The 55,285-nt window shown below is 71.4% G+C and carries 57 protein-coding genes (2 of these 57 cut by a window edge); 30 read left to right on the top strand and 27 right to left on the bottom strand.

What is annotated here, in order from left to right; all coding sequences use genetic code 11:
• The 5 genes from ACZ49J_RS19830 to ACZ49J_RS19810 all read left to right on the top strand — a co-directional run.
• Positions 1-872: the 3' portion of an extracellular solute-binding protein gene (locus tag ACZ49J_RS19830; protein WP_467449583.1), read on the top strand. Its footprint begins 508 nt before the window's first position; only the last 872 of its 1,380 coding nucleotides appear in the window; the start codon falls outside the window, past its left edge; its stop codon occupies positions 870-872.
• A 95-nt stretch (positions 873-967) separates the two neighbouring features.
• The gene (locus ACZ49J_RS19825; RefSeq protein WP_467449768.1) at positions 968-1,798 is read left to right on the top strand and encodes a carbohydrate ABC transporter permease; all 831 of its coding nucleotides are present in this window, start codon (positions 968-970) and stop codon (positions 1,796-1,798) included.
• Positions 1,798-2,694 (top strand): carbohydrate ABC transporter permease, encoded by an 897-nt coding sequence (locus tag ACZ49J_RS19820; RefSeq protein WP_467449582.1) that lies wholly within the window; start codon positions 1,798-1,800, stop codon positions 2,692-2,694. The genes ACZ49J_RS19825 and ACZ49J_RS19820 overlap by 1 nt, the downstream gene beginning before the upstream one ends.
• 48 nt (positions 2,695-2,742) lie before the next feature.
• Positions 2,743-5,838: an alpha-mannosidase gene (locus ACZ49J_RS19815; RefSeq protein WP_467449580.1), complete on the top strand. Its 3,096-nt coding sequence runs from the start codon at positions 2,743-2,745 to the stop codon at positions 5,836-5,838.
• 99 nt (positions 5,839-5,937) lie between these two features.
• Positions 5,938-7,185 (top strand): MFS transporter, encoded by a 1,248-nt coding sequence (locus ACZ49J_RS19810; protein WP_467449578.1) that lies wholly within the window; start codon positions 5,938-5,940, stop codon positions 7,183-7,185.
• Positions 7,186-7,224: 39 nt separating this feature from the next.
• Here ACZ49J_RS19810 and ACZ49J_RS19805 read toward each other — a convergent pair whose 3' ends face one another.
• Entirely contained in the window at positions 7,225-8,397 is a 1,173-nt protein-coding gene (locus tag ACZ49J_RS19805; protein WP_467449576.1) for an epoxide hydrolase family protein, read from the bottom strand.
• Between the two features lie 110 nt (positions 8,398-8,507).
• Positions 8,508-9,257, bottom strand: coding sequence for a TioE family transcriptional regulator (locus ACZ49J_RS19800; protein ID WP_467449575.1), 750 nt, complete (start codon positions 9,255-9,257; stop codon positions 8,508-8,510).
• Positions 9,258-9,339: 82 nt separating this feature from the next.
• Between ACZ49J_RS19800 and ACZ49J_RS19795 the strand changes: the two genes are divergently transcribed.
• The 6 genes from ACZ49J_RS19795 to ACZ49J_RS19770 all read left to right on the top strand — a co-directional run bounded on the left by ACZ49J_RS19795 (position 9,340) and on the right by ACZ49J_RS19770 (position 13,831).
• Positions 9,340-10,554 (top strand): erythromycin esterase family protein, encoded by a 1,215-nt coding sequence (locus ACZ49J_RS19795; protein WP_467449573.1) that lies wholly within the window; start codon positions 9,340-9,342, stop codon positions 10,552-10,554.
• Positions 10,551-11,012, top strand: coding sequence for a hypothetical protein (locus ACZ49J_RS19790; protein ID WP_467449571.1), 462 nt, complete (start codon positions 10,551-10,553; stop codon positions 11,010-11,012). The genes ACZ49J_RS19795 and ACZ49J_RS19790 overlap by 4 nt, the downstream gene beginning before the upstream one ends.
• Positions 11,005-11,259, top strand: coding sequence for an EF-hand domain-containing protein (locus ACZ49J_RS19785; protein WP_467449569.1), 255 nt, complete (start codon positions 11,005-11,007; stop codon positions 11,257-11,259). Before ACZ49J_RS19790 ends, ACZ49J_RS19785 begins: the two co-directional genes overlap by 8 nt.
• A 147-nt stretch (positions 11,260-11,406) precedes the next feature.
• Entirely contained in the window at positions 11,407-12,570 is a 1,164-nt protein-coding gene (locus ACZ49J_RS19780; RefSeq protein ID WP_467449765.1) for an MFS transporter, read from the top strand.
• A gap of 71 nt (positions 12,571-12,641) precedes the next feature.
• Positions 12,642-13,400 (top strand): maleylpyruvate isomerase family mycothiol-dependent enzyme, encoded by a 759-nt coding sequence (locus ACZ49J_RS19775; RefSeq protein WP_467449568.1) that lies wholly within the window; start codon positions 12,642-12,644, stop codon positions 13,398-13,400.
• A gap of 71 nt (positions 13,401-13,471) precedes the next feature.
• Positions 13,472-13,831 carry a DUF6332 family protein gene (locus tag ACZ49J_RS19770; protein WP_467449567.1) on the top strand — a complete coding sequence of 120 codons (360 nt, stop codon included), beginning with the start codon at positions 13,472-13,474 and terminating at the stop codon, positions 13,829-13,831.
• On the opposite strand, the gene ACZ49J_RS19765 is transcribed toward ACZ49J_RS19770, so the two are convergent.
• The 3 genes from ACZ49J_RS19765 to ACZ49J_RS19755 all read right to left on the bottom strand — a co-directional run bounded on the left by ACZ49J_RS19765 (position 13,792) and on the right by ACZ49J_RS19755 (position 16,587).
• Positions 13,792-14,457, bottom strand: a complete 666-nt coding sequence (locus ACZ49J_RS19765) for a response regulator transcription factor (RefSeq protein WP_467449566.1) — start codon at positions 14,455-14,457, stop codon at positions 13,792-13,794. The two genes, ACZ49J_RS19770 and ACZ49J_RS19765, sit on opposite strands and share 40 nt — an antisense overlap.
• Positions 14,454-15,755 (bottom strand): sensor histidine kinase, encoded by a 1,302-nt coding sequence (locus tag ACZ49J_RS19760; RefSeq protein ID WP_467449564.1) that lies wholly within the window; start codon positions 15,753-15,755, stop codon positions 14,454-14,456. The genes ACZ49J_RS19765 and ACZ49J_RS19760 overlap by 4 nt, the downstream gene beginning before the upstream one ends.
• A 112-nt stretch (positions 15,756-15,867) precedes the next feature.
• Entirely contained in the window at positions 15,868-16,587 is a 720-nt protein-coding gene (locus ACZ49J_RS19755; RefSeq protein ID WP_467449562.1) for a TetR/AcrR family transcriptional regulator, read from the bottom strand.
• A 146-nt stretch (positions 16,588-16,733) separates the two neighbouring features.
• On the opposite strand from ACZ49J_RS19755, the gene ACZ49J_RS19750 reads away from it, so the two are divergent.
• On the top strand, positions 16,734-17,189 hold the full coding sequence (locus tag ACZ49J_RS19750) for a nitroreductase family deazaflavin-dependent oxidoreductase (protein WP_467449561.1): 456 nt from the start codon (positions 16,734-16,736) through the stop codon (positions 17,187-17,189).
• 30 nt (positions 17,190-17,219) lie between these two features.
• On the opposite strand, the gene ACZ49J_RS19745 is transcribed toward ACZ49J_RS19750, so the two are convergent.
• Positions 17,220-18,425 carry a geranylgeranyl reductase family protein gene (locus ACZ49J_RS19745; RefSeq protein ID WP_467449558.1) on the bottom strand — a complete coding sequence of 402 codons (1,206 nt, stop codon included), beginning with the start codon at positions 18,423-18,425 and terminating at the stop codon, positions 17,220-17,222.
• Between the two features lie 175 nt (positions 18,426-18,600).
• Here ACZ49J_RS19745 and ACZ49J_RS19740 point away from each other — a divergent pair, with 175 nt between their 5' ends.
• On the top strand, positions 18,601-19,956 hold the full coding sequence (locus tag ACZ49J_RS19740; RefSeq protein ID WP_467449556.1) for a M20/M25/M40 family metallo-hydrolase: 1,356 nt from the start codon (positions 18,601-18,603) through the stop codon (positions 19,954-19,956).
• Between the two features lie 32 nt (positions 19,957-19,988).
• Here the strand turns inward: ACZ49J_RS19740 and ACZ49J_RS19735 are convergent, their stop codons facing one another.
• Positions 19,989-21,026 (bottom strand): NUDIX hydrolase, encoded by a 1,038-nt coding sequence (locus tag ACZ49J_RS19735; RefSeq protein ID WP_467449555.1) that lies wholly within the window; start codon positions 21,024-21,026, stop codon positions 19,989-19,991.
• 261 nt (positions 21,027-21,287) lie between these two features.
• On the opposite strand from ACZ49J_RS19735, the gene ACZ49J_RS19730 reads away from it, so the two are divergent.
• Positions 21,288-21,722: an ATP-binding protein gene (locus ACZ49J_RS19730; protein WP_467449554.1), complete on the top strand. Its 435-nt coding sequence runs from the start codon at positions 21,288-21,290 to the stop codon at positions 21,720-21,722.
• 13 nt (positions 21,723-21,735) lie between these two features.
• Here ACZ49J_RS19730 and ACZ49J_RS19725 read toward each other — a convergent pair whose 3' ends face one another.
• Positions 21,736-22,263: an ATP-binding protein gene (locus ACZ49J_RS19725; RefSeq protein WP_467449553.1), complete on the bottom strand. Its 528-nt coding sequence runs from the start codon at positions 22,261-22,263 to the stop codon at positions 21,736-21,738.
• Positions 22,264-22,419: 156 nt separating this feature from the next.
• Positions 22,420-22,785: a PRC-barrel domain-containing protein gene (locus ACZ49J_RS19720; RefSeq protein ID WP_467449551.1), complete on the bottom strand. Its 366-nt coding sequence runs from the start codon at positions 22,783-22,785 to the stop codon at positions 22,420-22,422.
• Positions 22,786-22,942: 157 nt separating this feature from the next.
• On the opposite strand from ACZ49J_RS19720, the gene ACZ49J_RS19715 reads away from it, so the two are divergent.
• Positions 22,943-23,347, top strand: coding sequence for an SsgA family sporulation/cell division regulator (locus ACZ49J_RS19715; RefSeq protein ID WP_467449550.1), 405 nt, complete (start codon positions 22,943-22,945; stop codon positions 23,345-23,347).
• Positions 23,348-23,406: 59 nt separating this feature from the next.
• Here ACZ49J_RS19715 and ACZ49J_RS19710 read toward each other — a convergent pair whose 3' ends face one another.
• Positions 23,407-23,640, bottom strand: a complete 234-nt coding sequence (locus ACZ49J_RS19710; RefSeq protein ID WP_467449547.1) for a DUF5133 domain-containing protein — start codon at positions 23,638-23,640, stop codon at positions 23,407-23,409.
• 100 nt (positions 23,641-23,740) lie between these two features.
• Positions 23,741-24,613, bottom strand: coding sequence for an RNA polymerase sigma factor SigF (locus ACZ49J_RS19705; RefSeq protein WP_467449545.1), 873 nt, complete (start codon positions 24,611-24,613; stop codon positions 23,741-23,743).
• Between the two features lie 314 nt (positions 24,614-24,927).
• Here ACZ49J_RS19705 and ACZ49J_RS19700 point away from each other — a divergent pair, with 314 nt between their 5' ends.
• Entirely contained in the window at positions 24,928-25,806 is an 879-nt protein-coding gene (locus ACZ49J_RS19700) for an RNA polymerase sigma factor SigF (RefSeq protein WP_467449544.1), read from the top strand.
• A gap of 81 nt (positions 25,807-25,887) precedes the next feature.
• Here ACZ49J_RS19700 and ACZ49J_RS19695 read toward each other — a convergent pair whose 3' ends face one another.
• A complete protein-coding gene (locus tag ACZ49J_RS19695) occupies positions 25,888-26,376 on the bottom strand; it encodes an ATP-binding protein (protein ID WP_467449542.1) in 489 nt (162 codons plus the stop codon).
• A 403-nt stretch (positions 26,377-26,779) separates the two neighbouring features.
• Here ACZ49J_RS19695 and ACZ49J_RS19690 point away from each other — a divergent pair, with 403 nt between their 5' ends.
• The gene (locus ACZ49J_RS19690; RefSeq protein ID WP_467449540.1) at positions 26,780-27,223 is read left to right on the top strand and encodes an STAS domain-containing protein; all 444 of its coding nucleotides are present in this window, start codon (positions 26,780-26,782) and stop codon (positions 27,221-27,223) included.
• A 188-nt stretch (positions 27,224-27,411) separates the two neighbouring features.
• On the opposite strand, the gene ACZ49J_RS19685 is transcribed toward ACZ49J_RS19690, so the two are convergent.
• A complete protein-coding gene (locus ACZ49J_RS19685; protein WP_467449538.1) occupies positions 27,412-27,843 on the bottom strand; it encodes a MarR family winged helix-turn-helix transcriptional regulator in 432 nt (143 codons plus the stop codon).
• A 189-nt stretch (positions 27,844-28,032) separates the two neighbouring features.
• On the opposite strand from ACZ49J_RS19685, the gene ACZ49J_RS19680 reads away from it, so the two are divergent.
• The 6 genes from ACZ49J_RS19680 to ACZ49J_RS19655 all read left to right on the top strand — a co-directional run bounded on the left by ACZ49J_RS19680 (position 28,033) and on the right by ACZ49J_RS19655 (position 33,963).
• A complete protein-coding gene (locus tag ACZ49J_RS19680) occupies positions 28,033-29,208 on the top strand; it encodes a PP2C family protein-serine/threonine phosphatase (protein WP_467449537.1) in 1,176 nt (391 codons plus the stop codon).
• A 160-nt stretch (positions 29,209-29,368) separates the two neighbouring features.
• Positions 29,369-30,268, top strand: coding sequence for an STAS domain-containing protein (locus tag ACZ49J_RS19675; RefSeq protein ID WP_467449536.1), 900 nt, complete (start codon positions 29,369-29,371; stop codon positions 30,266-30,268).
• Positions 30,265-30,684 carry an STAS domain-containing protein gene (locus ACZ49J_RS19670; protein ID WP_467449534.1) on the top strand — a complete coding sequence of 140 codons (420 nt, stop codon included), beginning with the start codon at positions 30,265-30,267 and terminating at the stop codon, positions 30,682-30,684. The genes ACZ49J_RS19675 and ACZ49J_RS19670 overlap by 4 nt, the downstream gene beginning before the upstream one ends.
• On the top strand, positions 30,684-31,124 hold the full coding sequence (locus tag ACZ49J_RS19665) for an anti-sigma regulatory factor (protein ID WP_467449533.1): 441 nt from the start codon (positions 30,684-30,686) through the stop codon (positions 31,122-31,124). The genes ACZ49J_RS19670 and ACZ49J_RS19665 overlap by 1 nt, the downstream gene beginning before the upstream one ends.
• Positions 31,124-32,194: a SpoIIE family protein phosphatase gene (locus ACZ49J_RS19660; protein ID WP_467449532.1), complete on the top strand. Its 1,071-nt coding sequence runs from the start codon at positions 31,124-31,126 to the stop codon at positions 32,192-32,194. The genes ACZ49J_RS19665 and ACZ49J_RS19660 overlap by 1 nt, the downstream gene beginning before the upstream one ends.
• On the top strand, positions 32,191-33,963 hold the full coding sequence (locus ACZ49J_RS19655) for a PP2C family protein-serine/threonine phosphatase (RefSeq protein ID WP_467449531.1): 1,773 nt from the start codon (positions 32,191-32,193) through the stop codon (positions 33,961-33,963). The genes ACZ49J_RS19660 and ACZ49J_RS19655 overlap by 4 nt, the downstream gene beginning before the upstream one ends.
• A 27-nt stretch (positions 33,964-33,990) precedes the next feature.
• Here the strand turns inward: ACZ49J_RS19655 and ACZ49J_RS19650 are convergent, their stop codons facing one another.
• The 3 genes from ACZ49J_RS19650 to ACZ49J_RS19640 form a co-directional block, all read right to left on the bottom strand.
• Positions 33,991-34,476 carry a MarR family winged helix-turn-helix transcriptional regulator gene (locus ACZ49J_RS19650; protein ID WP_467449529.1) on the bottom strand — a complete coding sequence of 162 codons (486 nt, stop codon included), beginning with the start codon at positions 34,474-34,476 and terminating at the stop codon, positions 33,991-33,993.
• A 277-nt stretch (positions 34,477-34,753) separates the two neighbouring features.
• The gene (locus ACZ49J_RS19645) at positions 34,754-35,185 is read right to left on the bottom strand and encodes a hypothetical protein (protein WP_467449528.1); all 432 of its coding nucleotides are present in this window, start codon (positions 35,183-35,185) and stop codon (positions 34,754-34,756) included.
• A gap of 160 nt (positions 35,186-35,345) precedes the next feature.
• Positions 35,346-35,561 (bottom strand): hypothetical protein, encoded by a 216-nt coding sequence (locus ACZ49J_RS19640; protein WP_467449527.1) that lies wholly within the window; start codon positions 35,559-35,561, stop codon positions 35,346-35,348.
• A 191-nt stretch (positions 35,562-35,752) separates the two neighbouring features.
• Here ACZ49J_RS19640 and ACZ49J_RS19635 point away from each other — a divergent pair, with 191 nt between their 5' ends.
• Positions 35,753-37,774, top strand: coding sequence for an NPCBM/NEW2 domain-containing protein (locus ACZ49J_RS19635; protein WP_467449525.1), 2,022 nt, complete (start codon positions 35,753-35,755; stop codon positions 37,772-37,774).
• Positions 37,775-37,998: 224 nt separating this feature from the next.
• On the opposite strand, the gene ACZ49J_RS19630 is transcribed toward ACZ49J_RS19635, so the two are convergent.
• Positions 37,999-38,946 (bottom strand): ROK family protein, encoded by a 948-nt coding sequence (locus ACZ49J_RS19630; protein ID WP_467449523.1) that lies wholly within the window; start codon positions 38,944-38,946, stop codon positions 37,999-38,001.
• A 262-nt stretch (positions 38,947-39,208) separates the two neighbouring features.
• On the opposite strand from ACZ49J_RS19630, the gene ACZ49J_RS19625 reads away from it, so the two are divergent.
• Both ACZ49J_RS19625 and ACZ49J_RS19620 read left to right on the top strand, forming a co-directional pair.
• Positions 39,209-40,273: a LacI family DNA-binding transcriptional regulator gene (locus tag ACZ49J_RS19625; protein WP_467449763.1), complete on the top strand. Its 1,065-nt coding sequence runs from the start codon at positions 39,209-39,211 to the stop codon at positions 40,271-40,273.
• Positions 40,274-40,280: 7 nt separating this feature from the next.
• Positions 40,281-41,030 (top strand): hypothetical protein, encoded by a 750-nt coding sequence (locus ACZ49J_RS19620; protein ID WP_467449521.1) that lies wholly within the window; start codon positions 40,281-40,283, stop codon positions 41,028-41,030.
• A 35-nt stretch (positions 41,031-41,065) separates the two neighbouring features.
• On the opposite strand, the gene ACZ49J_RS19615 is transcribed toward ACZ49J_RS19620, so the two are convergent.
• Positions 41,066-42,982, bottom strand: a complete 1,917-nt coding sequence (locus ACZ49J_RS19615) for a serine/threonine-protein kinase (protein ID WP_467449761.1) — start codon at positions 42,980-42,982, stop codon at positions 41,066-41,068.
• A gap of 95 nt (positions 42,983-43,077) precedes the next feature.
• Positions 43,078-44,385: a DUF6986 family protein gene (locus tag ACZ49J_RS19610; protein WP_467449519.1), complete on the bottom strand. Its 1,308-nt coding sequence runs from the start codon at positions 44,383-44,385 to the stop codon at positions 43,078-43,080.
• A gap of 211 nt (positions 44,386-44,596) precedes the next feature.
• Between ACZ49J_RS19610 and ACZ49J_RS19605 the strand changes: the two genes are divergently transcribed.
• Entirely contained in the window at positions 44,597-45,508 is a 912-nt protein-coding gene (locus ACZ49J_RS19605; RefSeq protein WP_467449517.1) for an endonuclease/exonuclease/phosphatase family protein, read from the top strand.
• Between the two features lie 111 nt (positions 45,509-45,619).
• Here ACZ49J_RS19605 and ACZ49J_RS19600 read toward each other — a convergent pair whose 3' ends face one another.
• The 4 genes from ACZ49J_RS19600 to ACZ49J_RS19585 all read right to left on the bottom strand — a co-directional run bounded on the left by ACZ49J_RS19600 (position 45,620) and on the right by ACZ49J_RS19585 (position 49,138).
• Positions 45,620-46,582 (bottom strand): electron transfer flavoprotein subunit alpha/FixB family protein, encoded by a 963-nt coding sequence (locus tag ACZ49J_RS19600; RefSeq protein ID WP_467449515.1) that lies wholly within the window; start codon positions 46,580-46,582, stop codon positions 45,620-45,622.
• Positions 46,583-46,636: 54 nt separating this feature from the next.
• Positions 46,637-47,422: an electron transfer flavoprotein subunit beta/FixA family protein gene (locus ACZ49J_RS19595; RefSeq protein WP_467449513.1), complete on the bottom strand. Its 786-nt coding sequence runs from the start codon at positions 47,420-47,422 to the stop codon at positions 46,637-46,639.
• Between the two features lie 217 nt (positions 47,423-47,639).
• Complete coding sequence (locus ACZ49J_RS19590) at positions 47,640-48,149, bottom strand: flavin reductase family protein (RefSeq protein ID WP_467449511.1); 510 nt, start codon at positions 48,147-48,149, stop codon at positions 47,640-47,642.
• A gap of 575 nt (positions 48,150-48,724) precedes the next feature.
• Positions 48,725-49,138: a thioredoxin family protein gene (locus ACZ49J_RS19585; RefSeq protein ID WP_467449508.1), complete on the bottom strand. Its 414-nt coding sequence runs from the start codon at positions 49,136-49,138 to the stop codon at positions 48,725-48,727.
• Positions 49,139-49,213: 75 nt separating this feature from the next.
• Here ACZ49J_RS19585 and ACZ49J_RS19580 point away from each other — a divergent pair, with 75 nt between their 5' ends.
• On the top strand, positions 49,214-49,630 hold the full coding sequence (locus tag ACZ49J_RS19580; RefSeq protein WP_467449506.1) for a DUF4395 domain-containing protein: 417 nt from the start codon (positions 49,214-49,216) through the stop codon (positions 49,628-49,630).
• A gap of 184 nt (positions 49,631-49,814) precedes the next feature.
• A complete protein-coding gene (locus tag ACZ49J_RS19575) occupies positions 49,815-50,543 on the top strand; it encodes a lysophospholipid acyltransferase family protein (protein WP_467449504.1) in 729 nt (242 codons plus the stop codon).
• Positions 50,544-50,636: 93 nt separating this feature from the next.
• Here ACZ49J_RS19575 and ACZ49J_RS19570 read toward each other — a convergent pair whose 3' ends face one another.
• The 4 genes from ACZ49J_RS19570 to ACZ49J_RS19555 form a co-directional block, all read right to left on the bottom strand.
• Positions 50,637-51,230: a transglutaminase domain-containing protein gene (locus tag ACZ49J_RS19570; protein ID WP_467449502.1), complete on the bottom strand. Its 594-nt coding sequence runs from the start codon at positions 51,228-51,230 to the stop codon at positions 50,637-50,639.
• A 99-nt stretch (positions 51,231-51,329) separates the two neighbouring features.
• Positions 51,330-52,400: a threonine aldolase family protein gene (locus ACZ49J_RS19565; protein WP_467449500.1), complete on the bottom strand. Its 1,071-nt coding sequence runs from the start codon at positions 52,398-52,400 to the stop codon at positions 51,330-51,332.
• Positions 52,397-53,158, bottom strand: a complete 762-nt coding sequence (locus ACZ49J_RS19560) for an SDR family NAD(P)-dependent oxidoreductase (protein ID WP_467449497.1) — start codon at positions 53,156-53,158, stop codon at positions 52,397-52,399. Before ACZ49J_RS19560 ends, ACZ49J_RS19565 begins: the two co-directional genes overlap by 4 nt.
• 44 nt (positions 53,159-53,202) lie before the next feature.
• A complete protein-coding gene (locus ACZ49J_RS19555) occupies positions 53,203-54,591 on the bottom strand; it encodes a DUF6421 family protein (protein WP_467449495.1) in 1,389 nt (462 codons plus the stop codon).
• 411 nt (positions 54,592-55,002) lie between these two features.
• Here ACZ49J_RS19555 and ACZ49J_RS19550 point away from each other — a divergent pair, with 411 nt between their 5' ends.
• Positions 55,003-55,285, top strand: partial view of a glycerophosphodiester phosphodiesterase gene (locus ACZ49J_RS19550; RefSeq protein ID WP_467449493.1) — the 5' end (the start) only. Its footprint extends 401 nt past the window's final position; only the first 283 of its 684 coding nucleotides appear in the window; it begins with the start codon at positions 55,003-55,005; the stop codon falls past the right edge of the window.

The following is a 55,285-nucleotide window of genomic DNA, read 5'->3' as shown; positions in this document are numbered from 1 at the left end:
CCGGTATAGCCGTGCCGTGGCAGCCGAAGACCTGGGACGACATCCTCAGGGCCGCCCGGAAGCTGAAGGCCGAGCTGCCCGGTGTCATCCCCATGAACCTCTACACCGGTACGGCCGGCGGCGAGGCTTCCTCCATGCAGGGCTTCGAGATGCTGCTGTACGGCACCCCGGCGGGCGACAAGTCCCTCTACGACACGAGCCGGAAGAAGTGGGTCGTGGGCAGCAAGGCCTTCAAGGACTCGCTGGAGTTCGTGCGCACCGTCTACAGCGAGAAGCTCGGCCCGCCGGTGGACCAGGCCCTCGGCGCCAACTTCGGTACCACCGTCGGCACCGAACTGATCCCCGAGGGCAAGCTCGCGATGGACATCGACGGCTCCTGGATGCCCAACAACTGGGGCTCCACCAGCCCGAAGCCGTGGAAGGACTGGGAGACCGTGATCGGCACCGCCGCGATGCCGACCCAGAACGGCCAGAGCCCCGGCAAGATCAGCATGTCCGGCGGCTGGGTCTGGTCGATACCGGCCAAGGCCAAGAACCCGGACCTGGCGTGGAAGTTCCTCACGATGATCGAGACAAAGGCCAACCACGCGAGTTGGAACGCCACCAACGCCAGCATCGCCGTCCGTACGGACTCCGCCACCGATCCGTCGTACGCCAACTCCGTGCCGACCAACAAGTTCTTCACGGACCTGGTGCAGTACACCCACTACCGGCCCGGCCTGCCCGCCTACAACCAGGTCTCGGCCGCGATCCAGAAGGCCATGGAGTCGGTGACCACCGGCCAGGCCTCCGTCGACAAGGCCGCCGCCACCTTCGACAGCGACGTGAAGTCCGCCGTCGGCGACGACAAGACCGTCAAGGGCGACTCGTGACCGCTTGGACGTCGGTGCCCCACAAGGCCGGTGATCGCCACCGGCCCCACGGGGCACCTCCCGCCCCCGTACGTTCCCTGCTGCGTGGTCTGCCGATGCTCCCGGCGGTGGTCCTGCTGGCCGTCTTCCTCGCGGGGCCCATCGCGTACTGCGTGTACTACGCGTTCACCGACATGCAGCTCACGGGCGCGGCCGGTACCCACTTCGTGGGCCTGGACAACTTCACGCGGGCTCTGGAGGACCACGACTTCCTCAACGCCGTCTGGCTGACCCTGGCGTTCGTGGTGGGCTCCGCCGTCATCGGCCAGAACACCCTGGGACTCGCCCTGGCCGTCCTGATGGAGAAGGCGGAGAAGCCGGTCCGGGCGCTCACCAACGGTGTCGTCATCGCCGCGTGGGTGCTGCCCGAGGTGGTCGCCGGCTACCTGATGTACGCGTTCTTCTACAACCAGGGCTCACTGAACTCGATTCTCGACGCCCTGCGCCTGCCGCAGCAGAACTGGCTCTACACGATGCCCATCCTGGCGGTCTGCCTCGCCAACGTCTGGCGCGGCACGGCTTTTTCGATGATGGTCTTCACCGCCGCCCTGAACGACGTGCCGCAGGAGCTCGTGGAGGCGGCCGAGATGGACGGCGCGGGTCCCTGGCAGCGGCTGTGGCGGGTCGTCCTGCCGGTCATCAGGGGGTCGATCATGACCAACCTGATGCTGATCACGCTCCAGACGCTCTCCGTCTTCGGCCTGATCTACACCATGACCCGAGGCGGTCCCGGCAACAAGAGCGAGACCCTGCCCATCTTCATGTACCAGCAGGCGTTCCAGAACAGCCTCATCGGCTACGGCACCGCCATCGCCCTCGTGCTGCTGGTGGTCGGCGCCCTGTTCTCCGTCGTGTACATCCGCCTGCTCAAACTGGAGGACGACTGATGGCCGTTCTCGCACCGTCGCGTGCCGCGTCCGACCGGCCGGCGACGGCCACCACACCGCGTGCCTCGCACCGGCGCCGCTCCCTGGCCGGCCGCATCGCCGTCAACGCCGTCCTGCTGGCCGTTTCGGTGACGTACGTCCTGCCCCTGCTGTGGATGCTCATCGCCTCGGTCGGCGACACCAACAGCTTCCGGCTGCGGTGGCCGTCGTCGCTCACCCTCGGCAACTTCGACGCAGTCCTCAACGCCGACACCACCTACCGGCCGCTGCTCAACAGCCTGCTGCTGTGCGGATTCGCGACCCTGGTGACGGTGGCGGCGTCCTTCCTGGCCGCCTATCCGCTGTCCCGTTATCGCTCCCGACTGCGCCGGCCGTTCCTCTACACGATCCTGTTCTCCACCGGTCTGCCCATCACCGCCGTGATGATCCCCGTCTACAGCATGTTCGTGCAGGTGAACCTCATCGACTCCGTCCCCGGCACCACGCTGTTCCTGGCGGCCTCGGCGCTGCCCTTCGGGATCTGGCTGATGAAGAACTTCATGGACGGCGTACCGATGGTGCTGGAGGAGGCCGCCCGGATCGACGGCGCGAACACCGCGCACGTGCTGTGGCGGGTCGTCCTGCCGCTGATGCGGCCCGGCGTCACCGTCGTCACCGTCTTCACCTTCATCGGCATGTGGGGGAACTTCTTCGTCCCGTTCATCCTGCTGCTGTCCCCGGAGAAGCTCCCCGCGTCCGTCAGCGTGTTCACCTTCCTCAGCGCCCATGACCAGACGCAGTACGGGCAGTTGTCGGCGTTCTCCATCCTGTACTCCCTGCCCGTCGTGATGCTCTACGTGCTGCTGGCCCGGAAGCTCGGCGGCGGCTTCGCTCTCGGCGGCGCCCTCAAGGGGTGAACCCCTCACAGAGCGGCCCCTCCCCCACCCCCCGGAGAAGAACAACCCATGCACAACGACCGTGAAGTCTCCGAGCAGCGGCTCGCCCGGGTGCTGAACGAACGCATACGGCCGGCTGTCCACGCCCGGTCCGTCCCCCTGCACGTGGAGATCTGGAACGTCCCCGGCGAGCCCGTGCCGGTCCGTGACGCGCTGGCCGCTCCCTACCGTCCGGCGCGGATCGGTGACCGGTGGGGCCCCGCCTGGTCGACGAGCTGGTTCCGGGTCAGCGGGGAGATCCCGCGGGACTGGGCGGGACTCCCCGTCGAGGCCGTGCTCGACCTCGGCTTCTCGACCCACTCCGCCGGCTTCTCCGCCGAGGGTCTGGTCCACCGGGCCGACGGCACCGCGGTGAAGGCGCTCAACCCCCGCAACATCTGGCTGCCGGTCACCGAATCGGCCGACGGCGGCGAGGAGTTCGTCCGGTACGTCGAGGCCGCCGCCAACCCGGTGGTCATGCACACCGCCCCCGGCCGGCTGACCTTCGGCCCCACCGCGGTCGGCGGGCGGGCACCCTGGCTCGACGATCCGTCGGCCGACCCCGGCGAACCCCTCTACCGGCTGCGACGGATGGACCTCGCGGTCTTCGACCGCACCGTCCACGAACTCGTCCAGGACCTCGACGTCCTCGGCCAGCTGATGCACGAACTGCCGGTGGACTCCCCGCGCCGCTGGCAGATCCTGCGGGCCGTCGAACGCGCCCTGGACGCGGTGGACCTGCAGGATGTCGGCGGCAGTGCCGCCGCGGCGCGCGAGGCACTGGCCCCGGCCCTGGCGGCGCCCGCGACCGCGAGCGCGCACCGGATCTCCGCGGTCGGGCACGCGCACATCGACACGGCCTGGCTGTGGCCGCTGCGGGAGACCGTGCGCAAGGTCGCCCGGACCGTCTCCAACGTCACCCAGCTCATGGACGACCATCCGGACTTCCGCTTCGTGATGTCCCAGGCCCAGCAACTCGCCTGGCTCAAGGAGCACCGGCCCGACGTGTACGCCCGCGCCCGGGAGAAGGCCAGGAGGGGCCAGTTCCTGCCCACGGGCAGCCTGTGGGTGGAGCCGGACACGAACCTCACCGGCGGCGAGTCGCTGGTCCGCCAGTTCGTCCACGGCAAGCGGTTCTACCTGGAGGAGTTCGGCGTCGAGACCGAGGAGATGTGGCTCCCGGACACCTTCGGCTACAACGCGGCCCTGCCCCAGCTGATGAAGCTGGCCGGGGTGCGCTGGTTCCTCACCCAGAAGATCTCCTGGAACACCACCAACAAGTTCCCGCACCACACCTTCTGGTGGGAGGGCATCGACGGCACCCGCATCTTCAGCCACTTCCCGCCCGTCGACAGCTACAACGGCGACCTCTCCGGCGCCGACGTCGCCCACAGCGTGCGCAACTTCCAGGACAAGGCGGGCGCCAACCACTCCCTCGTCCCGTTCGGTTACGGCGACGGCGGCGGCGGCCCCACCCGTGAGATGCTGGCCCGCGCCGCCCGGCTGGCCGATCTGGAGGGTTCGGCCCGGGTCACCATGGAGCGGCCCTCCACCTTCTTCGCCCGCGCCCACGCCGAGTACGAGGCGAACGGCGGCGCCCCGGTGTGGTCCGGCGAGCTGTACCTGGAGTTCCACCGCGGCACCCTGACCAGCCAGCTCGCCACCAAGCAGGGCAACCGGCGCAGTGAACACCTGCTGCGCGAGGCGGAGTTGTGGGCGGCCACGGCCGCAGTGCGCCACGGGCACCCGTATCCGTACGAGGCGCTGGACCGGCTGTGGAAAACGGTGCTGCTGCACCAGTTCCACGACATCCTGCCGGGCACCTCGATCGCCTGGGTGCACCGCGAGGCGGAGGAGACGTACGCCGTCGTCGCCCGGGAGCTGGAGCAGATCGTCGAGGAGGCTCAGCGCGCCCTCGCGGGGCCCGCCGACGCGGCCGGCTCGGCCACCCCCGCAGACTCCACCACGGGCACCATCGTCTTCAACGCCGCCCCCCACGCACGCGGTGGCGTCCCCGCGCTGGGCGCCGCTCCGCGCGCCGAGGTGGCCGACACGCCCGTACCGCCCGTCCCCGACGGCGACGGCTTCGTCCTGGACAACGGCCTGCTCCGGGTGACCGTCGACGGCCGTGGCCTGGTCACCTCCGCATACGACGTGAGCGCCGACCGCGAGGCGCTGCCGCCGGGCACCACCGCGAACCTGCTGCAACTGCACCAGGACTTCCCCAACCAGTGGGACGCGTGGGACATCGACGTCTTCTACCGCAACGCCGTCCGCGACCTCAACGAAGCCGAGTCGGTCACCGCGCTGGACGACGGGGTCCGCGTCGTCCGTGCCTTCGGCGCCTCACGGATCGAGCAGACCCTGACCCTGGCCGCGGACTCCAGGCGGCTCCTGATCGACACCGTCGTCGACTGGCACGAGACGGAGAAGCTCCTCAAAGCCTCCTTCCCGCTGGATCTGCGCGCCGCCCACTCGTCCGCCGAGATCCCCTTCGGGCACGTCGAGCGGCCCACCCACACCAACACCAGCTGGGACGCCGCCAAGTTCGAGATCTGCGCTCACCGCTTCCTGCACGTCGGTGAGCGAGACTGGGGCGTCGCGCTGGTCAACGACTCGACGTACGGTCACGACGTCACCCGCGACGTCCGCCCCGACGGGGGCACCACGACCACGGTCCGCCTCTCGCTGCTGCGCGCCTCCCGCTTCCCCGACCCGGACGCCGACCAGGGCACCCATCGGCTCCGCTACGCCCTGGTGGTGGGCGCCGGCCTCGCCGACGCCGTCCGCGAGGGCTACCGCCTCAACCTGCCGGAGCGTGTGCTGCCGGGCAGCGCGCCCGTCGCTCCCCTGGTCGCGGTCGACCACGAGGGGGTGGTCGTCGAGGCCGTGAAGCTCGCCGACGACCGGTCGGGCGACGTCGTCGTCCGCCTCTACGAGGCGCACGGCGTCCGTACCCGCGCCACCCTCGCCACCGGGTTCCCCCTCGCGTCCGTCACGGCCACCGACCTCCTGGAACGCCCTCTCGGTGATGTGACGAGCCATCAGGCGGCCGGGGACTCGGTCCGCTTGCGCCTGCGCCCCTTCCAGATCCTCACCCTCCGCCTCCGCCGGCGAGGCCAGTGAGCTTCTCTCCCGGGGCCTGGCCAACTCGTTGACCTTGCCCCAGGGGGAGCCCGCAGCATCGGTTCACGGATGGGTGCTGCGGGCGGCGGAGGGGCGCGGGTGCGGGGACGAGGGGTGCTGGTCGACGTACGGCCGCTGCGCGGGGACGACTTCCGGCGGCTGTGGGCGGCCGGCATCGTGACGTCACTGGGAGCGCAGTTGACGGCGGTCGCCGTGCCGCTGGAGATCTACGGCCTCACCGGCTCCTCGGCCCATGTCGGGCTGGCCGGGTTGGTGGGCTTCGCCCCGATGGCGGCCGGGGCGTTGTGGGGAGGCGCGTTCGCCGACGTACGGGACCGGCGGCGCGTGCTGCTGACGACCACGAACGGCATCGGCGTGGTGTCGCTGCTGCTGTGGGCTCAGGCATGGGCGCAGCTCCGGTCGGTCGGCGTGCTGCTCGTGCTGGTCGGTGTGCAGCAGGCTCTGTTCGGCGCCAACACCGCGGTGGGCAGAGCCGTGGTTCCCCGGCTGGTTCGCCCCGGTCTGCTGCCCGCTGCCAACGCGCTGCAGTCGATGGTCGTCCTGTCGGCGGGGATCGCCGGTCCGCTGCTGGCCGGCGGCCTGCTCCCGGTCGTGGGCAGCGCGACGCTGTACCTGGCGGACGCCGCCGCAGTGTGCGCGACGGCGTGGGCCGTGTGGCGGCTACCGGCCCTGCCCCCTGCGGGGGGTTGCGGGAGGAGGCGGGGCGCGGGCGTACGGCAGATCGTGGACGGCGTGCGTCTCGTGGCGCGGAACCGGGTACTGCGAGCGGTGTATCTCGCCGACTTCGCCGCCCTGTTCCTGGGCCTGCCCACGGCGCTCTTCCCGCAACTCGCGCAGGAGGCCTTCCAGGCGTCGGACATCGGAGTGCTGTACGCCGCCCTGTCGGCGGGAGGGGTGCTGGGGGCGCTGCTCTCCGGGAGCTTCACTCGCGTCCGCCGCCATGGTGTCGCCGTCGCGGCAGCGGTGGGCCTGTGGGGCCTGGCCGTCGCGGGGTTCGGGACGGCCCGCTCGCTGATCTGGGCGGCAGGCTGGCTGGTTCTGGCGGGCGTCACGCTCCTGGCGCTGGGGGTCTTCCGCCGCACGGTCCTGCAGACCGCCGTGCCGGACGGGATGCGGGGCCGGCTGCAGGGAGTCGACACCGTGGTGTCCGCGGGCGGGCCGCGGTTGGGCGACCTCGTGCACGGCACGGCGGGTGCCGCCTTCGGCGCCACGTGGGCGGTCACCGGCGGCGGAGCCCTGACCTTCGCGGTCGCGCTCGTCCTGCTCCCGCTCTTCCCTGACTTCCGCCGCCACGGGGCACCTGACACCGCGGCACCATCCTGCTAAGCCTCGGAGCGCCGGCGGTGAAGGCGTCCCGAGGCGTCCTCAGTCCGTTGCCGCCCGGAAGGGGCGGAAGAACGCGCGCAACTCCTCCGCGTAGAGCTCGGGTTCCTCGAACGGCGCGAAGTGCCCGCCGCGCGGGGGCTCGGTCACGCGCACGACGTTCGCCGTGCGCTCCAGCCACGCCCTCGGCGGACGGACGACGTCACCGCGGAAAAGGGAGAACCCGGACGGCACCTCGACCCGGCGGGTGAGCTGTGCGGGCGGGATCGCCGCGTTCGCGTGGTACGCGCGCATCGACGAACCGATCGTCCCGGTGAGCCAGTAGAGCGTGACGTTGGTGAGGATCTCGTCCTTGGTGAAGCTCCGCTCGATGTCGCCGCCGCAGTCGCTCCACCCCTGGAGCTTCTCGACGATCCACGCGGCGAGCCCGGCCGGCGAGTCGGTGAGCCCGACGGCGGCGGTCTGGGGCTTCGTGCGGTGCATGGCGCCGTAGGCGCCCTCGGTCGCGGCCCAGGCAGCGCAGTCCGCGAGCCAGGCGCGCTCCTCGGCCGTGAGCTCCGCCGGGTCGCCGGTGAAGACGGGCAGGCCCGCGTCCGTGCGGTGCACGGCCACGACCCGGTCGGGGTGGTCGAGGGCGAGGTAGCGGCTCACGTGACTGCCCATGTCCCCGCCCGCCGCGCCGAACCGCGTGTACCCGAGGACGCCCATGAGCTCGGCCCACAGGCCCGCGACGGCGACAGTGTCGAGGGGCGGGCCGACGGGACGCTCGGAGTAGCCGTAGCCCGGCATGTCCGGTACGACCACGTCGAACGCGTCGGCGGGGTCGGCGCCGTGCGCGCCGGGATCGGTGAGGAGCGGGATGACCTTCGAGTACCGCCAGAAGGAGTCCGGCCAGCCGTGGCTGAGGACCAGCGGCAGCACGGGTCGGGCCGGATCGGCAGCCCGGGCGTGCACGAAGTGGATCCCCAGGCCGCCGAGTTGCACGCGGAAGCGGGGCAGCCGGCCGAGCTCCGCCTCCCGCGCCCGCCAGTCGAACCCGTCCGCCCAGTACGCGACCAGCTCACGCAGGTAGTCGACATCGGTCCCGAGCGACCACCCGGCGTCCTCGGGCGCGTCCGGCCAGCGCGTCGCACGCAACCGCGAGCGGAGGTCCTCGAGCGTTCCGGACTCTGTCTGAGTGGTGAACGGCTGCGCTCCCGGCGCAAGTTCCGACATGTGAGGCACCCTACAACCGCGTCACACCGTCCCCTCAACGAGCCGCTCGGCACTCGGCGGGCTGTTGTCTGCCGCTGGGTGGGCTCCCCCTGCCCCCGGCGGCCGCCGGCTCATCCGCGCTCGCGGAGATACGCGTCCAGTTCGGCCGCCCCGGTCAGCATCGCCCGCCCGCGGGTGGACAGCCGTCCCCGCCAGTCGCGCAGTGCGGACTCCAGCGGCTCCAGCCCGCCGGCCGCCCGTACTTGGGCGATGAGCGGGGCGATCTGCTCCAGCAGGTAGCCGCCCCGCCTGAGCTGGTGGGCCAGCCGGGCGTCCCGTACATCGCTCTCGTCGTAGACGCGGTACCCGGTCTGCCGGTCGCGGCGCGGGCGCACCAGCCCGGCGCGCTCCCACTTTCGCAGCGTCGCGGGCCGTATTCCGAGCTTGTGGGCCAGCGGCCCGATGAAGGTGACGCCGGGCCCGGACACCGCGGGGGGCTCGGCCCCCGCGCCGGGCCCGGAGGCCGTGCTGGGCTCCAGGTCGCGCAGGGCGCTCTCCACGGCCTGGAGGGTCCGGCGGTCGTCGAGGAGCTGGGTGTGGCTCTCGTCGATCAGGCGGAACGCCTCATCGGCCGAGCCCTCGTTCACCGCCCGCATGATCGACGTCGCCGTCTGGTGGCCGTGGCCGGGCACGAGGGCGAGAAACGCGCGCAGGGCCGCGGCGTGCAGCGGGGTGTAGGTGCGGTAGCCGCTGGGCGTGCGCTCGGCGGCCGGAAGGATGCCGGCCTCCTCGTAGTTCCTGATCGCCTGGGTCGACAGACCGTGCGCCCGCGCGAGATCGACCGGCCTGAGCCGACCACCTCTTTGAGGGTTGCGCCTCATGCTGTTACCGATGTTTCTGCCGAAATGCTGGCCGACGTCGCGGAAAACTTTCAATCGACAGTTCAACGATACCGTTCAAGGCATGGTCACTGACATCAAGGACACCGCCCATGCCGTCGATGCCACCGCCGTCATGAAGCTGCTCCCGGCACCGCCGAGGCTCCTCGCCCTGGGCGAGCCCACGCACGGCGAGGACACGCTGCTCGAGTTGCGCAACGAGCTGTTCCGCCGGCTCGTCGAGCAGGAGGGCTACCGGACGATCGCGATCGAGAGCGACTGCATGATGGGGCTGGTCGTGGACGACCACGTCACCTTGGGCACGGGCACCCTCGACGAGGTCATGGAGCGCGGATTCAGCCATGGGTGGGGCGCGTCCGCGGCCAACCGCGAGCTCGTGCGCTGGATGCGCGCCCACAACAACGGCCGGCCGGCGTCCGAGCGGCTCCGCTTCGCCGGTGTCGACGGCCCGCTGGAGATCACCGGCGCCGCGAGTCCCCGGCAGGCACTCACCGCACTCCACGGCTACCTCGCGGCCCGGGTGGACGCGGACCTGCTCCCCTGTACCGCCGAGACGCTCGACCGTCTGCTCGGTGGCGACGACCGGTGGACCAACCCCGCCGCGATGATGGACCCGGCCCAGTCCCTGGGACAGTCGGCGGAGGCGAGGGAGCTGCGGCTGCTCGCCGACGACCTGGTGGCGCTGCTCGACACGCAGACGCCGCATCTGATCACGGCGACCTCCCGGGAGGACTGGGACCGGGCGCGCCTGTACGGGCGCACCGCGACCGGCCTGCTGCGCTACCACTTCTGGATGGCGGACACCTCACCGAGCCGTATGACGCGGCTGGTGGGCCTGCGGGACCAGATGATGGCCGCCAACCTCCTCGCCGTCGCCGAACGGGGCCCGGCACTGGTGCACGCCCACAACGGGCATCTCCAGCGGGCCAGGAGCACGATGCGGATGGGCGGCCTGCCGGTGGAGTGGTGGGGCGCCGGCGCCCTCGTGAGCGCCCATCTGGGCGAGCGGTACGCCTTCCTGGCCACGGCCCTCGGCACGATCCGGCACCAGGGCGTGGGCACCCCGCCGCCGGACACCGTCGAAGGACTCCTGTACACGCTCCCGGAGGACCGCTGCGTCGTCGACGCGCCCCGGCTGGCCACCGCCCTGGAAGACGCACGGCCCGCCCCCCGCGTGTCCCCCTACCACGGATACTCCCCACTGGACCCCGCCCACTTGGCCGAGAGCGACGGAATCGTGTTCGTCAAGGACGTCCCGCAGAGCCAGGGGGTGTCTTGAAACTCCCGGCGCTCGCGGTCCTGCGCCGCAAGGCCCCGGGCACCCCATGCCCCTACAAGGCGCTCTTCCCCCGAACCATCAGTGCGGTGCTCACCCTGCTCGTGCTGTTCGCCGGCGTGCGGTTGGCCGCTCCCGGACTCGGCGACCACTGGTTCGGCTCCGACTACGCGCCGGACGGCTGGAGTCACGACGAGCGCTGGAAGTACCTGCTGACGGAGGCCGTCCCGCTCGCCGGGTTCATGCTCCTCGGCGTGCTCTTCTGGGCACTGGGCAAGCCGACCCGCACGGCATCCGCGGCCACCGAGCAGCGAGCCACAACGGGGACGGAGCAGAGAGGAGACGGACGAGAGGGAGGAGACTGGGGATACGGGGAACCCGGGCGGGACGCGAGGCGTTCCGCCCGTGAGTGGGACCGGGGTGCCCGCCGCCGAAGAGGACGGGGACGACGTGATGAGTGACAAGGCACGGAAGCTGTTCGAAGCACTCGACCTCGACAGCGACGGGATCCTGACCCGTGAGGAAGTGATCATCGCCCTGCGGACGAAGGGCCCGTCCCTGGCCGCGGCGGGGGACCTGCCGTACTGGGGAGTGGAGGACGCCGACGCCTCGTCCGCGCTGTTCGACGCCGCCGACCAGAACGGGGACGCGGTGCTGACGCCGGAGGAGTTCGCGGCGGTGGTGGACCGCCGTTTCGGCTGGCACTGAGAAAACGAGCCTGTCCGGCGTTCGAGGACAAGGCCGCAGGGCCGACACTGCGGGCGCGTGCACCTCGACGCTCCCTTGCCCCCTCCATTCGCCCGCACCTAGCCTGCGTTTGTGCCGTTAATAAACAAATCCCGCACCCGCGACGCCGTGCCGGGCAACGACCTGACGCGGCTCCGTACGGCCCTCACCGCGTTCTTCGCCCTGGACGGCTTCGTCTTCGCCGGCTGGGTGGTGCGCATCCCCGCCATCAAACAGCAGACAGGCGCGTCGGCCAGCGCGCTCGGTCTCGCTCTCCTCGGCGTCTCCGCGGGCGCCGTCATCACGATGATGCTCACCGGACGGCTCTGCCGCCGCTTCGGCAGCCACCGCATGACCGTGATCTGCGGCGTCATGCTCTCGCTCAGCGTCACCCTGCCACCGCTCACCCACTCGGCACTGGCACTCGGCGCCGTCCTGCTGGTCTTCGGCAGCGCGTACGGTGGCATCAACGTCGCCTTCAACAGCGCCGCCGTGGATCTCGTGGCCGCGCTGCGGCGGCCCGTCATGCCCAGCTTCCACGCCGCGTTCAGCCTGGGCGGCATGGTGGGGGCGGGGCTCGGCGGACTGGTCGCGGGGTCCCTCTCCCCCGCTGGGCATCTGTTCGGTCTCGCGGCGATCGGTCTGCTGGTGACCGCCGTCGCGGGACGCACGCTGCTCCAGCAAGCGCCGCCCGACCCGGTGGACCGCGAGCGGGCCGAGGAGCACGTGCCACGGCGACCGGACTCCCGGACCCGCGGCCTCGTGGCGGTCCTCGGTCTGATCGCGCTCTGCACGGCGTACGGCGAGGGCGCACTGGCCGACTGGGGCGCTCTGCACCTGGAGCAGGCGTTGAACGCCTCGCCGGGCATGGCCGCGATCGGTTACTCGTGCTTCGCGCTCGCCATGACCATCGGGCGGCTGACCGGGACGACGCTGCTCGAACGTCTGGGCCGGAGGCGTACCGTCGTGGCAGGCGGCGCGACGGCCATGGCCGGCATGCTGCTCGGATCGCTCGCGCCCACCCTGTGGGCGGCGCTGGCCGGCTTCGCGGTCACCGGGCTCGGGCTCGCCAACATCTTCCCGGTCGCCGTCGAACGTGCCGGTGCGCTGGCCGGCCCCAGTGGCGTGGCGACCGCCTCGACCCTCGGCTACGGCGGCATGCTCCTGGGACCGCCCGCGATCGGGTTCATGGCGGACTGGTTCTCCCTGTCGGCCGCCCTCACCAGCGTGGCGGTCCTGGCCGGGGTGGCCGCCGTCATCGGGGGTCTGATCAAGCGCTGGACGGTGAGCTGACGCCGGGGTGCCCGGCCCCGCGGGCGGGCCCGGTACTGCCTCGACCGCACTCCGTCCGGCACACTCGGCCCATGGACATCGCCGAGCACATCGAGGCCCTCGACAAGGAGGGCCGGCTGCTGGCCGCGGCCGCCGAGACCGCGGGGACCGGGGCACGGGTACCGACGTGCCCCGACTGGCAGGTGCGGGACCTGTTGCGGCACACGGGGATGGTGCACCGCTGGGCGGGGGCGTTCGTCGCCGAGGGCCACATGTCGTACCACCCGGACGAGGGCGAGCCGGACCTGGACGGCGCCGAACTCCTGGCCTGGTTCCGGGAGGGCCACGCGTGGCTCGTCGACACCATCACCGCGGCACCCGTGGACGTGGCGTGCTGGAGCTTCCTGCCCGCGCCCTCGCCGCTGGCCTTCTGGGCACGGCGGCAGGCGCACGAGACGACCGTGCACCGGCTGGACGCGCAGGCGGCACGCGACGGGAGTGCCGAGGCGGTCGGGGCGAACGCGCCGGACTTCGCGATCGCCCCGGACTTCGCGGTCGACGGCGTCGACGAGTTGCTGCTCGGCTTCCACGCGCGGGAGAAGAGCAGGGTGCGCACGGACCGGCCGCGGATCTGGCGGGTGCGGGCGACGGACACGGGCACCGTGTGGACCGTACGGCTGTCGTCCGGGCCGCCGCTGGGCGAGCGGGGCGAGACGGCGGAGGCGGACTGCGAGGTGGCCGGTCCTGCCGCGCGGCTCTACCTGTCGCTGTGGAACAGGCTGCCCCTGCCGGGCGTCACGGGCGACGAGTCGGTGGCGGCGCTGTGGCGGGAGAACTCCGCCGTGACATGAAGGTGAGGCAGGGGCCCGGCGCCCGGCGGGCTGTCTTGCCCCGCCGGGCGCCCACCTGTTGGATACGGCGCATGGAGACTGACGGGGGACGGGAAAGCGGCGTGTACGAGACGCAGGGACGGCGCACACAGGCCGATCGGGACGCGATCACCGTGGAGATCGGATACGCGCTGGTCAGCGCGGCGTTCGCGGCGGCCTTGGTGTTCGGGGTGTTGGCCGGTCCGGCCCTGCTCTTCGCGCTGCCGGATGGTGTGGAACGTGTGCTCGTTCTCTCCGGTGCCGTGCTGGCGGCCCCGCTCTTCGCTGTTCGGGTGGTGAGCGTGCTGCTCCGTTTCAACCGCGGCAGCGGCCGGGCAGCGGTGCCCCGCCGTTCATCCCGTCGGGCCGGATCTCAGCCCAGCCAGCCCGGCCGCACCAGTCCGGACTCGTAGGCCAGCACGACCAGTTGGGCCCGGTCGCGCGCGCCCAGCTTCACCATCGTGCGGCTCACATGGGTCTTGGCAGTCAGCGGGCTGACGACCAGGCGGCGGGCGATCTCCTCGTTGGACAGACCGATGCCGACGAGGGCCATCACCTCCCGTTCCCGCTCGGTGAGTCCGGCGAGCGACGCCGCCGCCGCGGGCTCCTTCGAGCGGGCCGCGAACTCCGAGATCAGCCGGCGGGTCACTCCCGGTGAGAGCAGCGCGTCGCCCTCGACCACGGCCCGTACCGCGCGCACCAGTTCCTCCGGCTCGGTGTCCTTGACCAGGAAGCCCGACGCACCGGAGCGGATGGCCTCGAAGACGTACTCGTCGAGCTCGAAGGTGGTCAGCATGACGACCTTGACGTCCGTCAGGTCCTGATCGCCGGTGATACGGCGGGTCGCGGCCAGCCCGTCGAGAAGTGGCATCCGGATGTCCATGAGGACGACGTCCGGTCGCAGTGCGCGCACCCCGCGCAGTGCTTCCTCACCGTCGGCGGCCTCCCCGGCGACCTCGATGCCGGGCTGCGCGTCGAGGAGTGCCCTGAAGCCTGCGCGGACCAGTGACTGGTCGTCGGCGAGCAGTACGCGGATCACCGGTCCTCCTTGGCCTCGCGGGCCCCGCCGGACGTGAGCGGCAGGTCGGCGAGCACCCGGAACCCGCCGTCGTCCCGGCGCCCCGCCTCGATCATGCCACCGAGGGCGGCGGCCCGCTCCCGCATTCCGGCAAGGCCGTTTCCGCTGCCGCCCGCGTCCGCGCCGGTCGCCGGCCCGTCGTCGTCGATGCGCAACCGCAGCGCCCCTGCCGCCTGTTCGAGGTGCACGCGCGCGTGCCGCGACCCCGAATGCCGTACGACGTTGGTGAGGGCCTCCTGCACGATGCGGAACGCGGCGAGGTCGGCGCCGGGCGGGAGCGGGGGCGCCTCACCCTCCACGTGGACCGTGAGCCCCGCACCGGCCGCCTGCTCGACGAGTTCCGGCAGCCGGCCGAGTCCTGGTGCCGGGGCGCGCGGGGCGTCACCCCGGGCCCGCAGCGTGTCGAGCACCTGACGGACCTCGCCCAGGGCCTCCTTGCTGGCCGCCTTGATGGTGGTGAGGGCAGTACGGGCCTGCTCGGGGTCGGAGTCGAGGAGCGCGAGCCCGACCCCGGCCTGCACATTGATCACGGAGATGCTGTGGGCGAGGACGTCGTGCAGTTCCCGGGCGATGCGCAGCCTCTCCTCGTCGGCGCGCCGGCGGGCCGCCCGGGCGCGCTCGGCACGTTCGCGGGCCCACTGCTCGCGGCGCACCCGGACCAGCTCGGAGACCGCGACGATCGCGATGATCCACGCGGCGACGGGCACTTCCGACCCCCAGGGGGCGGCGTCGCCGCCGGGCGGTGGCAGCCACCGGTACAGCCAGTGCGCCACCAGGGCGTGCCCCACCCACAGTGTCCCGACCGCCGCCCAGGCGGCCTTGCGGTGTCCGGTGACGATCGCGCTGAAGCAGCCCAGGGCGACCGTGAGGAACACCGGTCCGTACGGATACCCGGCCCCCAGATAGAGCATGGCCGCGGCGGCCGTCCCGAAGGCGACGAGCACCGGATACCGCTGCCGCCACAGCAGCAGGACCGAGCCGACGACCAGGAGCACGCGCGCGAACAAGCCGAGGGACGCGTGCTCCGCCTCCTGGAACCGGGCGGCGGCGTTCGAGCCGGCCACGACGAAGACGGTGATCAGCAGTGTGGAGCGCCACGGGAGGCGGGAGCCCGCGTCCTCGTCGGACCGCGCCCACCACGGCGGACCACCCGGCCACCACCCGGGCCCGCCCGACCACCCGGGAGGGCCGCCCGGCCCCCGTCGCCACGGTGGTCCTCCCCGCGGCCGGGTCGGTGTGCCCGCGCCCTGCTCTTCCATGACCGCCACGCTAGACGCCGCCCGCCCTGCGGTGCGTCACCCGAGCGAGGTGATCACACGTACTCCTCGCGAAGTACGCCCTGGCCGCAGCGCCCCGTCAGGACCCGGAGCGTCAGGCCCCGGGGAACACGAGCCCCACGTGGTGGGCGAGTTGGGCCGCCGCGTGCCGGAAGAAGGCCTCGCGGTCCTCGACGACGCGGTGGAACTGTCCGAACACCTCGAAGTTGACCAGCCCGAACAGCTGTGCGCAGGATGCGACGAGCGCCGCGATCACAGCGGGCGGCAGATCGGGCGCGAGATCGGCGGCCATCCGCTCCGCCTCCGGCGTGACCTCGGCCGACAGCTTCCACTGGGCCACGCCCCTCCCCCGGTGGGCGTCCCGCACGATCCCCATGGCGAGCTGCCAGACCCGCGAGGCCGCCGGCACGGTGGTGTCGGGCGCGGAGTAGCCGGGCACGGGCGAACCGTAGATCAGCGCGTACTCGTGCGGATGCTCCAGCGCCCACCCGCGCACCGCCTCGCACACGGCGATCCACCGCTCGGCGGGCGCGGCCCCGGCAACCCGGGCGTGCGCGGTCTCCGCGGCCTCGCCGAGGGAGTCGTAGGCGTCGATGATGAGTGCGGTGAGCAGGTCGTCGCGGCTGGGAAAGTAGCGGTAGATGGCGGAGGAGGCCATGCCGAGTTCGCGGGCCACGGCGCGGAGCGACAGCTTGGACGCTCCCTCCGCGGCGAGGTGCCTGCGCGCTTCGTCCTTGATGGCGGCGGTGACTTCGCTCCGCGCGCGGGCACGGGCTCCTTGCGTGGCGGTGCGGGCTCCTCGTGTGCTGCTCATGCTGGGCAGTGTGCCACGGAGGAGGAGCGCCGCACACAAACGAGAGCAGTGCTCTTGCTTTGGATCACTGATCTCAGGCAGACTCCTCCTTGAGCGAGAGCACTGCTCACAAAAGAGAGCACCGCTCTCACCATCGGGAGGTCACCATGTCGTCGTCATCGCCGTACTACCTCAAGGGCAGCCCCCTCAACGTCCGCCTCAACAGCGTGGTCGGCTGGCTCGCCCGGCACGGCATCAGCCTCATGGGCTCCGCCGAGATGTCGGTGCGCGGCCGCAAGAGCGGACAGATGCAGCGCATCCCCGTCAACCCCCACACGTACGAGGGCGGGCAGTACCTCGTCTCGGCCCGCGGCCACTCGCAGTGGGTGCGGAACATGCGGGTGGCGGGCGGCGGGGAACTGCGGGTCGGCAGGAAGGTCCGCGAGTTCACGGCGGTGGAGCTGCCCGACGAGGAGAAGCCGCCGATCCTGCGGACCTACCTCGAGAAGTGGGGCTGGGAGGTCAACCAGTACTTCAAGGGAGTCACGGCCAGGTCCACCGACGAGGAGCTGATCGCGGCCGCCCCCGACCACCCCGTCTTCCGGATCACCGTCAAGCCGTGACCGACGCGGAACCCGACGGCGCCCGTGCGGTCAGCGGTCGAGCGCCGTCAGAGCCCGCTGAGCCACCGGATGGCTGCGCACGATCTCTCCCAGCGAGGTCGAGCCGCGCGTGATGTCCATGAACGCCTTCCAGGCGGGCCTGAAACCGGTGAGCGCCGCGTGGAACAGTCCGGGACGACGCCGGAAGGCCGTGAGCAGCCGCTTGCCGACACTCATCTCGACGCCGAGCCCGGCCTTGATCGCGAACGCGTAGTTCAGGGCCTGGCGCCGGGTGTCCACCGCGTCGTGCGCCTCCGCGATCCGCACCGCCCACTCCCCCGCGAGCCGCCCCGACCGCAGCGCGAACGAGATGCCCTCGCGGGTCCACGGCTCCAGCAGCCCCGCCGCGTCCCCACACACCAGCACCCGCCCGCGCGACAGCGGCGAGTCGTCGGCGCGGCAGCGCGTCAAGTGACCGGAGGAGATGCTCGGTTCGAAACCGGCGAGACCGAGCCGCCCAATGAAGTCCTCCAAGTACCGCTTGGTGGCGGCGCCCTCACCCCGCGCCGAGATGACCCCCACCGTCAGCGTGTCGCCCTTGGGGAAGACCCATCCGTAACTGCCGGGCATCGGGCCCCAGTCGATGAGCACCCGCCCCTTCCAGTCCTCGGCGACGGTCTGAGGCACCGGGATCTCCGCCTCCAGACCGAGGTCGACCTGGTCAAGCTTCACCCCGACGTGTGCCCCTATGCGGCTCGCGCTGCCGTCCGCGCCGACCACGGCCCGCGCGAGCACGGTCTCGCCGCCCTGCAGGACGACGGCGACAGTGCGCCGGTCCGGCACCGCAGACCCGTGCTGCTCGACCCGGGAGACGGTGACGCCCGTGCGCAGCTCCGCGCCCGCCTTCTGCGCGTGCTCGACGAGCTGCTGGTCGAACTCGGGCCGGTTGATCAGCCCGAACAGCATCTGCTTGGAGCGGCGGGTGCGCGCGAAGCGGCCGTCCAGCGAGAACGTGACCGCGTGCACCCGGTCCTGGAGCGGCAGTTCGAAGCCGGGCGGCAGCGCGTCGCGCGAGGGGCCGATGATGCCGCCGCCGCACGTCTTGTAGCGGGGCAGCTCCGCCTTCTCCAGCAACAGGACGCGCCGTCCCGCGACCGCCGCCGCGTAGGCCGCCGAGGCCCCCGCGGGTCCCGCGCCCACCACGACGACGTCCCACACCCGCTGTACGTCGTCCGCCGAAGAGTTCTCGCTGCTCACGATGGTCTACTGCTCCCGATCCAGCCGCCTGCCGCATCTGTCCCCCCGCATCCTACGGCGGGCATCGCCGCAGGCCGCTGTGGGAGGATCGGCAGGCGCATGCGCCCTACACCAGATCGCGCGTCCGCACCCGCGTACCCAGAAGCACAACGTCGCACCCACGAGGAGCGTGCCCATGTCGTCGAATCCGGTCGCCGAGACCGTCGCCTCGCTGATGCCGCGCGCGCGGCGGGAACTCGCGGAGCTGGTGGCCTTCAAGTCGGTGGCGGACTTCGCGCAGTTCCCGAAGAGCGAGAGCGAGGCCGCCGCGAACTGGGTGGCGGACGCGCTGCGCGCCGAGGGCTTCGAGGACGTGGCGCTGCTCGACACCCCGGACGGCACGCAGTCGGTGTACGGCTTCCTGCGCGGGCCCGAGGGCGCCAGGACCGTCCTCCTCTACGCCCACTACGACGTCCAGCCGCCGCTGGACGAGGCCGCCTGGATCTCCCCGCCGTTCGAGCTGACGGAGCGGGAGGGCCGCTGGTACGGGCGCGGCGCGGCCGACTGCAAGGGCGGTGTGATCATGCACCTGCTCGCCCTGCGCGCGCTGAAGGCGAACGGCGGTGTCCCCGTCCACGTCAAGGTGATAGCCGAGGGTTCGGAGGAGCAGGGCACGGGTGGCCTGGAGCGGTACGCCGAGCAGCACCCTGAGCTGCTGGCCGCGGACACGATCGTCATCGGCGACGCCGGGAACTTCCGGGTCGGCCTGCCCACCGTCACCTCGACGCTGCGCGGCATGACCATGGTGCGGGTGCGGATCGACACGCTCGAAGGCAACCTGCACTCGGGGCAGTTCGGCGGCGCGGCCCCCGACGCGCTCGCCGCGCTGATCCGCGTACTGGACTCGCTGCGCGCGGAGGACGGCTCGACACAGGTCGACGGGCTCCCGGCCGACGCGGAGTGGAACGGCCTGCGGTACGACGACGAGCAGTTCCGCGGGGACGCCAAGGTGCTCGACGGTGTGCAGCTGATCGGCTCGGGCACGGTCGCCGACCGCATCTGGGCGCGCCCGGCCGTCACCGTGCTGGGCATCGACTGCCCGCCGGTGGTGGGCGCGACCCCGTCCGTGCAGGCGAGCGCCCGCGCGCTGATCAGCCTGCGGGTCCCGCCGGGCGTCGACGCCGCCGGGGCGACCAAACTGCTCCAGGCCCACATCGAGGCGCACACCCCGTGGGGCGCCCGGGTGAGCTGCGAGCAGACCGGCCAGGGGCAGGCGTTCCGCGCGGACACCTCCAGCCCGGCGTACGAGGCGATGGCCGCCGCGATGGCGGTCGCCTACCCGGGCGAGGAGATGCAGTTCGCGGGCCAGGGCGGCTCGATCCCGCTGTGCAACACCCTCGCCTCCCTCTACCCGGACGCCGAGATCCTCCTCATCGGCCTGAGCGAGCCGGAGGCACAGATCCACGCGGTCAACGAGAGCGTGTCGCCCGAGGAGCTGGAACGCCTCTCGGTGGCCGAGGCACTCTTCCTGCGCAACTACGCGGGCGAGTAGAGGCAGTCAGAGGGGCCGGCGGGCGAGCCCGGTCACACGGGTACGCCCGCCTCCAGGTACAGCGCGGCGCCGCGTTCGCGCGCCCGCAGCGCCCACCGCAGCCGCTCGTACCGTACGGGCGGCAGCAGGTCGGCGGCCTCCTCCTCGGTGACGAAGCGCCAGCCCCGCAGTTCGGGCCCGGGCAGGACCGGCCGCTGGCTCCCTTCGGCGTCGAGGCGCCCGCCGTCGTACAGCAGGCGCAGTCCGCCGTACCTGGGGGGCGCGGGCCGCTCCCAGTCGACGACCAGCAGCCGGGGTACGTCGTCGAGCCGTATGCCGGTCTCCTCGGCGACCTCCCGCATGCCCGCCCGTGCCGGCGCCTCACCGGGTTCGACGACACCTCCGGGGAACTCCCAGCCGGGCTTGTACGTCGGGTCGACGAGCAGGACACGGTCCTGGTCGTCGAAGAGCAGGACGCCCGCGGCGAGGGTCTCGGCGGTGGGTTCGGGAGTCTGCACGATGTCGCAGGCGGGCGCGTCCCCGGTGCGGACCGCCTCCGCGATGTACCGGGCCGTTTCGTACGGAGTCCGGGTGCTGGTGTCGACGAGGTGTGCGTCGGAAGTGAGCCAGGAGCCGAGGGCCGTCTGGTACGGCTCTATGTGGTCGTACGCCCACTGCCGCACGCGCATCTCGCCGTCGGGGAGGTCCGGTGGGATCTCCCGGCCGGCTATTCGCTCACGCAGGATCGTTTCGGCCGGGGCGAGCAGTATGTGCCGCACCGGAATCCGGCGCGAGGCGAGGCCGCCGAAGATCTCGTCGCGGTAGTCCTGGCGCAACAAAGTCATGGGGACCACGAGGGTGCCGCCGAGCTCGGCGAGCAGGGCGGCCGCGGTGTCCACCACGAGCCGTCGCCAGCTCGGCAGGTCCTGGAAGTCACCGACCTCGGCGAGGCGCTTGGCCGGCAGCAGATGCGTGAGTGCGCCGCCGATGACCTCGGGGTCGAAGAGCGTGCTGTTCGGGATCAGTTCGATCAGTTCCCGTGCGGTCGTGGTCTTCCCCGCACCGAACGCACCGTTGATCCAGACGATCACGGTTCCCCCTCTTCTGTTGGCCCCCTGAGGCTTGCCCGCTTCACCCCGCCACGGAAACCAGCCGCTGATGAGGCGCCGACCACACGACGCCCAGCCAAACGGCTACCCGTCGGCACCGGGGCGGATGCGGATCCTGTGCGTCTGTCGTGACACACGGACATCGTTGGATCCGGACGACTAGCCCTGGTCCTCCTGGGAAACAGCAGCGGTGGACGATAATTCGCTGAACGGATCCGCTACCGAGGGAGCGGGGCAGGCGAAATGGCGACCGAGCCGCGATGGAGCGACAAACTGCCTTCCGAGGAGACGCAGAAGTGTCACGCCGCATTCGGCGGCGGACTGGGTGACGTGACCGGGGCCCGACTGGCCACGGAGGAGTTCCTGCGTGCCGTGGCGCGTGCCTCGCCGCCGACGGCGCCCGAGCACTGGGACGACGTCCTGCTCGTCGTCAACGAACTTGCCGCCAACGCGGTCCAGTACGCTCCGGGGCCGTTCGAGCTGACGATGCGGCGCACGTTCGACGGTGTGCACGTGACCGTGCACGACACCAGCACCACGCCCCCCGCGCCGCGCCCCTTCCATCCCAAGCACGGAGGCGGCGGCATCGGATGGCATCTGGTGCACACCCTGTGCACGCAGGTCAGCGTGGTGGTGCGGGACGACGGCAAGGACGTGCACGTCTTCCTGCCCTGGTGAGCCGGCGGCGACGTCAGCTCATCGGTACGAGCACGCTGATCGTCTTGCCTCCCTGGGAACGGCGCTCGATGCCGATGTCCCGCGCCAGGCGGATGATCAGCGGCCATCCGTAACCGTTGCCCACATGGCCGGCCGGCAGCGCGCCCGGGCCGTACGCGACGGCGGGGACGACGTCGCTGTAGTCGTCCACGCGCAGCCGGATTCCTTCACGGGTGCACGTCACCTCGAACCCGGCGATGCCGCCGCCGTGCCGTATCGCGTTCGTCACCAGTTCCGAGACGACCAGCAGCAGGTCGATGACGGCTTCCTCACTGGCCCGTCGGCCGGGCCGGTCCCAGTGTTCACGCACGACGTCCCGTGCGAGCTGCCGCGCCGACGCGGCACTCGTGACGGCGACCTGCGACTGCGGCACCCCGCCCCGCACACCGGCGACGGTGCGCGGGGCGGCGCGCGGAAGGCGGGTGTCGGCCCGGACGTCCGTGTCACTGGGCGTACGGGAGAGGGCGCTGTCACCGCTCATGCGGTGGTCCACGGGTTTCATCGTTTCTCCGCCCCCGTCCCGGACGCCCCCACTTGCTCTCGTTCGTCACTCATCATCGGAACCCGCATACCCGCTCGGGCCCGAAGCATGGCGCACGGAATGGCCATGAGTCACCGGTCACACCGTCGAGGAGAGGGCCGGCCGGTCCGGTCGGCCTCATGTGGCCTGCCGTGGTGGCAGATTGAGGTGGTAGGCGGCGACCGAGTCCAGGTACGCCGCATCGAGGGTCTCGCGATCCGTCCTGAAGCGGGGAGCCGACCTGATCTCGTCCCGTGTGGAGGCCACGGTGATCCTCTCCGCCTCGCTGTCGATGTGTGTGACGAGTCCCGCGGGCACCAGCACGCTCCTGCCGAACACCCAGACCCCCGTGTCGACGATCAGGTGGCGCCTGGGGGCGTCGTCGGCCTGCCGGTCCACGTGCCCGATCGTGCCGTCGGCGGCTTCGACGGTGAAACCCGTCAGATCCTGTCCGTCCCGGTGACCGCTCTGCGGTGAGTACGACCAGATGTCGTCCCGGTCCACTGCTCTTCCTCCTCGGTTCTGCCGTTCCATGTCCCGCCGTCTTCCGTTCGCAACGATTGCCGGGGCATCACCCGCGTCATCGGGGTACCTGGTCACTCTCGCCCGCTGTTCCGCCCGGAGGTCTTCCTTGATTCCGTTCGTGCACAGGACCCTGACCATGCGACTCGAGTGCGCACCCGACCACCACGTCCGCGTGCTGGCCCACATGAGCTACGACGCGGAGGATCCCTTCGCGGTGACGGCGACCTTCACCCACCAGGGCCGCATCGTCGCCCAGTGGAGACTCGACCGCGGGATGCTGGCCGAGGGGGTGCGGCGCCCCGTCGGCGAGGGAGACGTCCGCCTGCGCCCTCAGCGCGCGGGGGCGCGGAGCGAACTGCGCATCGAGCTGTCCGGCGACGCCGACGCCCGTACGGGCCGCAGGTGCGCGGTGATCCTCGCGCCGGCATCCGCCGTCGTGTCCTTCCTCGAGGCCACGTACCGCGTGGTGGAACCGGGTCACGAGGAGCTGGACATGGAGGGGTTCCTCGCCAAGGTCCTCGCCCGAACGGGCAGGCGGTGAGGAGCGGTCCGCGTCCGGACGGCTCCCCACCGCACAGCGCCGCGTACGAACCGGCGGGCTCACGCGCCGACCGGCGCACCGCCCGCCGCCGGTTCGTGCGCGGCGGCCAGCTGACGGCGCGCCTCTTCTAAGGCCCGCCTCACGTCCCGGGTGCCCGTCGTCACACAGAGCGTGTAGGCGAGGTCCTGCGCGCGGTGGCCGGGCCCCGCCGCCGTCTGACGGCCCTCCTGGCGCACGGCCTCCTCGTACTCCTCGACAAGTCTGCGCAGGATCGCGGGATGGGGCTTCAGCATGAGGCTCCTTCTTCGGCTTCTTCGGCTTCTTCGGCTTCTTCGGCTTCTTCGGTCGGGTTCTGTCTCGCGGGGAACGCGGGGAACGGGGGAACGCGGGTCTTCACCGGTCGGGGCCGGACCGCTCGCCGCTGTCCCGGCGGGCTCCCGCCTTCTGCGCGCCGAGGGCCTCGTCGCGCACCCGTGCGCAACTGCGGCTGATCAGACGGGAGACGTGCATCTGCGAGATGCCCAGCTGTTCGGCGATGCGGCTCTGGGTCATGTCCTCGAAGAACCGCATGTAGAGGATGGCGCGCTCCCGTTCGGGCAGCTGCCGCAGGCCCTCCTTCGCGGCCTCGCGGTCGACGACGGTGTCGTACGACGTGTCGCAGGCGCCGAGCGTGTCGGCGAGGCTGTACCCGTCGTCGCCCGCGGACACCTCCGCGTCCAAGGACAGCGTGCTGTAGCTGTCCAGCGCCTCCATTCCGGCGGTCACCTCCTCCTCCGTGAGCTTCGTGTGAGCCGCGATCTCGGCGACGGTCGGTGTGCCGGAGCCGGCGGTCTGGCTGAGTTCGCGGCGCGCGACGCGCACCTTGTTGCGCAGTTCCTGTACGCGGCGGGGAACGCGGAGCGCCCACATCCGGTCGCGGAAGTGGCGCTTGATCTCACCCGTGATGGTGGGAACGGCGTAGCTTTCGAACGCTCCGCGTTCGGGTTCGAACCGGTCGATGGCCTTCAGCAGCCCGACGGCCGCGACCTGTCGCAGATCCTCCAGCGACTCACCGCGGTTGCGGAACCGGCCCGCGATGCGATGGGCCATGGGCAGCCAGAGCTTCACCAGTTCGTCCCGCAGCGCCTCGCGCTCGGGCCCGTCCTCCAGCTGTGCCAGCCGGACGAAGTCGGCGATGGTGTCGGGGGCGTCGTCGTGCACCCGCTGTCCCGGCCCGTGGGAACGCGCGGACACACCGGAACCGTTTGCGGAAGTCTCAACGAGCATGCGGAATCGCTCCTGAACGACGATTTTCAGGGGGAACTGCCGCGGGAAAGGGTGCGCGGGGGCGAGAGGCCCCGAAGGGAACACACCTCTCCCGTCGGCGCGCCTCTGGTCCGAAGCACGGAATCCCGCTTGCCCCGCGCTCGCGTGGGCAAACAACGGTCCGCACATGCTTCATGACACATGCTCGTGGGAGCGACGACTTCACGCCACACACCGCCCTGACGGTGCGCCTTCGCCAATTGGGAGGAGTGCTTCGCATGAAGGCGGGCAGGCGAGTCGTGACATCGGGAACTTCGGCGATTGGGGTGGACGGCATGGCAGCCGTGACGGCAGCACGGACAACGGCCACGGCGCAGGGGACTGTTACGGCGGAAGAGGCGCGACTGCCGCTCATCGACGCCCCCTCGAAGATAGGCCCGAAGGACGCCCGTGAGCTGTCGCGCCGGTTCTTCGACCGGCTGGCCGTGCTGGAAGAGGGGACCCCCGAGTACCAGTACGTACGCAACACGCTGATCGAGATGAACCTCTCCCTCGTGCGCTACGCCGCCTCGCGCTTCCGCGGCAGGGAGGACTCGTTGGAGGACATCGTCCAGGTCGGGACGATCGGGCTGATCAAGGCGATCGACCGGTTCGAGATCTCCCGGGAGGTCGAGTTCACCACGTTCGCGGTGCCTTACATCGTCGGCGAGATCAAGCGCTTCTTCCGGGACACCAGCTGGGCGGTGCACGTGCCGCGGCGTCTGCAGGAGGCCCGGGTGGAGCTGGCGAAGGCCACGGACGAGCTGCGGTCCCGGCTGGGCCGCACTCCGACCACGCGTGAGCTCTCCCAGTTGATGTCCCTGTCGGAGGAAGAGGTCATCGAGGCGCGCAAGGCGGCCAACTGCTACAACTCCGCCTCCCTCGACGCCGTGCTCGGCCCCGACGACGCCCAGGACGGCAAGACCGTGCTGGCCGACGTCATCGGCGAGGAGGACCCGTCGCTGGAACTCGTCGAGGACTTCCACTCGCTGGCACCCCTGATCGCCCAGTTCGACGAGCGGGAACGCCGGATCCTCCACATGCGCTTCGTCGAGGAGCTCACCCAGTCGGAGATCGCCGGGCACCTCGGCGTGTCGCAGATGCACGTCTCACGGCTGATCAGCCGCATCATCAAGCGTCTGCGCAAGGGCCTGCTGGAGCCCGGCGTGGCCTGACACCCCCCGCCGGTCTCCCACAGGCCGCCGGACCACAGGAGAGTCCCGCCGAACCGGGTCGGCGGGACTCTCCTCTGGCGATCACCGCACGTGGCCTCCCGGCGACCCGCCGCTGCCGACCGGCACCGGGTGCACCGGACACAGGGGAACCACCGCGGTGATGCGCTTGCCGCCGGACGGCAGGGGCGACACCGCCACATCGCGGGACAGCCGGCGGACGATCCGCCAGCCGCGGCCTCCGGTCCGCCATCGGCCGTGGTCGTCGACCGCGGGCGACGTCATGGGCAGCCGGTGGTCGCCGTCGCTCACCGACACGTACAGGTCACGACCGACGAGGGCGACGTCGAAGTCCGTGATGCCGCCGCCGTGCAGCATCGCGTTGGTGGTCAGTTCCGACACCACGAGCAACGCGTCCGAGAGCGCGTCCTCGTCGCAGCCGGTGCCCGCCGTACGCTCGGCCACCACCCGCCTGACGGCCTCACGTGCCTCCCGTGGGTTCCGCGGCCCTCCTCGGGCCCGCCCCGGCACCGCCGGGCGGCCTATGGTCTGGACCCGGTATTGCTCACGCATCCTCTCGCTCCCTGAGGGGAATTGGTGGCCGGACAGCTGCGGCGCCGGCAGTTCCGTACCGTCCCGTCACCCCGGGGACGTCCCGCCCGCACCCGTACGCGCGATCCGTGACGCCCGTTCTGTACCTTTCTCTCCTTTACATCGGCTGACCGCAACGAGGCGTCCGAAACCACGGAACGCCCTGATGGCGGGAATCACCCGGGGAGACGGCCCCGTACGGCAGCCGGTCGGCGCGAACAGCACGGCAGGGGGGAGCGGAACCGTGTGTCCGCACGAATCGCGGGTATGCGCACGAGCGCATCGCCATGACGAGCAGGGGTGTCCCCGATGTCGCCGGGCGATGCATCGAACCGCCACTTCGGGGTAACCGGCCCCGAACCGGTAACGCCTGTGGGAGGTACTTGTGTCTGTTGCCCAGAATCCGTTGTCGATCAAGGTGACGCTGCCGCGGGAGGATGCCGCGCTGCTCACCATCGAGGGCGATCTGGACATCGATACCGCGACGGAGCTCCAGCATCACGTGGCGAACCAGCTCCACCACGGTCGGCGGCACTTCCTGCTCGACGTCTCGTCCGTGCCCTTCATGGACTCGTCCGGCATGAACATCATCCTGCGGGTCTACCAGGAGGTACGGCAGATCCACGGGGGCGTGTACGTGATCTCCCCGACGCCGGCAGTGCGGCGGATCCTGGACCTCACGGGCGTCAGCATCACCGTGCGGACGGTGGAGAGCGTCGAGGAGGCGCTGGCCGCCCTGGACGACCCGCGGACCGACGAGGAACCGTTGGACGCGGAGCAGGCCGGCCCGGTGCGCTCAGAGCGATCAGGGGACTCCCCGTCCGACTAGGGCCCGTCGGCCGGACCTCGAATCCCGTGACGCCACGGGGTGATTCGTCCGTCGCGAGGAGCCTCCACGGGACCAACAGTTGCTGTTTGACAACTATGGCCGTGAGGCAACAGAGTGAGCCAGGGCAAGCGCGGGAGGTGTGAGATGCGCGGGAGCAACGCCGCATGTCAGGCACCCCTGACGCCGGATCAGGCACTCTGGACGTCAGGGGTCTCGCCCTCGTGGATCTGTGCCGCCGCGGCGCCGCAGAACGCCTCCAGGCCCTCCAGCAGCGCGGTGCGCTTCGCGGTGGGCATCTGCGCCAGCACGGCCTCCAGGGCGCTCTCACGGCGGCCCCGCAGGTTCGCCAGGAAGGTCCGGCCGCGCCGGCTCAGCTGCAGGCGCAGTTCACGGCGGCTGGAGGCACTGGGCTTCCGCTCCACGAAACCGACGGCCTGCAGGCGGTCGCACAGTCTGCTGGTGGAGGGCGGTGTGGAGCCCAGGGCGTCCGCGAGCATCCGCAGGTTGATGCCGTCGTTGTGTTCGAGGATGAACAGCACGCGGATCTGTGAGGCGGACACCGGCGCTGTGGAAGCACGGCCCCACACGACCTCCAGCAGCTCCGCCGCCTGTGAGGTCATACGCGCCAGCTCGTCCGGCCGTGGGTGCGAGGAGGAGGAAGGCACGCCCCCACTCTTCCAGGGTTCTCGAACAGTGTCAGCCCGCTACGGCGGACAGGCCGGACAGAACACCGGATACAGGCACAGGAGTACAGACGGACGGCGACCGCGGCGACGCGGGACCAGCACCGTCACAGTGGAGAGAATGGCGTGTCCGACATCGTGAACAGGTTGGCGGCAGCCGAGCGGGCACTGCGCTCCGCGCCCCCGCACCACCTGGTGGACGCGGTCCGCCAGGTGCTGTGCGGAAGCTACGCGGCGAAGGCGGTCGACCTCCTCATGGCCGACTACGGGCTCGCCGTGCTGCGGAGCGTCCCCGTGCCCGCCGGCCGGCCCGAGTCCCTGCCGGTGCACGGCAGCCCGGCCGGGCGGGCGTTCGGGTCCCAGGAACCGTGTCTGGAGAGGTGCGGCGACGCGCAGGTGCGCCTGCACGTGCCCGTGTCGGTGCGCGGCGACCGTCTCGGCGTGCTGGTGGTCACCATGGACTCCGCCGACCAGGCCGAGGAGCACCGCGCCGAGCTGGCCGAGATCGCCGAGGTCCTGGGACACGAGATGATCGTCGCGGAACGGGACACCGACGTGTACCTCCGGGCGCGGCGCACGGACCGCCTCACACTGGCGGCCGAGATGCAGTGGCAGCTGCTTCCCGGCCGTTCCTGCGCACGCCCTGAGTACGCGCTCGGCGGCCAGTTGGAGCCCGCCTACGCGGTCTTCGGCGACAACTTCGACTGGTCCGCGAGCGCCGACCGCCTGATGCTGTACATCACCAACGGCATGGGAGAGGGCATCGAGGCGTCGCTGCTGACCACCCTGGGGATCAACGCGCTGCGCAACGCGCGGCGTGCGGGCCTGTCCATCGCCGACCAGGCCGCCCTCGCCGACCAGGCGATCCACGCCCACTACCAGGGCCGTGTCCACCTGTCCGTGCTCCTGCTGGACCTGGACCTGGCCACCGGGCGCCTCCAGGTCGTCGACGCCGGTTCGCCCCGGATGCTGCGCCTGCGCGAGCGGAACGTGACGTCCGTCGACCTGGAGGCGCAGCTCCCCCTCGGCATGTTCGAGGAAACCGACTACGTGGCTCAGGAGTTCCACGTCGAGCCGGGGGACCGGCTGGTCTTCGTCAGCGACGGGGTGCACGGGGTCGCCGCGCCCGGTGGCGAGACGTACGGGGAGCGGGCCCTGGCGCGGGCCATCACCTCCACCGCTCTGCTCCCGGCGGCCGACGTGCCCGCCGCCGTACTGAGGCAGCTGTCGGGCCACCGCGGTTCCGCCGAGCCCGAGGACGACGCGCTGGTGGTCTGCCTCGACTGGTTCGGGCGGTCATGACGTCATGAGAGGGAGGTCGTACGGCCCGGACCGCCGGGCAGGGCAGCGCGGTTGCCGAGGATCACAGCGCGTCTACAGTTGTCGGGCATTCAATCAAGGGATCGCACCGACGGGCTCTCCGCTGAAGCCGGGGCAGCGCACAACAGGTGAGGAGTAATACGTGCCGGAGCAGCAAGCGGCAGGACACCAGGACACGTCGGCGCAGGAGGTCGCGGACTTCCTGCGCCGACGTCGGGAGCAGATCGCCCAACGGTGGGCCGACGCGGCTCTGTTCCGCACCGTCTTCACCGTCTCCCGGGACGAGGCGGTGGAAGCGGGCCGGGCCGTGGTGGAGGCGCTGGCCGCGGTGGCCGCCGCCGAACGCGTGGAGGAGCAGGAGGCCGACGGCTTCGCCGTCGTGCGCGAACAGCTCGCGCGGATGGCGGCCTCGCGTTCCCGCGCCGGTTCGACGAACAGTCAGATCTCGGTCGAGGTGGACGCGTTGCGGCCGCCCGTCGTCGATCTTCTCGTCGCCGACCTGCAGGACCGTCCGGCGGAGGACGTGCGGGAGTGCACGACCCAACTCACCGTCCTGATGGGCACGCTGCGCCTGGTCGTTCTGGAGACGCTGCTGAGCGCGGGACAGGAGCTCATCAACCGGCAGCACGTGCAGCTGCTCGAAGTGGCCACGCCCGTGATCAAGTTGTGGGAGGGCATCGTCGCCGTGCCGCTGATCGGCACGCTCGACAGCGCCCGCAGCCAAGTGGTGATGGAAACACTCCTGGACTCGATCGTGGAACAGCACGCGCGTTTCGCGATCCTCGACATCACGGGGGTGCCGACCGTCGACTCCCTCGTCGCACAGCACCTGATGAAGACCGTCGCGGCGGCACGTCTGATGGGGGCGGAGTGCATCGTCTCCGGCATCCGGCCCGCCATCGCCCAGACCATCGTCCACCTGGGCCTCGACCTGGGCACGGTGAAGACTCGGGCGAGCCTGGCTGACGCCCTCGGGTACGCCCTGATGGAGCAGGGCGTACACATCGTGCCCCAGGATTCGCACGACGCGGGGCCCCGGTGACCGGCGCGTTCCCCTCCCCGTACGGTGGCCAGGTGCCCGTCCTCAGGCTCGGTGACGTCCTTCTCGTCACGCTTCAGGGGGACCTGCACGACGGCACGGCGGAGCAGCTCCAGCAGGACGTCAGCGAGGCGGCCGCCGACAGCCTGGTCAAGGGCGTGGTCATCGACCTCTCGGGTGTGGAGATCGTCGACTCGTTCCTCGGCCGGGTACTCAGCGACATCGCGGCCAAGACGCGGCTCCTCGCCGCGGAGACCGTCGTGGCCGGGATGCGCCCCGCCGTGGCCATCACGCTCGTGGAACTGGGTCTGACCCTCCCGGGGCTGCGCACGGCACTGAGCTCCGAGGAGGCCATGCGCCTCCTCGGCGAAGCCTCGATCTCCCCCCGGCACGGGCGCACACGCCAGGAGAGTCCCTGATGCAGACAGCCGGCGGTGTCTCCGCTTGCCTGCCGATCCACTCGGACCTGGATCTGGTGTGGGTACGGCAGCACGTGCGGCAGGCCGCTGCCCAGCTCGGCTTCGGCCTGGTGGCACAGACGAAACTGGTCACCGCCGCCAGTGAGTTGGCCCGCAACACCCTCGTCCACGGCGGCGGGGGACAGATGGCGTGCGCACCGGTGAACAGGGGCGGCGTGCCGGGGCTGCGGCTCGCCTTCAGCGACGAGGGACCGGGCATCCCCGATATCGACCAGGCCCTGCGCGACGGCTACACCTCCGGTGAAGGGCTGGGCATGGGCCTCGGGGGGGCGCGGCGTCTGGTCCACGAGTTCGACATCGACAGCCGCCCGGGCAGGGGGACGACCGTGACGGTGACCTCGTGGGTCTCGGGTCCTCCGCGGCCGCGTGAGGAGCCGTGATGCCCCGCGTCTGGGAGGTGCCGGTCCACGACTCGACCCGCGTGCGCGACGTACGCGTGGCGACGGAGGAGGCGGCGGGCCTGGCAGGACTCGACGACGACCGCACGGCGGGCGCCGCCCTCGTGGCCACCGAGCTCGCGACGAACCTGCTGAAGCACGCGGGCGGCGGGCGGATACTCCTGGACCTTGTGGAGTTCCCGCTCGCGCCCCCGGGTCACGAGCGCGTCCCCGTCGTGCAGATCCTGGCGGTCGACCACGGCCCGGGGATGGCCGACGTGGGCACCGCGCTGCGCGACGGCTTTTCGACCACCGACTCGCTCGGTGCCGGTCTCGGGACCTGCCGTCGGGTCGCCGACGACTTCGACCTGCACAGTGTGCCGGGGCGGGGGACGGTCGCGCTGGCACGGATCGGCGCCCGGCGGGGCCGTTCCGGCGCCGCGGGGCGCCCGGCCCGTCCCCCGGTGCGGGTGGGCGGCATCAACTTCCCTTTCGCGGCGGCGGAGTACTCGGGTGACGCCTGGGCAGGGATCCGGTCGGGCGACCGCGTGACGCTGATGCTGGCCGACGGTCTGGGCCACGGCCCGGAGGCGGCACGCGCGTCCTCGGCCGCGGTCGAGGAGCTGCGCCGTTCGGGCGAGTTGCCGCCGGCGGAGTTCCTGCGGCGGCTGGACGGGGCGCTGCGCGACACCCGGGGCGCGGCCGTGGCCGTCGCCCAACTGGAGGTCGGAGCCGGACAGCTGCGCTTCGCCGGGGTCGGGAACATAGGAGCCCGGCTGCGTCGCGGCGACAGGTGGCAGCCCCTGCTCTCGCGTCCGGGGATCGTCGGCGCCCACCGGTCGGCGAGGCTGCCCGAGCACCGGGTGGAGTGGGAGGACGACTGCCTTCTGGTACTGCACAGTGACGGCCTGCCGAGCCGATGGAGTCCCGGTCCGGCGGCGCACAGCCCGTCCCTCGACCCCGCTGTCGTCGCCGCGATGATCGTGCGCGACGCGAGCAGCCCCGCCCGGCCGGTGCGCGACGACACCGCGGTCGCCGTACTGAGCCTCGCACCACCGGACCGGACCTCATGACCCGTATCTGGCACATCAGCACCGTCACCGACGCCGCACGGGCCCGGATCGCCACCGCCCGGCTCGCCACCGCGTACGGTGTGACGGCCGTGGAGCGCGCACGTCTGGTGACCGCGCTCACCGAACACCTGCGCCAGTGCCTGACCAAGGGCGGTGAGTGGCGGCTCGGTGTGCGGGTCCCCCCTTCGCCGGGTGCCGGCGGCCGGTTCGTCGTGGAGGTGGCGTCGGCCGCCCACCGCCCGACCGACACCCAGCCGCCCTGGCGCGTCACGGCGTCCTTCCCCGCGAACGGTGACGGCTCCGGGGCGGAGCACGTGGGCGACGATCCTGAGACGCTGGCGGAGGCCCTGTTCAGCGCCGACGAGGACGCGGCCGTGCTGCTGGAGAAGCTCGAAGAGCAGGAGCAGCTGGTCGCCTTCCACCGTGAGGAACTCCACCAGACCAACCAGGGCGTCCTGGCCCTGCACGCCGAACTCGACGCGGCCGGGCGGGCGCAGCGGGAGCTCTTCGACGCCGAGCAGAAGGCCCACGCGGCAGCGGAGCAGGCCCGTGGCCGTCTGACCTTCCTGGCCGATGCGAGCGCCGCACTCACCGCCTCCCTCAACCACGACGCGATCGTGCGGCTCCTGCCCGAGCTGCTGGTGCCCCGGTACGCCCGCACCGTCGACGTGTGGCTGTTCGGCGAGGGAGACGACGAAGGGGCCGACGAGAACCGCAGCAGGCCGCATCCGGCCGCCGCCGTCGTCGCGGCACGGCGGGGGCGCCCCCAGTACGCCGCCGACCACCCCGGCGGCCTGCCCGGCGTCGACGACCAGCCGCCTTCCGCGCTGGAACCCGGACGGCCGCTGCTGTGCGTCCCGCTGATGACCCGCGGGGCTCCTCTGGGCGTGCTGACGCTGTCACCCCCAAAGGAGCGCTGGGACGCCGACGACGCCGTCATGCTGATCGAGCTCACCCGGCGGGCCAGCATCGCCCTGGAGAACGCCAGACGCTTCGAGCACAACCGCGACATCGCCGAGACGCTGCAGCGGGCGCTGCTCACGGACCTCCCCACGACCCCCGGCCTGCACCTGGCCGCACGCTATCTGCCGGCCACGCACGGTCTGAACATCGGCGGGGACTGGTACGACGCCTTCCGCCAGCCCGACGGCAGCCTGATCACCGTCATCGGCGACGTGACGGGGCACGGTCTGCACGCCGCCGTCATGATGAGCCAGCTGCGCACGGCCCTGCGGGCCTACGCCGTCGACGGCGGAAGTCCCGGCGAGCTGCTCACCCACCTGCACACCTTTCTGCACCACCTGCAGCCCGACCTGTACGCGACGGCCGTCATCGCGCGCTTCCATCCCGACGACCCGACCCTCACGTGGGCCGCCGCGGGTCATCCGCCACCGGTCCTGCGCACGCCCGACGGACAGGTGCACACGCTCGACGCCAAACCGGGTGCCATGCTCGGCATCCCCCTCCGGCAGAAGATCGGCGACCACACCGTGCCCCTCCCGCCCGGCTCGACGCTGGCGCTCTACACCGACGGCCTGGTGGAGCGCCGCGCCCAGGGCATAGACCCGGGCATCGAGCGTCTCGCGACGGCTCTGGCGGCTTTCGAGCCGACCGACCTCGACCGGGACCTGGAGGGGTCGGCCGACCGGCTCCTGCAGCCGCTGCTGCGCGACTCCGAGCACGACGACGACGTGTGCCTGCTGCTGTGCCACATCCACAGCGACGCGTCGAGGATCAGGGAGGCGACGCCTTCGGGCACACGCGCCTGACCGGGAGGCCGGCGGTCGCCGGCGTCGTCAGCGGTCGGCACGCCGGTCCCGCGCAGGCCGTGGGTCCTCCGCCCGCGTCTCGTGGAAGGTCCGCAGGAGTTCCTCCAGCATGCCGCGCCGACCCGGTGGCAGGCCGTCGAGCGCCGTGGTGACATGCGCGGACAGCCGGTCGGTGACATCGGTGAGGTACCTGCGGCCGTCCGCGGTGACCACCAGTTGCACCTCGCGCCGGTCGCCGGGCTGCACGTTCCGCTGGAGCAGTCCGGCGGCCTCCAGCCGGTCGCACATCCTGCTGGCGGTGGGCAGCCCGATGTCCAGTTGCTCGGCCAGTCCGGTGAGGTTGAGTTCGGGCCGCCGGCGCACGATCCGCAGGGCCCGCACCTGGCGGGCGGGCAGGCGCGGCGTGACGTCCTCCACGGCGGCGAACCAGAGCGCCACCAGGTTCTCCACCGCGTCGACCACGTGCCGGCCGACCGCGTCGCCGTGGGAGCGGGGGGCTTCTTCGCAGCCCACCGCCCGTCACCCTCCGCAAACCCTCGACCACCGGGTGCGGGGCCGTCTCGGCCAGGCCGGGACCACCGGCCGGCGCCCCCTCGCGGCACCGGCGGAATCACGCCGGCCACGACGGACGGGACGGATTCGCGGTATGCACACAGCTCCAGCGGTACCCACGAACGCTTCTCTCTCAGTCAACTCCGGCCAAAACCTTGGTCATGTCCAAGGGACTACCCGGAGCTTCCGTGAGTACACGGCCGTCTCACATCCTCCGCGTGGTACCTCGACAGGCCGGTCACAGTTCCGTGGGGAGTCCGCTCGCCTCGGCGATGCCGCGCAGTTCCTCGTCCTCCCGGTACCGGGCGCGGATGCAGTCGGCGATGTCCTTGCGGCGTTCCGGGTCGGCCGCCGTGTCGGGATCGGTGACGACCCGGACGGGCTCGCCACCCTCGATCTCTATCTGGATGAGTTCGTTGTCGACGCGTCCCGTGACGGCGGTGGCGATGACCAGTGCGGCCTCGTCGCGGACCGTCTGTGAGACGTCGTCCATGGCGTCGTCGTCCACATCCTGGCCGACTGGTCCGGACTCCTCCGAGTCGAGCGCCCGCAGCACCGGCTCGACCATGCCCAGCAGGAGCTCGTACTCCTCGGAGGTCATGCTCATGCGCAGGAGGCCGAGGTGGATGTCCAGGGCCTCACTCTGGGGTGGGAGATTCGGCTCGTTCATGGTGTTCGGGTTCCCCGATATCCGGATCGCTCCCAGAAAACCTCAAGAGACACACGGGGCCGCCGTTTTCCCGGCGGGGGCCGGGGTGACGGGGGTGCGCGGTCATGGGATGGCCCTCGCCCGGCGCACAGGCGCCGGGCGAGGGCCGGTGTTCGTCGGGTCAGCCGTGGCGACTGGTGCTGCCTTCGCCGTGGCCGGCCTTCCCTCCCTCACCCAGCACGCCGTCGTCGGCGGTCGTCCGGTCGAGAGTGCTGTGGGTGTCGTCCACGTCCAGGTTGCCGAGGGCGCCCGCGTCGAGACCGTGGGACGGCGTGATGGCCGCGACGACGAAACCGGTGGCCAGGGAGGCGATGGCGAGCATGCTGCGCTTCTTCATACCCTGCTCAACTGCGAAACCGGCTCGAGGTCACGCGTCCCTCTGTCATCCGATGACCTGTCAGGCCCTTGCGCGCCCAGGCACTCGCCCCCTCCCCTTCCACCTCGCCTCCATGCGTCCTACCGTAAGCCCGCACGGATGACGCGAACATGAAAACCTCCCATCTTTCGCGAGGACGAAGGAGCGTAACAATGCGTCACCTTCCCACCCGCACAGCTCGCCGAAGAGTGGTCGGGGCGCTCGTCGCGGGGGTGCTCGGCCTCGCCGGGCTCTCCGCACCGGCCCTGGCCACCCCCGCCGCGTACCCGGCGGCCCCCGCCCTGGACGACGGGCTCGCCCTCACCCCGCCGATGGGGTTCAACAACTGGAACTCCACGCACTGCCGCGCGGAGTTCAACGAGGCCATGGTCAAGGGCATCGCGGACATCTTCGTCGAGAAGGGGCTCAAGGACGCCGGGTACGAGTACGTCAATCTGGACGACTGCTGGGCGCTGCCGCAGCGGGACGCGGACGGCAAGCTGGTGCCGGACCCGGTGCGCTTCCCGAACGGCATCAAGGCCGTCGCGGACTACGTGCACTCCAAGGGCCTGAAGTTCGGCATCTACACCAGCGCGGGCACGAAGACGTGCAACAGCGCCGGGTTCCCGGGCGCGCTGGGCCACGAGTACAGCGACGCACGGCAGTTCGCGGACTGGGGCGTCGACTACCTCAAGTACGACAACTGCAACAACCAGGGTGTCGACGCCAAGCTGCGGTACACGACCATGCGCGACGCGCTCCGGGCCACGGGCCGGCCCATCGTCTACAGCATATGTGAATGGGGTCAGAACAAGCCCTGGGAGTGGGCCTCCGGTGTCGGGCACCTGTGGCGCACGACCGGTGACATCAGCGACACCTGGGGCTCGATGCTGTCGATCCTCAAGAAGAACCTGCCGCTCGCGCCGTACGCCGGACCCGGGAACTGGAACGACCCGGACATGCTGGAGGTCGGCAACGGCGGCATGACGGACACCGAGTACCGCACGCACTTCTCGATGTGGTCCATCATGGCGGCGCCGCTGCTGATCGGCTCGGACCTGCGGTCGGCGTCCGACGAGACCTTCGACATCCTGGGGAACCGCGAGGTCATCGCGGTCGACCAGGACCCGCTGGGACGGCAGGGCACGGTGGTGTCGTCCGAAGGCGGTCGCTGGGTCGTCTCCAAGGAGATGAAGGACGGCAGCCGGACCGTCGCCCTCTTCAACGAGACGGCCGGCGCGCAGCGGATCTCCACGACCGCCGCGGCCGTCGGGCTTCCCGCGGCCGACGGGTACACCCTGCGCGACCTGTGGCAGCACAAGAGCTACAACACCGCGGGCAGTATCTCGGCGACCGTCCCCGCTCATGGCACGGTCCTCTTCCGTGTCCGGGCCGACGGCAAGTGGGCCGCGTATCCGCCGTCCGTCGAACTCGGCCTGCAGGGCGGCCCGTTGATCGAGGCGGGCGAACCGGCCGCGCTCACGACCACGGTCACCGGTCTCGGCCGCACTCCGGCGAAGCGCGTCTCGGTCGCCCTCACCGGACCGGCGGGGTGGACGGTACGGCCGGCCTCGCCCACCACCGCGGGCACGCTGCCCACGGGACGTTCCCTGCGGACCTCGTGGAAGGTGACGGCGCCGGAGGGCACGGCCGCGGGGTCGTACGACCTGACGCTCAAGGTCACGTACCGGTCGCCGGCCGGGGTGCGGGCCGAGAGTGTGGTGCCGCTGCGGTTCTCCGTGGTGGCCGCGCCGCCCTCGGGCACCTCGTACCTGAGCGATCTGCCGTGGCTGTCCACGGCCAACGGCTGGGGTCCCGTCGAACGCGACACCAGCAACGGTGAGAGCGCGGCGGGCGACGGCAATCCCCTCACCGTGGGCGGAACCGTGTACGCGAAGGGGCTCGGCGTGCACGCGCAGAGCGCCGTCGAGTACTACACGGGCAAGGCCTGTGAGACGGTCACCGCGCAGGTGGGCGTCGATGACGAGGAGGGGGCCGCCGGGTCCGTCGCCTTCGAGATCCGCGCGGACGGTGCGACGGTCGCCTCGACGGGGACGCTCACCAACGCCCAGGGCGCGCAGGGGATTTCAGCCGATGTGAGCGGCGCCCAGGTGATCTCGCTCGTCGTCACGGACGGCGGGGACGGGACGACGTCGGATCACGGGGACTGGGGCGACGCGCAGTTGAGCTGCTAGAGGATTTCGCCCCGCCGCCCCTACCCGTTCCCATCCCATGGGGGCTGCGCCCCAGACCCCCGGTATCGGCCTTCGGCCTCGTCCTCAAACGCCGGACGGGCTGAAAAACCAAGCCCCGGCCGGGGGAAGATCAGCCCCTCCGGCGTTTGAGGAGCGGGGTCCGGGGCGGAGCCCCGGGGAACGGGAATGGGCAGGGGCGGCGGGCACGAGCAAAGGACCGCGCCTCACACCGCCGTGGCGCTCGGCCTCCGGGCCAGCGCCGCGGCGGCCGCGCCGACGAGCCCCGCGTCCGTCCCCATCTGCGCGGGCGTCACCGTCAGCCGCTGAACGAACGACAACGTGGCGTAGTTCTTGAGCGCCGCACGCAGCGGGGAGAAGAGAACGTCGCCCGCCTTGCCCACTCCCCCGCCGATCACGGCGATGTCGATCTCGACGAGCGTGGCGGTGGCGGCGATCCCGGCCGCCAGGGCCTGCGCGGCCCGATCGAAGGACGCCAGGGCCACCGGGTCACCGGCCCGTGCCGCGGCGGCCACCGCGGCGGCCGAGGTGTCGCCGTCGGGCCCCGCCTGCCAGCCGTTCTCCAGCGCGCGCCGGGCGATGTTCGGCCCGCTCGCGATGCGCTCCACACAACCGCGCGAACCGCACGGGCACAGATCACCGTCGAGGTCGACGCTGATGTGGCCGATATGACCCGCGTTGCCGGTGGGGCCGGGATGCAGCTGCCCGTTCAGGACGAGCCCGCCGCCCACGCCCGTGGACACGACCATGCACAGCGCGTTGTCGTGACCCCGGGCCGCGCCCTGCCAGTGCTCGGCGGCCGTGATGGCCACGCCGTCGCCGATCAGCTCGACGGGCAGGTCGCCCGTGACCGCGCGAGCACGCTCGACCAGCGGGTAGCCGCGCCAGCCGGGCACGTTCACCGGGCTCACGGTGCCGGCGGAGGCGTCCACGGGGCCCGCGCTGCCGATGCCGAGGGCGCCCGCCCTGCTCCACAGCGGGGATGCCGTCAGCTCGCCGAGCACCTCCTCGACGGCCCCCATCACGGTGTCGCCGTCCTCCTGCGCGGGCGTCGCGCGCTGGGCGCGCACCAGGATCCGGCCGTGGCCGTCCACCAGCGCTCCGGCGATCTTGGTGCCGCCGATGTCGAGCGCGGCCACGAGGTCGGTGTGCATGAGTGTCAGTTCTCCCGCTGCAGTGTCGTACCCGTCGGACCGGGACGTACGGGGGACGTACCGGGTTCCCCGGCCGGAGATCGACAGCACGACGCGCCCCGAAGGGGGCGCGGGCCGGAGAGTGCGATGGACAGTGTCCCTCGGACGTGACAACGTTGTCCAGGCTCTATGCTCGACGCCACATCCTCATACAACCTCATGGACTGACCGCAACCCCATGGACCAACGCGGCCCCATGGACAACAGGACAGGACACCGCATCGTGCCCGAGACCGCCTCCCGCCGAGGAGACCGTCCCCCGGACCGCAGCTCCGCGGCTCGCTACGGGAACCGCCCGACCATGAAGGACGTGGCCGCGCGTGCCGGTGTCGGACTGAAGACGGTCTCGCGTGTCGTCAACGGCGAGCCCGGGGTCACCGCGGACACCGAGCGCCGCGTGCAGGAGGCGATCGAGGCCCTGGGCTTCAGGCGCAACGACAGCGCGCGCGTGTTGCGCAAGGGCCGTACCGCCAGCATCGGCCTGGTCCTGGAGGACCTCGCGGACCCGTTCTACGGTCCGCTCAGCCGCGCGGTCGAGGAGGTGGCGCGCGCCCACGGTGCCCTGCTGATCAACGGCTCCAGCGCGGAGGACCCGGACCGCGAGCAGGAGCTGGTGCTCGCGCTGTGCGCCCGCCGCGTGGACGGGCTCGTGGTCATCCCGGCCGGCGACGACCACCGCTATCTGGAGCCCGAGCTCAGGGCGGGTGTCGCCACGGTGTTCGTGGACCGTCCGCCGGGGCGGATCGACGCCGACGTGGTGCTGTCGGACAACTTCGGCGGTGCCCGCGACGGCGTCGCCCATCTCATCGCGCACGGCCACCGCCGGATCGGCTTCATCGGTGACATGCCCCGCATCCACACCGCCGCCGAGCGTCTGCGCGGCTACCGCACGGCCATGGCGGACGCCGGTATACCGGTGGCCGGCTCCTGGACGTCCCTGGGCGTCACCGACCCGCAGCGGGTGCGCAGGGCCGCCGAGGAGATGCTGTCCGGCCACGAGCCCGTCACCGCGATCTTCGCCGGCAACAACCGCGTGACGGTCACCGTCGTACGGGTCCTCGCCGAGCGCACCCGTCCGGTCGCCCTCGTTGGCTTCGACGACTTCGAGTTGGCCGACCTGCTCCGACCGGGCGTCACGGTGATCGCCCAGGACGCCGCCCAGCTGGGCCGCACCGCCGCCGAACGCCTCTTCAGCCAGCTGGACGGCGCCCGGGTCACTCCGGAGCGCATCGAACTGCCCACCCGGCTGATCACCCGCGGCTCGGGCGAGCTGCCCCCCGCCGGCTGAGCCGCGTGTGGAGGGGCGAACACTTCAGGAGCTGGGCCTTGCCCTGGCTCCGCGCGAGGAACCGCTGAGCTATCCGGGCGCCTGGCCGAAGGAGTCCGGACTCCTCGACGGCGACCGGATGTTACCGCTGGACCCTCACGCCACGTTCGAGGGCCGCGTCCCGGTACTTGCGGTCGGCTCGAACGCGTGCCCGGGACAACTGCGCCACAAGATGGCCGAGTTCGGCATCACCTCCCCCATCCCCATGGTGAAGGCGCGGGTCACCGGCCTCGACATCGGGGTGTCGGCCCATGTGAGCCTCATGGGGTACGTGTCGGCGGCACCGTTCAACGCCCCGGGAACCGTACGGGAGTTGTTCCTGACCTGGCTCGACGCCGAGCAGCTCGCGGTTGTCGACGCGACCGAGGGAGTCACGTCGCGGGCGGGGGCGTACGACCGTGCCTGGCTGCCGTCGTGCGACGTGCGGGTGGAGCCCGAAGTGGGCTCCGTACGGCCTCTCCCGGGTGCGTACGTGTACGTCAACCGTCGTGGCGTCCTGCACAACGGCAGCCGTGCGCCGCGCAGGCACCGGGACCAGCGATCCCTGCTCACCGAACTGCTCGTCGGGACACCGCGGTTGAGGGAGCTGTTCGGCATCACGCCCGAGGAGTTCTGCGCGCGGGCGCGCTTCGACCGGTGGCTGTGTGCCCAGGGGACCCGGGTGTTCGCCGAGGAGAAGCTGGTGGTCGCCTCCGGGCTGGAGCGGTATGTGAGGTGACGACGTGTTCGGTGCCCGTGCTCGACGGGCGGAGGTCAGCAGACCGGGAGGCCGGGCACCGGCTCGTCGTTGTCCCCGCCCCTGATGTAGACGTCGCTGACGAAGACGTTCGTGTTGCCGCTGTCGTCGTCCGTCCTGGCCCACCACACGTTGGTCCACTCACCGTAGGTTTCGCGGCGGCCCAGGTTCTGCTGGCAGTAGAAGTAGTTGGTGCCCGCGTTGAGGACGCCCGCCTCCGCGCCGGAGGCGGTGTAGGACTTGGCGGTGCGCCACACCTGGCAGTTGTACCTGCCGCCGCCGATCGGGTCGCAGACCGGATCGGGGCTCGGCTCCTCCCCGCCGCCGGCCGTGCCGCCGCTGGCCGAGCCGTCCGCGTCACCCGCGCCCGTCGTGCCGCTGGCGGCGGGCTTCGACGCGGGAGCGGACGCCACGGGCGTGGCCTCGTCCCGCCCGGTCGGCTTCGCGTCCGGGGCCGGGGACCTCTCGCCGCCCTGACCGGCGGGCTCGCCGGGGTCCTTGGAAGCTCCCGCGGCACTCCCGCTCGCCTTGTCCGACGGAGTGGTGCTGCTGGTGAGGTCCGCCCCTGCCCGGGCGCCGCCGCCGGAGCCGTCCGAACCGTTCACCAGGGCCACGGTGACACCCGTCGCGGCGAGCACGACCGCGACGGCCGCGGCGGCGAGCAGGGCACGGCCCTTGCGGCGTCCGGGTGGCGGGGTGGCGGGCGCGGAAGCGGTGTCGGCCATGGCCCCCGACGCGGGGTCACCGGGCGGGGCCGCCCCGGACCCGGCGTTCCCCGTTGCGTGCTGTGCCCCGAAACCGACTCCGCCACCCGGCTCCGGCGCCGCCGCCGTGGACTCGCCTGCGGCCTGGGGTACCCCGAAGCCGGCGGCTCCCCCGCCTTGCGGTGCTGCGGGCCCCGCACTGATGCCGGCCTGCGCCGCCCCCGCACCGGAGTTCTCGCCGGACCGCGGCGGTCCGAACCCCGGCGGTACCGAGGGGACGTTCCGTTCTGTCGCCTCCCGAGAGCTCGGACCGGGCGCGCGCAGTCCCGTGGTGGGGGTGTCCGCTTCGGGCGCCGCGGACACCGTCTCCAGCAGGACGCGGGCCCGGTCCGCGTCCGGGCGTGACTCCGGGCGCTTGTCCAGGAGCCGGCCGAGCACGGGACCGAGCGGGCCCGCGCGCCGCGGTTCCGGCAGGGGGTCGGCCACGATCGCGGTCAGGGTCGACCAGGTGGACGTGCGGCGGAAGGGAGCCGCGCCCTCGACGGCCGCGTACAGCGTGGCACCGAGGGCCCAGACGTCGGAGGCGGGGCCCGGGTCGTTGCCCTGGGCCCGCTCGGGCGCCAAGTAGTCCAGCGAGCCCACGAGTTGACCGCTGCGTGTCAGGTGCGTGGTCGCGTCGTCGCCGGGATCCTCCATGGTCGCGATGCCGAAGTCGGTGAGGACGACCCGGCCCGAGCGCTCCAGCAGGATGTTGCCCGGCTTCACGTCGCGGTGCAGTACGCCGGCGCGGTGGGCGGCGGCCAGGGCGTCCATCACCTTGGCGCCGATCGAGGCCGCCTCGCGGGGGTCGAGCGGGCCGCGCTCGCGCAGGACGTCCTCCAGGGAGGGCCCGTCCACCAGTTCCATGACGATCAGCGGACGGCCGTCGATCTCGGCCACGTCGTGCACGGCGACGACTCCGGTATGCCGGATCCGCGCCGCCGCCCGCGCCTCACGCTGCATCCGCAGCCGCAGGGCTTCCAGTTCCGACCCGGCGATGTCCGTGAAGGTGCGCAGCTCCTTGACGGCGACCTCGCGGCCCAGCACCTCGTCGACGGCCCGCCAGACGACGCCCATGCCGCCGCGGCCCAGCCGCTCCACCACCAGGTAGCGTCCGGCGAGGACCCGGCCGGTCCCGTCGGTCCGGCCGTCCGCCTGTCCGCCCGTCTGGCTGTTCTCCCCCGAAGACACCACTGCCCCGTTCCTGTGTCATGCCAGTGAGGTCCGTACAGCCTACGGGCCGGCAGTGACAGAACAGGGCAGGAGGCGCCGATGTGACGAGGCCGCTACGTGCCGGAGACCGTCACCTCCGCCCGCCGCGGTGCCGCGAAGCCCTCCAGGTCGGTCCGGGTCAGACCGCCGGTCGCCCTGGTCACCTCGTCGAGGTCCAGCGCACCGCAGTCCAGGCCGCGCAGCAGGTAGCCGCTGAGCGCCTTGGCCGTCGCGGGCTCGTCCATCACGTCTCCGCCGACGCGGCCCGCATACCGGGACAGGCGTGCGGCGGCCTGCTCGAAGCCCTCGCGGTAGAAGGCGAACACGGCCGCGTACCGGGTGGGGAGGTGGCCGGGGTGCATGTCCCAGCCCTGGTAGTAGGCACGGGCGAGCGCGCGGCGGGTGAGGCCGTAGTGGAGCCGCCAGGCGGCGTGGACGTTCTCGGTCGGGCCGACCGGCAGCACGTTGGTGGAGCCGTCGCAGACGCGGACGCCGGTGCCCGCCGCCGCGACCTGCATGACCGCCTTGGCGTGGTCGGCGGCCGGGTGGTCGCTCGCCTGGTACGCGGCCGACACGCCGAGGCAGGCGCTGTAGTCGAAGGTGCCGTAGTGCAGTCCGGTGGCGCGGCCCTCGGCGGCCTGGATCATGCGGGCCACGGTCGCGGTGCCGTCGGCGGCGAGGACGGCCTGGCTGGTCTCGATCTGGATTTCGAAGCCGATCCGGCCGGGCGGCAGTTGACGGGCCGTCTCGAAGGCCTCCAGGAGCCGCACCATGGCGGTGACCTGCTCGGCGTACGTCACCTTGGGCAGGGTGAGGACGAGCCCGTCGGGCAGGCCACCTGCCTCCAGCAGGCCGGTGAGGAAGATGTCGAGCGTGCGGATGCCCCGGTCGCGGACGGGCGCCTCCATGCACTTCATGCGGATGCCCATGTACGGGGCCGCCGTGCCCTTCGCGTACGCCTCGGCGACGACGTGGGCCGCGCGGGCCGCCGTCTCGTCCTCCTCCGCGTCGGGGCGTGAGCCGTAGCCGTCCTCGAAGTCGACGCGCAGGTCCTCGACGGGTTCGCGCTCCAGTTTGGCGCGGACGCGGTCGTGGACGGGCTCCGCGAGGTCGTCGGTCAGGCCGAGCGCGGCCGCGAAGGCGGCGGCGTCCGGGGCGTGTTCGTCGAGGGCGGCGAGGGCCTGGTCGCCCCAGGAACGCATCGTGCCGGCGGCGAAGGCGTCCGCGGGGACGTAGACGGTGTGGACGGGCTGGCGGGTGCCGGGGTCGCCGGGGTAGCGGCGCGCCAGTTCGGCGTCGACCGGGGCGAGGGAGGCACTGATCTCCTCGCTGACGGCACCCGCGAGGCTCGTCGCGATGTGCCCCTGTCGGCCCTGCGCCATCCCAGACCTCCTTTTTCCGTTGAACGGAATCCGCACTCCGTATGGTGAAGCTAACCGGCCGTCTTCACGCCGGTCAACACCTGTCCACCGCCGTCAAGCGCCCCACTGGCCTCGTTCTTCTGTGCGATGCGTCATGATCACTGCTGTCCCGCCCATTCCTTCCGTATTCCACTACGCACCTTCATCCTGACTCCCAAGGAGAGGAGATCGCGTGCCGAACGACGCACGACTGACGCGCCGCCAAGGACTGAGGAGCGCGGCTGCCGCGGCCATCGCCGTACCGCTGCTCACCACGGCCGGGTCCACACTGCCCGCGTCCGCGGGTGACCACGCGGGCGCCCTGAACGTCATGACGTTCAACGTGCGCTTCGCGACGGTCGTCGACAGCACCCCGCGCTGGTCCGTGCGCCGCCCGGTGATGCGGGAGCTGCTGCGGCGGGAGCGTCCTCACGTCATCGGCACCCAGGAAGGCCTCTACCAGCAGCTGCGCACGATCGAGAAGGACATCGGCCCGCACTACGACTGGATCGGCACCGGGCGCGGGGGCGGCAGCAAGGACGAGTTCATGGCGATCTTCTACGACACCAGACGCCTGGAGCCGATCGAGTTCGACCACTTCTGGCTTTCGGGTACTCCGTACGTGATCGCCTCGAACACCTGGGGCGCGGACTGGCTGCGCATGGTGACATGGGTCCGTTTCAGTGACCTCAGCGACGGGGGCCGGGAGTTCTACGTCCTCAACACCCATCTGGACAGCGTGAGCCAGTACGCGCGCGAGCGCTCGGCGCAGCTGATCGGCGAGACGATCGCCGGGTTCAAGGACGGCTTGCCGGTGATCGTGACCGGTGACTTCAACGCCGCGGCCCACGACAACCGCGTCTACGACCTGATGCTGGACGCCGGGCTCGTGGACGCGTGGGACGCCGCGGGGGCGCGGAGCCCGGCGTACGGGACGTACCACGGCTACCGGAAGCTGGTTCCCGACGGCAGGCGCATCGACTGGATCCTGACCACACCGGGGGTGACCACGCACTGGGCGGCCATGAACACCTTCTCGCTGAACGGCCAGTACCCGAGCGACCACCTGCCCGTGCAGGCCTCGCTGACCCTTGGGCCTCGCTGACCCTCGGCTGAGCCGAGCCGCGGCCCGGAACGCGCCGAGGCTCCCGCCCCCGTCCGGAATGTCCGGACGGGCACGAGAGCCTCGTGCGTCAGCAGGCGCGACCGAAGCCGCTCAGCCCTTGCGGGACTTGACCTCTTCGGTCAGCTGCGGGACGACGTCGAACAGGTCGCCCACGACGCCGTAGTCGACCAGGTCGAAGATCGGGGCCTCGGCGTCCTTGTTGATCGCCACGATCGTCTTCGAGGTCTGCATACCGGCGCGGTGCTGGATCGCGCCGGAGATGCCGGAGGCGATGTACAGCTGCGGCGACACGCTCTTGCCGGTCTGGCCGACCTGGTTGGAGTGCGGGTACCAGCCGGCGTCCACCGCGGCACGGGAGGCGCCGACGGCCGCGCCGAGCGAGTCGGCGAGCGCCTCGATGAGTCCGAAGTTCTCCGCGCCGTTGACACCACGGCCGCCGGAGACCACGATCGCGGCCTCGGTCAGCTCCGGACGGCCCGTCGACTCACGCGGGGTACGGCCGGTGACCTTCGTGCCGGTGGCCTTCTCGGAGAAGGAGACGCTCAGGGCCTCGACCGCTCCCGCGGCCGGAGCGGCCTCGACCGCCGCGCTGTTGGGCTTGACCGTGATGACCGGGGTGCCCTTGGCGACACGTGACTTGGTGGTGAAGGACGCCGCGAACACGGACTGGGTGGCCACCGGTCCCTCGTCACCGGCCTCCAGATCGACGGCGTCGGTGATGATGCCGGAACCGATGCGCAGCGCGAGGCGGGCGGCGATCTCCTTGCCCTCGGCGGAGGAGGGCACCAGCACGGCGGCCGGGGAGACGGCCTCGTACGCGGCCTGCAGGGCGTCGACCTTCGGGACGACGAGGTAGTCGGCGTACTCGGCGGCCTCGTGGGTGAGGACCTTGACCGCGCCGTGCTCGGCGAGCGCGGCGGCGGTGTCGGCGGCACCCGCGCCGAGGGCGACGGCGACCGGCTCGCCGATGCGGCGGGCCAGGGTCAGCAGCTCCAGGGTGGGCTTGCGGACGGCACCGTCCACGTGGTCGACGTAGACGAGGACTTCAGCCATGGGACTTCTTCTCTCCTGCGTGCGAAAGATGAGGGGCGGTCAGCGAATCCGGGCTCAGATGAACTTCTGGCCCGCGAGGAACTCAGCGAGCTGCTTGCCGCCCTCGCCCTCGTCCTTGACGATCGTGCCCGCGGTGCGGGCCGGGCGCTCGGCCGCGGAGTCGACGACCGTGTAGGCGCCCTCCAGACCGACCTCCTCGGCCTCGATGTCCAGGTCCGACAGGTCCCAGGACTGAACCGGCTTCTTCTTGGCCGCCATGATGCCCTTGAAGGACGGGTACCGCGCCTCACCCGACTGGTCGGTGACCGACACGACGGCCGGGAGGGAGGCCTCCAGCTGCTCGGAGGCGGCGTCGCCGTCACGGCGGCCCTTGACCACGCCGTCCTCGACGGACACCTCGGAGAGGAGGGTCACCTGCGGCACGCCCAGGCGCTCGGCGACCAGCGCCGGTACGACACCCATGGTTCCGTCGGTGGACGCCATGCCGGAGATCACCAGGTCGTAGCCGGCCTTCTCGATCGCCTTGGCCAGGACCAGGGAGGTGCCGATGGCGTCGGTGCCGTGCAGGTCGTCGTCCTCGACGTGGATGGCCTTGTCGGCACCCATCGAGAGCGCCTTGCGGAGCGCGTCCTTGGCATCCTCGGGACCGATGGTGAGCACGGTGATCTCCGCGTCGTCGGCGTCCTCGGCGATCTGCAGCGCCTGCTCGACCGCGTACTCGTCGAGCTCCGAGAGCAGACCGTCCACGTCGTCGCGGTCGACGGTCAGGTCATCGGCGAAGTGCCGGTCGCCAGTGGCGTCGGGCACGTACTTCACAGTGACAACGATCCTCAAGCTCACGCCGGCTCTCCTACTGCATCGTCATTTCTGGGCTGCCTTCCACCAGGCAGCATAGGCGCCTGAAGCGGCCGCTCCCGGTCGGGGCGGGCCGTGCTCCGAGCGAAATATTACTCACCAGTACGTGCTCCAGGTTCCCGCAGTAGCTTCCCTCTAAGCAAGCGCTTTGAACTGTGACCTTGACAACGCTGCGTAATCAAGCGGGAATCCGCGGGAAACGTCACTCGCGCAGAGCATTGAAGCGCCCCTCGTGGTACAGCAGCGGGCTGCCCGGCCCCGAGGGATCACCGAGGACGAGCTCCGCGAGGACGATGCGGTGGTCCGCCGCGGGGACGCGCGCCACCACGCGGCAGACGAGCCAGGCGAGCACGTCGTCCAGCACGGGAACGCCTTCGGGTCCCGTACGCCATGCGGTGGGCGCGCCGAAGCGGTCGGCGCCGCTCCGGGCGAAGGTGGCGGCCAGCTCCCGCTGGTGTTCGCCGAGTATGTGCACGCCGACGTGGTCCGTCCGGGAGATCACGGGCCAGCTGGAGGCTCCGGTGCTGATGCCGAAGGACAGCAGCGGGGGCTCCGCGGAGACCGAGGTGAGCGAGGTGGCGGTGAAGCCGACGGGGGTGCCGCCGTCCTGCGCCGTGATCACGGCCACTCCGGCCGCGTGCCGGCGGAAGACGGAGCGGAGCAGGTCGGGAGAGGCGAGCCGAGCGGTGCCGAGGCTGGGGCCGGCGGTCATGGAGTGTCCTTCTGCGAGAGGGGGGCGAGCTGGTCCGTTGCTGCTCAACAGCCCGGACAGCGCGCGCTCGCCGTCCGGGCGAGGTCCACATGGACGCGCTCGAAGAGAAGGAGTTCCGCAGGCATGCGGTCAGGCTGACGATAGGTGACGCGTACAGTCAAGTGCGTCCCGGCATCTGGGAGGCGCGTCACCACCGGCCCCACGCGCACTCCGGCCCTGACGGCCGCACCGGAATCCGCGGCAGCCCGCCCAGCGCGGACCCCGGCCGCCACGGGCGAGCAGCCCGGCTGCGGCACGCGCCCGGGCAACCCGGCCGCCGCCCCGCGCACCACGGGCGAGGCCCTCACCGGGGAGGGCCAGGCCGCGGCAGCCCTCGCCTCTGCGAGCCAGCCGCCACCGGCCGCCCACCCACCGGCGATCGACCGCACGCCTGTGCCCCGACCGCGGAGGACAAACCGCGGCCCGCACCACCCGCCCCCGCGGACCGGCCACCGCCGGCCCACCCCGCCACCGGGAAACGGCTTGCGGTGAGGGGCACCTGCGCAGGGGCCGAGGCGTCCGCGGACGGTGGCGGGTCACACCGCCTCGCCGATCGCCGCGATCACGTCCGCCTTGCGGGGCTGGCCGGTGGCGCGGCGCACGACGAGGCCGTCGGCGTCGAGGACGAGCACAGTGGGGGTCTTGAGGATGTCGAGGCGGCGTACGAGGTCGAGGTGCCGCTCGGCGTCGATCTCCACGTGGACGACCCCGGGGACCATCCCGGCGACCTCCGTGAGCACCCGACGGGTGGCCCGGCAGGGTGCGCAGAAGGCGCTGGAGAACTGGACGAGCGTGGCCCGTTCACCGAGCTCCTCCCCCAACTCCGCCGCACCGAGCCGCTTGTCGGCGTCCCGTACGCGCACCCTGACCCTCCCGCTCCGCCGCCGCTGCAGCACTCCGTAGGCGCTCGCCGCCGCGAGCACCGCCACGCACACCACCAGTCCGGTCATCGTCCGCTTCAGCGTTCACGAGACTGCAAAGATTCCCGGCTCCCCCCGGCGTGTTCCATGCGGAATGCTTGATTCATGGACATCGATGTGAGGGGACCACGCTTCGGCGCGGCCCTGACGACCGTCGTGCTGGCGGTCGTGCTGATCACCGGCAGCCCCTGGCTGCTGGCCTGGCAGACCCTAGCGTTCGCGCTCGGCACGACCGGCGGGGTGGGGCGCTCGCCGTACGGCTGGTTGTTCCGCAAGGCCGTACGGCCGCGACTCGACCCTCCCACCGCGTTCGAGGCGCCCGAGCCGCCGCGGTTCGCGCAGGCCGTCGGGTTCGTCTTCGCCGCCGTGGGACTCGTCGGGTACGCGATCGGCCCCGAGTGGCTGGGGCTCGCGGCGACCGGTGTCGCGCTCGCCGCGGCGTTTCTCAATGCCGCGTTCGGGTACTGCCTGGGGTGCGAAATGTTCCTGTTCGTCCGCCGAATGACCGTCCGTACGGAGTAAGGGCGTGCGGGATTCAGGAGCTGTTCGGGCGAGCGACGTGACGAGGATCTCTCCGCTCCCCGGCACCAGGACTGGTACCGCGCGCGTTCTTGGGGCACCATCTGCGAGATGCCGTAAACCTACGGCTGCGTAACTTCCCGCCGGGAGTCCCTTCCCAGGCAGAGAGAAGGGTCCACACCGTCCTATGGCTGAGCTTGTCTACCGCCCCGTTGTCGGCCTTGCCCTCACCCTGTTCAAGGCCTGGGACCTGAAGATCGACTGCAAGGGCTCGGAGAACATCCCGCGGTCGGGCGGTGCGGTGCTGGTGAGTAATCACATCAGCTATCTGGACTTCATCTTCGACGGTCTCGCCGCGCTCCCGCAGAAGCGCCTGGTTCGCTTCATGGCGAAGGAGTCGGTGTTCCGGCACAAGGTCTCCGGTCCGCTCATGCGGAGCATGAAGCACATCCCCGTGGACCGGAACCAGGGCGAGGCGGCGTACGCGCACGCGCTGGACTCACTGCGGTCCGGGGAAATCGTGGGCATCTTCCCCGAGGCCACGATCTCGCGGTCCTTCACGCTGAAGAGCTTCAAGTCGGGCGCCGCCCGCCTGGCGCAGGAGGCGGGCGTCCCGCTGGTGCCGATGGCGCTGTGGGGGACGCAGCGGCTGTGGACCAAGGGGCATCCGCGCAACTTCAAGCGCAGCCACACCCCGATCACGATCCGTGTCGGCGAGGCCATCGAGGCTTCCAAGGACAAGTACGCGGGCGCCATCACCCGGCAGCTGCGCGAGCGCGTCCAGGAGCTGCTGGAGGCCGCCCAGCGCGCCTACCCGGTGCGCCCCAAGGGCCCGGACGACACCTGGTGGATGCCCGCGCACCTGGGCGGCACGGCGCCGACGCCGGAAGAGGTCCGCGCGGCGGAGGCCCGCTGACGGCGCTCGGGGCCGCCGGTCAGGACAGGTTCGCCCCGGTCCCTCGGCATCGGCGGCCGGCGTCGGCGCGTTGGACAGCCCTGAGCGGCGGTCTCACAGCGCGGTGGGGAGCGTCTTCCAGAGGTACGGCCGGTCGGGGGCGGCCCTGAGGACGCTCACCACGACCGGATGCGGTGCGGCGTACAGCACCGGATAGTCCGTCTCATCGGCCTTCGGGTCCGGCACGAAGGCCAGTCGCTCCCCCTCGAGGGAGAACCGCGCGTCCACCCCCGGCTTGTTGCCCCGCGGGTCCTGGCGGTGCCAGGCGCCGTCGAACCGCACGGCGACCAGACCGTGCACGGCGTGACCGCTGCCGTCGTCATGCGCGAGCCGCTGGTAGCAGAGCGCGGTCGGGATGTCCTCGGCCCGCAGCAGCGCGGCCAGGGCGTGGGCCTTGGCGTAGCAGATGCCGGTGCCCTGCTCCAGGACCCCGGAGGCCCGCCAGGTGACACGGAGATCCCCCGAGTCCTGGGAGTGCGGAATGGTGTCCCGGACGAACTCGAAGGCGGCTCGCGCATAGGCATACGAGTCCTCCACCCCGCGAGCGAGCCGCGCGGCCGTCTCGCGCACCGGGGGATGATGGTGGTCGATCACGTCGTCAGCGGCCAAGTAGGCGGACAGGTCAGGGGTTTGCTGGATCAGTTGCATGCCCGTAGAGCATAGGAAGACGATCACCCGAGAGTCAATGACTTTTCGGGAGATCGCATACCTATGCAGTGCATGCAGGTGCCGGAAGGTGGCGGTGGACTATCGCGCCATCTCCTCCTTCAGCGCCGCCACGAACCCGTCCACGTCCTCCTCGGTCGTGTCGAACGCGCACATCCAGCGGACGTCCCCGGCCGCCTCGTCCCAGAAGTAGAAGCGGAAGCGCTTCTGCAGCCGCTCGCTCACGTCGTGCGGAAGGCGCGCGAAGACCGCGTTGGCCTGCACGGGGTGGAGGATCTCCACGCCGTGGACCGCGCGCACGCCCTCGGCGAGCCGCTGGGCCATCTCGTTGGCGTGCCGGGCGTTGCGCAGCCACAGGTCCCTGGCGAGCAGGGCCTCCAACTGCACCGAGACGAACCGCATCTTGGACGCGAGCTGCATGGACAGCTTGCGCAGGTGCTTCATGTGGCTGACGGCGTCCTGGTTGATGACGACGACCGCCTCACCGAACAGGGCGCCGTTCTTGGTCCCGCCCAGCGAGAGGATGTCGACACCGGCCGCGTTGGTGAACGTGCGCATCGGGACGTCGAGGGAGGCCGCCGCGTTGGCCAGCCGGGAGCCGTCCACGTGCACCTTCATGCCGTGCGCGTGGGCGTGCTCGCAGATCGCGCGGATCTCCTCGGGCGTGTAGACGGTGCCCAGTTCGGTGTTCTGGGCGATCGAGACGACCTGCGGCATCGCGCGGTGCTCGTCCTCCCAGCCGTAGGCCTGCCGGTCGATCAGCTCGGGTGTGAGTTTCCCGTCGGGTGTGGGAACGGTGAGCAGCTTCAGCCCGCCGACCCGCTCGGGCGCCCCGCACTCGTCGACGTTGATGTGGGCGCTCTCCGCGCAGATCACCGCACCCCACCGGTCGGTGACGGCCTGGAGCGCGACGACGTTGGCGCCCGTGCCGTTGAAGACCGGGAACGCCTCGGCGCTCGCGCCGAAGTGGCTGCGGATCACCCGCTGGAGGTTCTCCGTGTACGCGTCCTCGCCGTACGAGACCTGGTGCCCGCCGTTGGCCAGGGCCAGCGCGGCGAGCACCTCCGGGTGCGCCCCCGCGTAGTTGTCGCTGGCGAAACCGCGGACCTCGGGATCGTGGTGGCGACGCGCGTCGGTCTTCGGAGGGTTCACGGCTTCTCGGTCAGCCACAGACGGTTCCCGTTCACTTCGGCGGCGGGCTTCTCCCAGACGCCGGCGATGGCGTCGGCAAGGTCCTTCACGTCGGTGAAGCCCGCGAACTTCGCGTTGGGGCGCTCGGCGCGCATGGCGTCGTGCACCAACGCCTTCACCACCAGGATGGCAGCCGCGGAGGTCGGCCCCTCGGACCCCTCTGCCTTCCCGGCCTTGCGGAAGTAGTCCGCCAGCGCCAGCGTCCACGCCTCCGCCGCGGCCTTGGCGGCGGCATAGGCGGCGTTGCCGGCGGTCGGCTTGCTCGCGCCCGCGGCGCTGATCAGGACGTACCGGCCGCGGTCGCTGTTCTGCAGCGCCTCGTGGAAGGCGAGGGAGGTGTGCTGCACAGTGCGGACGAGCAGCAGTTCCAGCAGGTCCCAGTCGTCGAGGCTCGTCCTGGTGAAGGTCTCGCTGCCGCGCCAGCCGCCGACGAGGTGGACGAGGCCGTCGACGCGCCCGAAGTCCTTCTCGATGTGGGTGGCCCAGTCCTGCGTGGACTGCCGGTCGAGCAGGTCGACCGTGTCCCCGATGACGGTGGCGCCACCGTACGCGTAACGCGCCGCGTCCACGGCCTCGGCGAGCCGCTCCGGGTCGTTGTCGGAGCCGATGACGACCGCTCCCGCGTCGGCGAGCCGCATCAGTGTGGCCCGGCCCGCGGGTCCCCCCGCGCCGGCCACCGCGATCACCGCGCCGCTCAGTGCCCCGTTCCTGTTGGTCATCGTCGCCTCCTGAGCCGGCTGGGTGTTCTCCGTACGGGTGGCGCTCACGCGGCGACCCGCTGAGCGGTGATACCCCGGGTCGAGGCGATCACGGCTTTGAGTTTCTTGGAAAGCGCCTCATAGAACATGCTCAGCGGAAACTCGTCCGGAAGCACGTCGTCGACGAGTTTGCGCGGGGGCTGGGTCAGGTCCAGGGCGTCCGGGCCCTTGGCCCAGCGGGAGCCCGGGTGCGGGGCGAGGTAGGTGGAGACCAGTTCGTACCCGGCGAACCAGTGCACGAGCTTCGGGCGGTCGATGCCGTCGCGGTACAGCTGCTCGATCTCGGCGCACAGCTGGTTGGTGACCTGGGGCGCGCGCTGCCAGTCGATGGAGAGCTTGTTGTCGGTCCAGCGCACGACGTCGTGCTGGTGCAGGTAGGCGAAGAGGAGCTGGCCGCCGAGGCCGTCGTAGTTGCGGACGCGCTCGCCGGTGACCGGGAAGCGGAACATCCGGTCGAACAGCACGGCGTACTGCACGTCACGGCCCTGCGGGACGCCGTCGGCCTCCAGCTTCACGGCCTCCCTGAAGGCGGTGAGGTCGCAGCGCAGCTCCTCCAGGCCGTACATCCAGAACGGCTGCCGCTGCTTGATCATGAACGGGTCGAAGGGCAGATCGCCGTGGCTGTGGGTGCGGTCGTGGACCATGTCCCACAGGACGAACGCCTGCTGGCAGCGGTCCTGGTCGGCGACCATCTCGCGGATGTCGTCGGGCAGTTCGAGCCCGAGGATGCCGACGGCGGCCTCCGTGACGCGACGGAAGCGGGCGGCCTCGCGGTCGCAGAAGATGCCGCCCCAGGAGAAGCGTTCCGGCGCCTCGCGCACGGCGATGGTCTCCGGGAAGAGGACGGCCGAGTTGGTGTCGTAGCCGGCCGTGAAGTCCTCGAAGGTGATGCCGCAGAACAGCGGATTGTCGTAGCGGGTGCGCTCCAGCTCGGCCAGCCAGTCCGGCCACACCATGCGCAGGACGACGGCCTCCAGATTGCGGTCCGGGTTGCCGTTCTGCGTGTACATCGGGAAGACGACCAGGTGCTGCAGGCCGTCCTCGCGGTGGGCCGCGGGCTGGAAGGCGAGCAGCGAGTCAAGGAAGTCGGGCACCTCGAAGCCCCCGTCGGCCCAGCGGCGCAGGTCCTTCACGAGGGCCTGGTGGTAGGCGGCGTCGTGCGGCAGCAGCGGCGAGAGTTCCTCTACGGCGTGGACGACCCGGCGTACGGCCAGCTCGGCGTCGGACGGGTCCGGGGCACCCTCGGCGCCGAAGTCGATGGAACCGTCCTTGGACTGCCATGGCCGAATCTGCTCCACGGCACTCTTGAGCACGGGCCAGGCCGGGTGGTCCACCACCCTGCCCCCAGGAGGAACCTGCTCCTCCGAACCCACCTGCACAAGAATTTCCGTCATGACCCATCCTCCACGGGAGAACCTCGCGTAGGGACACCGTACGTAGGGAAGGATCATCCTCGCAAGACCAGCCATCAGGAGGTTGTCCCGCGAGACCCGCACTTCACCGATAATTTTCCTGCCAGTGAAGGTTTTGGCGACGATTTCAGCAGTTCGCGGTCAACGCGCGCGCCCTGTCGACGGCACTCGTGTGACAGGAGTCAAACGGCCGCGGGACTCGCCCACCCAGGGGTGACCGGATTCCTGCGCCCTGTGAGGGAAGCTTCCTGTTCCCCCGTGGCGTACGCCGTCACGACCCCGTGCACGACCGGATGCATCCCGCGTGCGGACGACTACGCTGCGGCCTTGCCGCGTGGAGCGCTCCCTTCCGGCCACGCGGCCCGAGCCGCCGTCGACGGAAGCGAGTCAACCTTGAACTTCCTCACCATCGGTCATCGCGGAGTCATGGGTGTCGAACCCGAGAACACCCTCCGGTCCTTCGTCGCGGCGCAGCACGCCGGCCTCGACGTCATCGAACTCGACCTCCACCTGAGCAAGGACGGCGCCCTCGTCGTCATGCACGACGCCGACGTGGACCGCACGACGGACGGCACCGGGGCCATCGCCGACAAGACCCTCGCCGAACTGCGTGCCCTGGACGCCGGTCGCGGTGAACGCGTCCCCACGTTCGAGGAGGTCCTGGACGCGGTGAAGG

The sequence above is a fragment of the Streptomyces sp. NPDC030840 genome (assembly GCF_055572015.1).
Note: the sequence above shows the minus strand (reverse complement) of the source record. Positions and strands in the feature narration are given on the sequence as shown.

Coding starts and splice junctions, on each gene's coding strand:
- ACZ49J_RS19775 (WP_467449568.1), top strand. CDS start 12,642: ATGGACATCGCCGAGCACATCGAGGCCCTCGACAAGGAGGGCCGGCTG.
- ACZ49J_RS19820 (WP_467449582.1), top strand. CDS start 1,798: ATGGCCGTTCTCGCACCGTCGCGTGCCGCGTCCGACCGGCCGGCGACG.
- ACZ49J_RS19585 (WP_467449508.1), bottom strand. CDS start 49,138: ATGACCGGACTGGTGGTGTGCGTGGCGGTGCTCGCGGCGGCGAGCGCC.
- ACZ49J_RS19645 (WP_467449528.1), bottom strand. CDS start 35,185: ATGAACGAGCCGAATCTCCCACCCCAGAGTGAGGCCCTGGACATCCAC.
- ACZ49J_RS19575 (WP_467449504.1), top strand. CDS start 49,815: ATGGCTGAGCTTGTCTACCGCCCCGTTGTCGGCCTTGCCCTCACCCTG.
- ACZ49J_RS19660 (WP_467449532.1), top strand. CDS start 31,124: ATGCCCCGCGTCTGGGAGGTGCCGGTCCACGACTCGACCCGCGTGCGC.
- ACZ49J_RS19805 (WP_467449576.1), bottom strand. CDS start 8,397: ATGTCGGAACTTGCGCCGGGAGCGCAGCCGTTCACCACTCAGACAGAG.
- ACZ49J_RS19705 (WP_467449545.1), bottom strand. CDS start 24,613: ATGCTCGTTGAGACTTCCGCAAACGGTTCCGGTGTGTCCGCGCGTTCC.
- ACZ49J_RS19590 (WP_467449511.1), bottom strand. CDS start 48,149: ATGACCGCCGGCCCCAGCCTCGGCACCGCTCGGCTCGCCTCTCCCGAC.
- ACZ49J_RS19555 (WP_467449495.1), bottom strand. CDS start 54,591: ATGACGGAAATTCTTGTGCAGGTGGGTTCGGAGGAGCAGGTTCCTCCT.
- ACZ49J_RS19715 (WP_467449550.1), top strand. CDS start 22,943: ATGCGACTCGAGTGCGCACCCGACCACCACGTCCGCGTGCTGGCCCAC.
- ACZ49J_RS19560 (WP_467449497.1), bottom strand. CDS start 53,158: ATGACCAACAGGAACGGGGCACTGAGCGGCGCGGTGATCGCGGTGGCC.
- ACZ49J_RS19730 (WP_467449554.1), top strand. CDS start 21,288: ATGGCGACCGAGCCGCGATGGAGCGACAAACTGCCTTCCGAGGAGACG.
- ACZ49J_RS19695 (WP_467449542.1), bottom strand. CDS start 26,376: ATGCGTGAGCAATACCGGGTCCAGACCATAGGCCGCCCGGCGGTGCCG.
- ACZ49J_RS19655 (WP_467449531.1), top strand. CDS start 32,191: ATGACCCGTATCTGGCACATCAGCACCGTCACCGACGCCGCACGGGCC.
- ACZ49J_RS19700 (WP_467449544.1), top strand. CDS start 24,928: ATGGCAGCCGTGACGGCAGCACGGACAACGGCCACGGCGCAGGGGACT.
- ACZ49J_RS19800 (WP_467449575.1), bottom strand. CDS start 9,257: ATGAGGCGCAACCCTCAAAGAGGTGGTCGGCTCAGGCCGGTCGATCTC.
- ACZ49J_RS19685 (WP_467449538.1), bottom strand. CDS start 27,843: ATGACCTCACAGGCGGCGGAGCTGCTGGAGGTCGTGTGGGGCCGTGCT.
- ACZ49J_RS19740 (WP_467449556.1), top strand. CDS start 18,601: ATGTCGTCGAATCCGGTCGCCGAGACCGTCGCCTCGCTGATGCCGCGC.
- ACZ49J_RS19755 (WP_467449562.1), bottom strand. CDS start 16,587: ATGAGCAGCACACGAGGAGCCCGCACCGCCACGCAAGGAGCCCGTGCC.
- ACZ49J_RS19580 (WP_467449506.1), top strand. CDS start 49,214: ATGGACATCGATGTGAGGGGACCACGCTTCGGCGCGGCCCTGACGACC.
- ACZ49J_RS19725 (WP_467449553.1), bottom strand. CDS start 22,263: ATGAAACCCGTGGACCACCGCATGAGCGGTGACAGCGCCCTCTCCCGT.
- ACZ49J_RS19795 (WP_467449573.1), top strand. CDS start 9,340: ATGGTCACTGACATCAAGGACACCGCCCATGCCGTCGATGCCACCGCC.
- ACZ49J_RS19570 (WP_467449502.1), bottom strand. CDS start 51,230: ATGCAACTGATCCAGCAAACCCCTGACCTGTCCGCCTACTTGGCCGCT.
- ACZ49J_RS19825 (WP_467449768.1), top strand. CDS start 968: ATGCTCCCGGCGGTGGTCCTGCTGGCCGTCTTCCTCGCGGGGCCCATC.
- ACZ49J_RS19750 (WP_467449561.1), top strand. CDS start 16,734: ATGTCGTCGTCATCGCCGTACTACCTCAAGGGCAGCCCCCTCAACGTC.
- ACZ49J_RS19630 (WP_467449523.1), bottom strand. CDS start 38,946: ATGCACACCGACCTCGTGGCCGCGCTCGACATCGGCGGCACCAAGATC.
- ACZ49J_RS19785 (WP_467449569.1), top strand. CDS start 11,005: ATGAGTGACAAGGCACGGAAGCTGTTCGAAGCACTCGACCTCGACAGC.
- ACZ49J_RS19770 (WP_467449567.1), top strand. CDS start 13,472: ATGGAGACTGACGGGGGACGGGAAAGCGGCGTGTACGAGACGCAGGGA.
- ACZ49J_RS19710 (WP_467449547.1), bottom strand. CDS start 23,640: ATGCTGAAGCCCCATCCCGCGATCCTGCGCAGACTTGTCGAGGAGTAC.
- ACZ49J_RS19815 (WP_467449580.1), top strand. CDS start 2,743: ATGCACAACGACCGTGAAGTCTCCGAGCAGCGGCTCGCCCGGGTGCTG.
- ACZ49J_RS19610 (WP_467449519.1), bottom strand. CDS start 44,385: ATGGCGCAGGGCCGACAGGGGCACATCGCGACGAGCCTCGCGGGTGCC.
- ACZ49J_RS19600 (WP_467449515.1), bottom strand. CDS start 46,582: ATGGCTGAAGTCCTCGTCTACGTCGACCACGTGGACGGTGCCGTCCGC.
- ACZ49J_RS19640 (WP_467449527.1), bottom strand. CDS start 35,561: ATGAAGAAGCGCAGCATGCTCGCCATCGCCTCCCTGGCCACCGGTTTC.
- ACZ49J_RS19665 (WP_467449533.1), top strand. CDS start 30,684: ATGCAGACAGCCGGCGGTGTCTCCGCTTGCCTGCCGATCCACTCGGAC.
- ACZ49J_RS19760 (WP_467449564.1), bottom strand. CDS start 15,755: ATGGAAGAGCAGGGCGCGGGCACACCGACCCGGCCGCGGGGAGGACCA.
- ACZ49J_RS19635 (WP_467449525.1), top strand. CDS start 35,753: ATGCGTCACCTTCCCACCCGCACAGCTCGCCGAAGAGTGGTCGGGGCG.